This window comes from Phocaeicola sp. RTP21198st1_B8_RTP21198_201120, assembly GCF_040929485.1.
Lineage (GTDB): Bacteria > Bacteroidota > Bacteroidia > Bacteroidales > Bacteroidaceae > Phocaeicola > Phocaeicola dorei.
Genome location: NZ_JBCOCI010000012.1, coordinates 341 through 51,516, shown reverse-complemented (window position 1 = coordinate 51,516; position 51,176 = coordinate 341). Strand labels below are relative to the sequence as shown.

Sequence of the window (51,176 nt, the reverse complement as noted above, 5' to 3'; positions counted from 1 at the left end):
GGATTTGTGTCGTCGCAAAACTTATTCTGTTTTATTCTCATAAATCATGGATTCCTGTATATCTTTGTTTCGGGAAATAAATATTTTTTTCCTGAAAAACTGATTGAATCTATGAAACAATGGCATTTATTTTGCTTGTTGCCTTTGATGGCAGCTTGTGACTCCGGACATTCCGGTTCCGGAGAATTAATTTCGGTGGACTTGCGACAGGGGATAGATCATCCTTCTATGCTCAATCTGCAAGATGAGGTAGAGAGTGTGGAATATATACCTTTGGAAACAACCGATGATCCCGCTTCTTTGTTGGATGGAGTATCCGAATATGCTTTGACAAGCAAATACATCTATGTTTCTCCCGTAAAAGAACAACGGATTGTTCAGTTTGACCGGAAAGGTCATTTTATAAAGACATTGATTCCTTTCGGACAAGGACCGGGGGAGTTCAGTAATTTTTTAGCAGGTATACAGGCCGATGAGGAAAATAATCGTCTTTACCTGTTCAGTGCTAATCAGATAGGGGTCTACACCTTAGAGGGGGAGTTTATTCAAAATTTGAACCATGATTATCAGATAGTATATCAGCGTAAGGTGGAACAAGACTGTTTTGCTTCGGTGGCATTTCCGTATATTCCTTTTCGGAGCGGGAGTTATGGCTTAGGCATATTCACAGAGCAAGGGGACACTATTGCTGTAAAGAATGATTTTACTTCGCCACTGGTTCCTCCGGAGAAAGCAGGTTTTACTATAGGCATTGCAGCTACCTATTCAGGTAAGCAGCAGTCATTACTGTTTAAAACAGGATGTAATGATACTGTTTTCAGAATTTCCGATCATAAAATTATGCCAGCTTGTGTTTTGAATTTACAGAATTCAGACCAAGAAATCATCCGCTGCCTGGATGCGACTGATTTCAGTAGCTTACATCAAAAATTTGGAGGAAATAAGGATATTTTTGTGTCTGATCTTTTTGAGACGCCACGAAGTTATTATTTCCGTTGCAGGTATGATGGAGGACATTATGTGGTTTCCGTTGATAAAGAAACAGGGAAGATTCTGGCGGAGCAATGTGAGCAGCCTGAAGATATTTTTAAACTTTCTGATGCCAATCTTCTTTTTGGTATGTTGGGGACACGGAGTTATCGTAGCTTTCCCGTTTGGGGCCGTATGGAGAAAGATGGTTTGGTGCAGGTTGTCATTCCTTATGAGCTGAGTCTTTATGAAAAAGGATCCACCCTTACTGTTCCGGATGAATTAAAAAAGATAAATGTGGATAGTAATCCTATTTTTATAGTCTATAAATTGCGAGAAGGCTAAAAAGTGATACATTTGCGATATGATGAGAAAGTACTTGTTTATAGGCTGGGATGTATGGATGGTGGTGATATTGGGTATCATCTCCTCTTGCAGTCAGGATAAGGGCACTTCTAGACTGGCATGGGGGAAATATTATTTGTGGAGTGCCCCGGATTCCTCCTACCGGATACTGAATGCCATTCCTTTTCCCGATAAACTTTCCGTAGAAGAACAAGCGTGCTATGCATTACTGATGACACAAGCTATGTATAGATGTGGGCATAAGATATCTTCCGATTCATTGATAAACATTGCTGTACAGTATTATTCTTCACAAGGTAATGCAGATGATAAAGCTTCCGCTTTGCTTTATAAAGGATATATTTTAGAGGACTTGGGGCAGGATAATGAAGCTTTGTATGCCTATAAACAGGCAGAGGAGGCGGTAAAGACTGTTAAGGATTTGCGGATCCATTTTTTGATATATACAGCTTTAGGGAATATCAATGGAAGGTATGCTCATTATGAGCACTCACTGTCGTATTATAGAAAGGCGTTGGATCTTAATCTATCAGTTCCGGCTTGGAATGCAATGGGGGGAGAATATATATTTGCCCCTCTTTATCTGGCTCAGGGAACTCCCCGGTACAATGAAGAGGTCAAGTTGGTTTATGATAAGTTTTTAGGTTTGGTTAATAGGATGGACTTTACCTCGCAAGAGAAAATCTATTATCAATGGGCCTTGAAGGAGAAAGGCAAGCAGGAATGGGATTCGGCGGCTTCGTTCCTGTTAAAAGCGATGGACTATACCACTACTGTTGAGTCCCGTTACTGGTATGATGCTGAATTAGCTGTTATCTATAAACATTTAGGAAAAACTGAACTAGTAGACAGCCTTCGTAATAGGGCATTGAAATCTTCGCGACCACTTTTGAGATCCTCTGTGTACAAAGCTATATACCAGGATTTGCTGGCGGCTGGTAAGTTAAGTAAGGCTAATGAATATATGCAATGCTATATCAATGAACTGGAATTACTATTTACTTCCGGAAGCCGTACTGAATTGTTTAAAATCGAGAAAAGATATGATTACACGGCTTTATTACGTCAGAATGATGAATATCGAAGCCGATGGAGCATTACTCTGTTGATAACAGTGGCTGCTGTTTTTTCATTGACTTTACTGCTATGGGGCAGTTGGAAATTTTTTCGCCGCCAGAAACTGGAGATTTTAAGTCATTATAAAAGGGATGCTTCCATGTTGCAGCAGCAGATTGATGATTTACAAGAGAGGATAGAAGAGAATCAAGGTGAGGCGAAGAATCTGCAAGAACAGATGCAAATCCTTGAAAAGGAAAAGAAAAGTAAGGAAATACGTATTCGTCAGTTGGAACTCACTTTCCGTTCGAAACACATCTCGCTTCCGGTTGAGTCGGTGGAGGCAGCACAAGTATACTTGCAAATCGTGACGAAGGGAACTCCTCATTATACCCCTGCTGAAGACCGTACTAAATTAGAGTATTGGTTGAACATATCCCGTAATCGCTGGGCCGAGCGATTGGAAAAGCTTTATCCATCTCTGACCAACGGAGAGAAGGATATTTGTTACCTGTTTGTAGTGGGACTTTCATTTGATGAGATAGCCAGTTTGTTGGGAGTGCAGTCCCGTTCTGTAAACCGTGTGGTATATAGAATTTGTAGAAAGATGGGTATAGAACAAGGGAGCAAAGATGAATTTGTGGCACAAATCTTCCGTTTGGATGATTGCGACACAAATATATAGCTTACATGGCTACTTCGATGGCCAGTATTTGCGCTTCGGATTTAGCTTCAATTGTGACACTTTCAATGTCCCAGATACCGATACCGTCACGACGTGAAAGATTCTCGCCTGCTACATTTATTTCTCCTTCTATAATGAAGATATAAACACCTGTGCGTGGTTTGTGCATACGGTATGTCACACTTTGTCCGGCATCCAATGTGCCCATAGAGAACCATGCGTCCTGTAGCAGATGCGCCGGTGTATTGCCAGATGGTGAGATGAAGGTGGCTAGTTCGTTACGTTTCAATAACGGACGAATGTCATAATTATGGTATTCGGGTTTAGTTCCCTCCACATTGGGAATAATCCAGATTTGCAGGAATTTTGCGTCTTCAGTCTTACTGGCATTGTATTCGCTATGATAGATGCCTGTGCCTGTACTCATTACCTGAATTTCACCTGGGGCAATGGTACTTTCATTCTGTACGCTGTCTCCATGTCTTAAATATCCTTGTAAAGGGATAGACACCACTTCCATATTTTTATGGGGGTGCATACCGAAACCTTCTCCGGGAGCTACTGTATCATCATTTAGTACGCGTAAAGCACCGAAGTGAATTCGTCTTGGATTATAATAGTCTGCAAAGCTGAATGTATGGTAGGTTTTTAGCCATCCGTGATTAAAATACCCTCTTGTATTAGCTTTGTCAATTACTGTTTTCATAACTCATATCCTTTCTTTTTTAATTTGTTGATATTTGATATAACAATTGGGAAACAGAAAAGTTTAACGGTTGCTGTAAGGTGGGTTGTACTTTAGATTCAGCTCTTTTAAATGATCTGTTAGAGTCTTTTGTTACATTAGAAAACACATTTTGTTTCGGTTTTAGTGAAGATTTTTGGAGAACACTCTATGGTAAGAAGCTTTTGGTTTAGCAGACAGGTAAAAAGATAAGTTCGTTTTTCAAAAAGGGCCTTATCTTTTTTTAAAAGACCTTATTGTTTTGGAAAAACATCCTTATCTTTTAATGAAAGGAACTTATGTTTGGCACAAGAATTCATAGAACTTGGCGCAGGATCCGGCAGAATTTGTATCAAGATTCTGAACACTCCGGTAGGAGGAAATGTAGCTTCTTGAAACCGGACAAGGGCTATCGAACTGATTGGGAAAGTAAAATAAAGCAATGTGATGATTGATTGCCCAACAGAAGAAAACGAATTTGTATGTATACATTTGTTTTTACGAACGGAATAAAATCCTTTCATCACCATATCTTATTGTTGTTCAATGGTTTACTGTGTAGAAAGATGGTAAGACATGCCCAAGTGGTAGTTGACGGTGAATATGCCATACACTTTTCGCTTCCGGAACCAGACGGGCATGGCATGTTCTTGGAGCATGTTGGGCTTGTCCGGGGTCAAACCACTTGAGCGTCTTTTACGTCCTTTTATCACCACAAATTACTGGATACTAATTGATTATAGTGATTGAACAATTTTATTTTTCATGTAAAGACAATTCGGATGCTGGCAACTTGAGTAGTTAATCTTACAGTTCATACATTTAAATCTTATAGCTCATAGATAACTTATGACGTTGTCCACAGAACAAGCTAAGCATGTTCGTCAAACAAGCTAGGCCTGTCCTTTGGACAAGCCCGGCCTGTACGTATGCATGAAGCTATACATATGTATGCATCGCCTCATGCGTACGTACGTGTAAACCGGATTTGCATTTTCTTCTTCCCAAAAAGCGTTCCACCCTTTTTCACTTTATGCCGGAAGGTTTTTTCAAACTATCCTTATAGGTTTGACGAGTTTTGCTCAGAGTTTCCCGGAGTTATGCTTGAAGTTTTATCAGATTCACCTATTACTTGCAGAGGGTCTGTCACAAAAACGGGACAAAGCAAAAGTGTTCCTCTATGAAATATCGGATGAACCTGGTTTCTTGGAGCCGAACAAGAATTCTTGGACATCCTGCTCTTATAATTATCGGGTAAGTGAAGGAAGGGTAGGATATAAAATAAAAGAAGAGATGATTTAATCATCTCTTCTGTAGAGCGGAAGACGGGGCTCAAACCCGCGACCCTCAGCTTGGAAGGCTAATGCTCTATCAACTGAGCTACTTCCGCAATTTTTGTGGGCAAAGATGGATTCGAACCACCGAAGTCGAAAGACAGCAGATTTACAGTCTGCCCCATTTGGCCACTCTGGTATTTGCCCATTCGCTCTTAAGATTCTATCTCAATTCTCTTATTGAGTAGGTTTGTTTCTCAATTGCGATGCAAAGGTACGTCTTTTTTTTGAATATGCAAATTCTACAAGAACTTTTTTTCAAAAAATCTGCTTTCCCTGCACTTTTTGCTTAAAATCGAGCATTTTGATGGCAGTTATTGCACATTCATCTCCTTTATTACCTAATTTTCCACCGGCACGGTCTTCTGCTTGTTGCATGGTATTGGTGGTAATCAAACCATAAATTACAGGAATATCTCCTTCGGCATTCAGTTGGGCGATGCCTTGGGTAGTACCGGCACATACATAGTCAAAGTGTGGAGTGTCACCACGAACTACACATCCTATTGCAATCACTGCGTCTACTTTTCCGCTTTTTATCATTTGTGCGGAACCAAAAGTCAGTTCAAAACTTCCGGGTACAGTTTGTACCAAAATATTTTCATCTTTTGCACCATGTTTTTTCAAGGTGGTTACGGCGCCTTCCAATAAGGGACCGGTGATGTTACTGTTCCATTCGGATACTACGATACCGAAACGCATGTTTTCTGCATTGGGAACCGAGTTAAAGTCATAATCAGATAAGTTATGATACGCTGTTGCCATTATTTTTTGTTTTTTAGTGGGATTAATAAAAGAAAAAGGTTATCTGTACGTGGGTGCAGACAACCTCTTTATATAATTCAAGGTATATTTCTTTTCTTATTTGATAGAGGCACGCTCGATATATTTGTCGATGTCCATTGACTGATAAGAATTGAAGTATTTTTCTTTCACCAATGTATAAGCTTTAACAGCTTCACTGTTCTTACCCAGTTTCTCGAACAACTGACCTGCCTGAATCAAATAGATAGGGCTTAATGCCTGACTGTCTGCTTTGTCTGCTGCTTTCAGCAAAGTTCCGGCAGCTTTGTCCAATTGCCCCATCTCAGCGTAGCAGTTACCGATAGTTCCCAAAATAGCGGGGCTTACCAACTGATCTTTAGCGCTGAATTTATCTAAATACTTCACTGCGTCTTCATATTTGCCTAACTGTGCGTAGCAGATACCTGCATAAGCATTTGCTAAATTACCGGCAGCTGTTCCGCTGAATTCATCTGCTACTTTCAAGAAACCTTTGTAACCAATGCTGTCGCCGTTCAATGCTGTTTCAAAGTTATCGGCTCCGAAATATTGTTCTCCTTTGAACAAAGCTTCTGATGCTTTCATTTCATTGGGTTCAGAAATAAAATGCTTATATCCCATGAAACCTGCAATGATAATCACAACTGCTGCAATAGTTCCAAGGATTTTTCCTTTGTACTTGATAAGGAATGCTTCTGAAGTACTCAGTGCTTCTTCCATATCCAATGGGTCCTGAGTGTGTTTTTGTTCTGCCATTTTTATATTTACTTTTTTATTATTTTGCGAATCTACTTTTTCGGTCAGCAAAAGTAGTTCATTTCTATGTATTAATGAAATTTACGGGCATATTTTTTTAGTTTTTCCCGTTTTTATCTCTAATTTTGTATCCTCAATTAAACAGAAGTTCTATGATACTGAAACGCATCTCGATATTGAATTATAAAAACCTGGAGCAGGCAGAACTGGAATTCTCGCCAAAGATGAATTGTTTTATCGGACAGAACGGCATGGGGAAGACGAACCTGCTGGATGCGGTTTATTATCTTTCATTCTGTAAAAGTGCCACTAATCCCATAGACTCGCAGAATATCCGTCACGAGGGCGATTTTTTTGTGATTCAGGGTTTCTATGAAACGAATCAAGGAGATCCTGAAGAGGTATATTGCGGCTTGAAGCGTCGTCAGAAAAAACAGTTTAAGCGGAATAAAAAGGAATACAGCCGTTTATCAGATCATATCGGTTTTATTCCTCTCGTAATGGTTTCTCCTGCTGATGCGGAACTGATTGCGGGAGGTAGTGACGAGCGCCGCCGTTTTATGGATGTGGTGATATCTCAATATGATAAGGAATACTTGGATGCACTGATACGTTATAATAAAGCGCTGACACAGCGTAACGCCTTATTGAAGTCGGAGCAGGAACCTGATGAGGAATTGATGTTGGTATGGGAGGAGATGATGGCATTTGCAGGCGAGGTTGTTTTTAGAAAACGTAGTGAGTTTATAGCCGAATTTATTCCTACTTTTCAATCTTTCTACTCTTATATTTCGCAAGATAAGGAGAAAGTGAATCTGGCGTATGAATCTCATGCTATGAATGGGAATTTGCTGGATATAATAAAAGAGAGCCGCAAACGTGACCGTATAATGGGGTATTCGCTGAGAGGAATTCATAAAGATGACTTGGTGATGCAGTTGGGTGATTTCCCTATAAAGAGGGAAGGTTCACAAGGGCAGAATAAAACTTATCTGATCGCTTTGAAACTGGCTCAGTTTGATTTTTTGAAGAAAACGGGGAGCAATAGCACTCCTTTGTTGTTGCTGGATGATATTTTTGATAAGTTGGATGCTTCCCGTGTGGAACAGATTGTGAAACTAGTGGCCGGGGATAGTTTCGGACAGATTTTCATTACGGATACCAATAGGGATCATCTGGATAAAATATTGAAAAAGATTGAAAGGGAATACAGAGTCTTTTCTGTAGAAGATGGCTGTGTGACTGAAAGAAAGGAAGTGGCTGAATGAGACGTAATGATGCGGAACAAATAGGGGAGATGATTCGGAAATTCTTCCGGCAGAATGCTTTGGAGGCACCACTGAATGAGTATCGTCTGATACAAGCATGGAAAGATGTTGTGGGGTCTGCCATTACCAAATATACTAGTAATCTTTATATCAAGAATCAAATACTTTATGTGCATATCACTTCGTCCGTGCTCCGTCAGGAGTTGATGATGGGACGTGATTTATTGGTGAAGAATCTGAATAAGCAGGTAGGGGCACAAGTGATAGTCAATATTATTTTTCGTTAACTAGGCGGTCTTCTGTATGTTCTTTTGGTTATCTCCGAAGGTTCCTGTAAAACTTCCTGCCAGGTGCGGATTTTTACGGATTTTCCTTCATCTTTTTCGTAAAGTCCACACTTGACTTGAAAGAAGTGTGATGTAAGAGTGGCTTATGGGGCAGTTCTTATCACGATAGATTCTATTTCAGTATTCCATTCTCAGTCCAGACTTCATCCATTCTCCGGTCGAAAGGTTCGACAGGCAGCTTTTCGCTTACTTGGAAGTTATAACATATACCTATATTATAGGAATGAAGAAGAGGCAGTAATTTGTCATAATATCCTTTTCCTCTTCCCAATCGGTTGCCTTGGGCATCAAAAGAAACACCCGGTATAATGGCGAGGTCTATCTTCTCATACGCTGTAAATGCTTCTCCCGTCGGTTCCTCTATGTGATAAGCCTCGCCGTTTTTCAGGTTTTGTCTACCTGCATAAATACGGAGTTCCAATTCGTCTCCTTTGACTACCGGCAGCAAAATTGTTTTCTGCCGGTGCCATTTCTCAACGAAGTCATGTGTCTGTACTTCATCACCCAATGAATAATAGAGCAAAACGGTACGGGCCGATGCAAATTTGGGATGCTGTTCCAGTTTCTCAAGCAAAGCAGCGGACTTTGTCATTAATTCGGTGATGTCGTGACGGCGTTTTTCTTGCGCTATCTGCTTGCGCAGTTGTTTTTTTAGTTCCTTCATCGCTTACTTTCGGTTCTATGGGTTCGGGAGCTTTGGGAAATGATTCACCTTTATCCAATACTTCCAATGCTTTGAGGACAGTTTTGTCGCTCTTGTTTAAGTATTCTATATAAGCTTCCATGCCCAGCATATTATAAATGATGTTTCCATATAAATTTGTTTCAAATAGTTTCTGTGATTTGTACATCAATATGTTGCGACGTTTTAACCCTTTGCTTTCAGCGAAACGGGCGAATTGTTCCAAAATGTTCTGATGTTTCAAATATTGCAACAGGCTTTCTTCTGTTTCATATTTTTGCATTTCGGCACGGTGGTTGTCCGTATACTGGAAAGCAAACTGGATGGTTAGTCCGCGGTTAACGGACATACGATAATAGGAAGTCACACCGGTAGTATCCTGCGGTACAAAGATATCGGGCATAATACCTCCACCTCCATATACAGGACGGCCTAAAGAAGTTTCAAAGATTTGGCTTTGATCCTGTTTGATACTGTCCTGTGAGAAAAATTCTCCGTGTTCGTAACGGGTCAGGATATCCATTTCATAATTTGCGTCATTACCTTTTACATACGGTTTTTGTATACAGCGTCCTGACGGAGTATAGTAACGGGCAATTGTCAGACGGATGGCTGAACCATCGCTGAAGTCGATAGGCTGTTGTACTAGCCCTTTTCCGAAAGAGCGGCGCCCGATGATTGTCCCTCGGTCATTGTCCTGGATAGCTCCGGCAAAAATTTCGCTGGCAGAAGCCGATCCTTCGTCCATCAATACGACAATAGGCATTTTCTGGCTACTTCCGGTTCCGTTGGATGTATAGTTCTCACGTGGAGACTTACGTCCCTGTGTATAAACGATGAGTCTGTTTTTGGGTAAGAATTCGTTTACCATCTGGATTGCTGCACCCATATATCCGCCGGTATTACCGCGTAAGTCGATTACCACTCCTTCGCAGTTTGCCTGATTTAGCTTGGCTAATGAAATCAATAATTCGGGATAAGTTGTTTCACCAAACTTGTTTACTTTTATGTAACCGAATTTGTCATTCAACATATAGGCGGCATCTACACTCTTTACCGGTATGTCACCACGAACAATGGTGAAGTGTAAAGTTTCTTTTTCTCCCGGACGAAAAACGCCAAGTTTTACCTCACTGCCTTTGGGACCTTTCAGTCTTTTCATGGATTCATAGTTGGTGACAATTTTTCCTACAAAGGCACTGTCATCAACTTCTATAATGCGGTCTCCTGCCATTAGGCCCACTTTTTCTGATGGTCCGCCTTGGATGACACTGTTTACATGGATGGTATCTTGCTGGATGGTAAACTGGATACCAATTCCGCTGAAGCTCCCTTTTAAATCAGAATTTACAGCTTCCAGGTCTTTTGCCGGAATATAAGAAGAGTGAGGGTCCAGCTCGCCTAGAATTTGCGGCATAGCATCTTCCACCAGTTCACCCATGTTTACTGTATCTACATATTGGTCGTCAATGATACGCAATAATGCATTCAGTTTGTTGGATGAAGTATTAATGATACCTAATTTGTTTCCTGAAAAGTGGTTGGCGTAAAAAGTTCCAATCAATATTCCGGCTACGATGCTTACCGCAACGATTACCGGCATAAAACGGGATGTTCGATGTTTGCTCATATCTTTATTTGCTATTATTCATTGGGATTGATATAGATTACTTCAATATTTGCGCGTTTCAATAAATCAAGCCCGTCTTCCAAACGGTATTTTTCTGAGTAAACTACACGTTTGATTCCTGCTTGGATGATGAGTTTGGCACATTCTATGCAAGGAGATGCGGTGACGTACATGGTTGCTCCGTCACTGCTGTTGTTGCTTCGTGCTATTTTGGTGATAGCATTCGCTTCGGCGTGTAGCACGTAAGGCTTGGTGACTCCGTTGTCATCTTCGCATACATTTTCGAATCCTGCAGGAGTTCCATTATATCCGTCGGAGATGATCATCTTGTCTTTTACGATTAATGCTCCTACCTGACGGCGTTCACAGTATGAATTTTCCGCCCAAATACTAGCCATGCGGATGTATCGTTTGTCGAGTTTGAGTTGTTTTTCTTCTTTCGTTTCCATTATTTCAGTCTTGCTTATTATGTGCAAATTGAATATAAGTTTTTTTCCCTTCGGGAGCTAGCAATAAAACATTGCTGTCACCTTGATAAAATATTGCATTATTCAATGCTTCTATGAACTCGTTATTATAGCTTGTTGAAGATGGAGTCTTGGTAAAATTTATGTTTACTGTCCGGTCTTTTCCATCCGCTTGCCATGTGCCTTCAATGGTTCCGTTTTGTATGCTTCCTGTAAAAGTGCCATCCGCTTTGAAAGTAATGTTGAAACCATGAATGATATCCAAGGCTTTTCTTCCTTCGGCTGCGATAGTCTTATCCGGGTTGTGTGCCATTGCATTGTATTTGGGCTCTCCGTTCCGTTTGTCCCAATTGGCTTTACCATAGAAATCCACTACATGCCATGTGCCGCTTGCAAAGATTTCCTCTACATCGTCTTCATTGTTGCAACTCCATAAGAAGGGGAGTAGCATCAGTATATAAAGAATAGACTTTAGTTTCATATTGTTTAGTTTTTTAGTTGATTATTCCATTTCTTTTCAGCAAGGCATGGATACTGGGTTCTTGTCCACGGAAGCGTTTGTAAAGGGCCATCGGATGTTCCGTTCCTCCTTTCGAGAGAATATTCTCCCGGAAAGAAGCAGCGACTTCCTGGTTGAAGATTCCTTTTTCCTTGAATAAGGAGAAGGCATCCGCATCCAGTACTTCCGCCCATTTATAACTGTAGTATCCGGCAGAATATCCCCCCGCCATGATATGTGAGAACTGTACGGACATGCAGGTATCTTCTACTCCGGGCAGTATTTGCGCTTTTTTCCATGCTTCTTTTTCATAAGCGCGGACATCTCCGTCAAATGTTTCCTGGCGGGTGTACCATGCCATATCCAGTAAGCCGAAACTTATTTGACGTAGGCAGGCGTAGGCCACATTAAAATTGGATGCATCTACAATTTTTTGAATCAGTTCGGCAGGAATGGGTTCTCCCGTCTGATAATGTCTGGCGAATGTATTGAGAAATTCTTTTTCAGTGGCGAAATTTTCCATAATTTGTGATGGAAGCTCCACAAAATCCCAGTATACGCTGGTACCACTCATGGTTGAATAAGTGGTATTGGCAAACATTCCGTGCAAGGCGTGTCCGAATTCGTGTAAAAAAGTATTTACTTCCGAGAAAGTCAACAATGCCGGTTTTCCAGCTGATGGCTTGGTGAAGTTCATGGTAACGGATACGTGGGGGCGGCTGTTGACTCCGTTTTCTATCCACTGTTCCTTATAGCTGGTCATCCATGCACCTGAACGTTTTCCGGCACGGGGGTGGAAATCTGTATAAAGTACAGCCAGGAAACTTCCGTCTTTGTCAAATACTTCATAAGCTTTTACATCGGGATGATAGACCGGAATTTCTTTATTTTCTTTAAATGTGATGCCATACAGACGGGTAGCCAGACCGAATACGCCTTTCTCTACTTGGCTAAGCTCAAAATAAGGACGCAACTCTTCTTCATTCAGATTGAATTTCTTATTTTTCAGTTTTTCTGAATAATAGGCCCAATCCCATGGCATCAGCTGGAAATCATTGCCTTCCATTTCGCGTGCCAATGCTTCTACTTCTGCTACTTCCTTTAGGGCGGCAGGGGTGTAGGCTTCCAATAATTGGTTGAGCAATTTGTATACGGCATCACTTGTTTCGGCCATGCGCTTTTTCAGTTTATACTCGGCAAAAGTGGAGAAGCCTAGTAAATGAGCCAGTTCCATGCGAATGTTTACCAATTGCTTGATGATGTCCACATTGTTGTAGTCGTTATTGTGTGTACATTGGGTATTATAAGCCATATAGACTTCTCTGCGCAGTGAACGGTCGTCACAATATTTCATGAAAGGAACAAAACTGGGAGCATCCAATGTAATGATGCTGCCTTCTTTTCCCTTGTCCTTTGCTGTTTGAGCATAACTTTCCAATGAACTTTCGGGTAATCCTTCCAATTGTTTTTTCGTCAATGCCAATTCGTAGTTATTCGTTTCTTTCAACAGATTCTGAGAAAAACGTAAGGTTAATATGCTTAATTCAGTATTCAGTTGGCGGAACTTTTCTTTTGCCTCACCGGTCAGATTGGCACCGCTTCTTACAAAACTGTCGTATGTTTTTTGCAGCAGTTGGGCGTCTTCACCTTTCAGTTGCAACTGGTCTTTCTGCTCGTATACAGCTTTTATGCGGGCAAACAGTTTTTCATTCAAACTGATGTTGTTGCTGTGTTCAGACAGTAAGGGCATCATTTTTTCTGCCAATTCCTGCATCTCGTCACTAGTCTCGGCACTCATCAAATTGCCGAAAACAGTAGTTACGCGGTCTAGCAACGCACCCGAATTTTCCAGAGCAACAATGGTGTTTTGGAAAGTCGGTGCTTCGGGATTATTGACAATTGCATCAATTTCCTCATTTTGTTCTTTCATTCCTTCCAACAAGGCAGGTTCATAATGTTCTATCTTGATAAGATGGAACGGAGCCGTGTCATGAGGAGTGTTATAGGGTTTTAAAAATGGATTTTTATTTTCAGTCATGGCACTATTTTATTTGACTTACAAATTTGCTAAAAAAAAGTATCACTATCCTCATTCTATTTACTTATTTAACAAAGTATATTAAATAGTTAGGTTAAAAATAAAAAAGCACAAGCAGAAATGCCTGTGCTTTTCATCTTTATGAGGTTTTACCTGATTATTTATTCTTTTCGGTCAGTTTTTCCAATGCCGGAATGGAGATTGCTTTTCTGCTAAGTTGTACCAATCTCTGTTCCTGTAAATCATTCAGTACTTTTGACACATTGATTCGTGTCTCATCAATCAAACTCGCCAAATCTTCCATTTTGATTTTAAGAATTTTTTTCCCTTCGGGCTTCATGGAACGCAGTACTAAAAAATTCAGTATTTTTTCTTCTGTATTACCTATGTGGCTGTTCCATAATTTTTCGTATGCCACTTGTGCCCTATTACTCAGAATATTTAAATAATTAAGGCGGAAGATTTCGTAGTTGTTCAGTTCATTTAATACAAATAACTTATCTATGGTAACTATGTTAATATTTGTACGTGCTTTGTAAGTCGCTGTATAGTTGGTCTGCATGCCGAATAATGAATAGGGCTCTATAACGAAAGGACTTCCAAAAGTTTCAAATAAGGAGTATGAATGTTGGTTATCGGTTGCTTGGGAGGTTATCTCCCCATTTAAGAGAAAGATTAATTGAGTGCAAGGTGCTCCTTGTTCCACAATGATATCATCGGCGTTGTATTTACGAAAATGTAGCTTTACCTTACCTATGATATTGGTGAAGTCATTTTTACATAATCCCTGGAAGAGAGGAAGTTGTAAAAGTGTATCATACATTGTTATTTCCATAAGTTCTAATGTTCGTTAAGTTATAGTTTAACACACAAAGGTAACGATAAAACGAGATTTATTATTTATAGGTGGGAGAACTTTTATTTTTTTTATTGTTTCTTACCGTCTCCTAATGTTTAAAAGCAGAATACTTGCGGGCTGTATAAAAAATAAATATATTTGCATTCAAAAAAGGAGGAGTTTATGTTTGGATCATTTGATTTTCAAGAATTTTTAAGTGCGTTTATCGTACTTTTTGCTGTCATTGATATTATCGGATCTATTCCTATTATATTGAACCTTAAGCAGAAAGGGAGAAATGTCAATGCTAATAAAGCTACCGGCATTTCTTTTGCTTTATTGATAGGTTTCTTTTATGCAGGAGATATGATGCTGAAGTTATTTCAGGTAGATATCGCTTCGTTTGCCGTGGCGGGTGCTTTTGTTATTTTTCTCATGTCTTTGGAAATGATTTTGGATATCGAAATATTCAAGAATCAAGGTCCTATCAAGGAAGCGACTTTAGTCCCCTTGGTCTTTCCGTTATTGGCAGGTGCGGGGGCGTTTACTACGTTACTTTCCCTTCGTTCGGAGTATGCTCCTGTAAACATTGTTGTAGCCTTGATATTGAATATGGTTTGGGTTTATGTGGTGTTGAAGTTGACAGATCGTATCGAACGTTTCTTGGGTAAAGGTGGAATTTATGTTATTCGTAAGTTTTTCGGAATCATTTTGTTAGCAATATCAGCGCGTTTATTTACGGCTAATCTGACTTTGTTGATAGAACAGTTTCAGAAAGCTCAGTAATATGCTGTTTCTTTGCAGATAATAATGTCGGAACTCACCATAGATATTTTATTGGAAACCAACTGCTTTGTGTTAAATTGATATTAATCTGTGGTGAGTTCCGGTATCATTCCATTTGAATGATAGTTGTTCGATGTTTTGATGCGCCTCTTTGATGTCTATTTCTCGCTGGCGATAAATTTCTTCATCCCATTTGTAAAATAAGTTTCATATTTATCCCCTTCGCCCGAGCAGATAAAATAGGCATCCAGTTCAGGATGTGCTTCACAAAAAGCTTTGGCTGAGTCCAGTCCCATCACCATGAAAGCAGTAGCGTATGCATCGGCACTGGCGCAATCTTTTGCAATGACAGTGGATGACAGGATGCTATGTTGTACTGGGTATCCGGTGCGTGGGTCTATGGTATGTGCATATTTCTTTCCACCTTTGTAATAGAAATTACGATAATTTCCTGATGTCGCCATACCTACGTCACTAATGGCAAGTACAGTCTGTAACTCCTGGTTTACTGACAAGGAGTCATCTACAGGTTTGTTTATGCCGATACGCCAAGCGTTCATTTTGGAATTTTTGCCTCTTACCACTACTTCACCACCGATGTCTACCATGTAGTTTTTTATCCCTTTACGTTCTAATAGCCTTGCTACTGCATCTACTCCGAATCCCTTGGCGATAGCGCTGCAATCCAGCATTATACGAGGGTCTTTTTTTATTATCCGGTTGTTCTGTAAGTCTATTTTTTGATATCCTATCATTGGGCGTAAGCTGTCCACTATCAGTGAATCCACTCCTGTAGATTTTTTGAATCCAAATCCCCATGCATTTACCAAAGGTGCGACAGTGATATCAAAGGCTCCATGGGTTTCATCGGATATTTTTTTTGCGAGATGGAATACATGTACGAAAAAACTGTCAACTTCTGTCTTTTCATTGTGGTTTACGCGGGTGATTACAGAATTCGGATTGAAAGGAGAGAGGGAGTAGTCCACTTTCTTCAGTTCGGTTTCTATTTCTTCTTTCAGATTATCTTCGGACTGGTAGGTGATTTTGTATACAGTACCGAATACAAAGCCTTCATCCGTACGGAAAGGTGCTTGCTTTTTTAGAATAATAATTGTTCCTATTATCAGAATTGCTAGAAACGGCAATTGCCATGCTAATTTTTTTTTATTCATACCTGTATTTTAGTTAAGAAAGAAATAAATGTTCTATTAAGATTTTAACACCGATAATAATCAGAACCAAACCTCCCCATAATTCCATGCGCAGGTTGAAACGCTTGCCGCAAAATACACCTATCAGACTTCCTAATGTTGAGATAACAAAAGAGGTAAAGCCGATGATGCCAATGGGAGAAAGAATGGAAGTGAAAGAGTTCATTCCTACAAAAGCAAATGATATACCGATGGCCAACGCATCAATGCTGGTTGCTATAGCCAGCGTAACAACCACTTTTAATTTAGTGGGGTCGAAGCAGCATTTGTCTTCATTGCTGAAACTCTCTTTAATCATACGCCCTCCCAGGAATGCCAATAACCCAAAAGCGATCCAATGGTCGTAATCCTCTATCAGGTGGCTGAAGCGGCTGGCGGCAAACCAACCGATAAGCGGCATGACGGCCTGGAAAAGACCGAAGAAGAATGCCATAATAAAAAAAGTGCGCCAGCAAATGCGACGCATGATAATTCCGCTTGTTATGGAAACAGTGAAACAGTCCATAGCAAGGCTGATGGCAAGGAGCCATATTTCTAAAGTTGTCATTAGTTAAAATGGTAATTTGTATATTAAACTGTATGTTACTCCTAAGTTAGTCGAGTTGTTCTTTCCGAAACCGGGAATATACCAAGGCTCGGTGTGTTCCGTCTTTTTCATGTTCATGCGTATGCGGTAGCGCAGTGACCAGCCCATATAGAAATTCTTGTATACATTTACCTTTATTCCTGCCAGCAGTTCGGCCCAGGTTACTGTGGTTTTAACTCCCTCATAACTGAAGGGGATTTCCGGAAATCCCCATGTAGGGTCTTTCATTGTCGGAGCATCTACATCGTATGAAAAAGAGGTGAATCCGTAACGTATGCCTCCATACAGAAAACCAGGCAGATAGGGCTTCTTGAAAAAGAAGTTGTAGTTCATACCTATACGGAAATAGGGAGCTGAGGCTTTATAATGTATATTGGTACCGTCATCAGTAGTGTCGGTGGTTCCATATCCAATTTCAGCTACGGGGACATAACGGTTTTTCAAATTGACCTCTACGCTGATTTCTGTACTTGTAATGTCACCTCCAAAAATTTTGCTTCCCAAGCCAAATATATCTATACCGATAGTAGTTCCCTGATAGAAAGGTACCTTTTCTTCCTCTATGGTTGTTTTTTTTTCTTGTGCCGCCAGTGTGGGGCTGTACAATAGCATACTACTCAGTAGCGTTAACAACGTAATATATGTTGAAATTCTTTTTTTCTTCATTATTGATGTCCGGATTTACAGTCTCGATAGATTTTAAGTTATAAGTGGTGTATTTAATGTCTTCCACTTTATAAAACATCATGGTGCCACATTCTATATTCTGCAAGTAGGGGATATTCTGGTGAATGAGTATGATGGTGTCACGCATCTTTTCCGTATAATGCAATACGTAGGTAGTTTTTGATGTATAACTCAAAGGCAGGCTCATACTGCTTTCCGCTTTATTGAATATCGTGTCATTCATCAATGAGTCTTTTACTACAGTTTCCTTAATAGTTCCATCTTCCAGTGTGTCACGTACAATCACATCGGTAGTGATAAATCCAGTGACGTCAAAAGCTGGACTGAATTTCACAGCTTGGTGTGTTTCTGCATCCAGAAAGTCGAAATGGGCAAAGGAATTGGTGGTAAGCGGACAATCGCTTTCCCCACAGCTTTGCATCAAGGTGCTTACGGTAATCAGGAGCAATAAGATAATGGCTGGTAGTCTCTTCATTTTAAAACTCTTTCTCTATTTTATAATTATTGCGTTCAGGAGCATTCCGGGCTATCAGTTCTCCTATGAATCCTGCCAGAAACAGTTGGGTTCCCAAAATCATCAAAGTTAGGGCCAGATAGAAGTAAGGAGAATCAGTAATTAATATATAAGGTAAACCATGTGACAAGGCATATAGTTTGTTTGCTCCGATGATAATGACGGAAATGAAACCAAGAATAAACATCAATGATCCCATAAACCCGAAGAAGTGCATCGGCTTGATACCGAATTTGGATAAAAACCACAGAGTGATGAGGTCTAGATAACCATTGAAGAAACGGTTTAATCCGCCAAATTTTGTTTTACCGAATTTCCGTGCCTGATGGTGTACTACTTTCTCGGCTATCTTAGGAAAACCTGCATTCTTTGCCAGATAGGGGATATAGCGGTGCATTTCACCGTATACTTCGATGTTCTTTACAACATCACGACGATAAGCTTTTAGTCCGCAGTTAAAGTCATGCAGATTCTTGATGCCTGAGACGGCACGTGCTGTGGCGTTGAATAGTTTGGTCGGAATGGTTTTTGATAACGGGTCATAGCGTTTTTGCTTGTATCCTGATACTAAGTCGTAGCCGTCTTCTGTAATCATTCTGTATAATTCCGGTATTTCGTCCGGGCTGTCCTGCAAGTCGGCATCCATTGTAATCACCACATCACCTTGCGCCTTTTCAAAACCACAATACAAAGCAGGGGACTTGCCGTAGTTCCGGCGGAATTTAATACCTTTTACGTTGTCCGATTCCGAGCGTAGTTTCTCAATCACTTGCCAGGAGTGGTCGGTGCTGCCGTCATTGACAAAAATAACTTCATAGTTGAAGTGGTTGGCATCCATTACACGTTGAATCCATGCGAATAGTTCCGGCAAAGATTCTTCTTCGTTATACAAAGGAATAACTACAGATATATCCATCTTTTATTCATTTTTCTTTTTACGCATCACGATCAATGCCGTAGGGATAGCCATTAGCATCCCGTAAAACATATTTTGTGATATCAGTTGAAATGTCATTTCCAGCGGGGTAAGTCCCGACAGTAAATCTATCGCTTCTTCAAATTGGTTTAGTGAGGTTGTCAGTTCGGGTCCGGCAGTTTCTTTGAACTGATTTAAGATGGAGCGGTATGCCTCGAATACGAACCCGCCATCTATATAGCGGAAGTAGATGTAATGCACTACCGCTACAAATAGAGAGGCGAACATATACATAAAGGTAGTGAATAGAAACGCACGTGAAAAAGTGATGCTTCCGCCACAATGCCGTTCTCTGAACTTTTTGGCAAATATGTATCCTAAAAAGGGTACTCCTATAGTTAAGACTATAAAAAGTAATTGTAGGAAAGGTATTCTCAATCCTAGTGGGAAGAGCATGAATTTGAAGGCCCATAAAAGACCCATGCCCGTACCATAGCGCATGGCGCATTCCTGCAAAGTCGGTTTATAATTCGTCATTCTTTATTAATAAGTGCACAAAAGTACTTCTTTTACGGGAATCCGTCCTATAGTTATGGGTGAAAAATGTATTTTTTCTGCTAAAATCAAAAAAAAGTATTCGAAAGTATTGTAGTTTTGAAAATAATGTCTACCTTTGCACTCGCAAAACAAAAATGGGTAAGTCCTATACGGCCAGCTCCTGATGAATCCTCCAGGGCTTGATCGCAGCAAAGGTAGTTGGTTGTAGCGGCGCGATATAGTAAGCTTACCCACCCGCCTCTTTAGCTCAGTTGGCCAGAGCACGTGATTTGTAATCTCGGGGTCGTTGGTTCGAATCCGACAAGAGGCTCAGAAAAGCGAGAAGGACGAAGAAATCTTCATTCTTCTCGCTTTTTTATTATATTTGCGCTGATATTAGTTTTAAGGTTGGTACAACCGTTATTTAAGAGTTCTTTTGTATGATAGAGTCACAGATTGCGGCAAGAGTATTGCCGTCTAAATGCCGTGAAGCGGTAAAGGTTCTTTTGCAGGAAGTGTACGGATATGAAGATTTCCGTAATTTAGAAGTTTATGATGACTTGTTCAAAGGTAAGGAAAAATTGCAATTGTCTCAAGGGCAATTAATTGAGGAAGTCATCATGGAAGCTGAAAAAGGGATCAAGGGTGATTCGTCTGTTCATAATTTGCTCCTGACTGCTCCGACCGGAGCTGGAAAATCATTGTTGTTTCAGCTCCCTGCCATTTATCTGGGTAATGAATATAAGCTTCTTACTCTTGTGGTTTCTCCGCTGAAAGCATTGATAGTGGATCAGGTTGAGGCGTTGCAGGAGTTAGGATATGAACGTGTGGCGTATGCTTCGTCCGATCTTTCACCTGAACAAAAGAACGAAGTATATCGTCGTGTCCGTGACGGGGAGGTTGATCTTTTTTATCTTTCCCCTGAATTATTGTTGGCGTATGATATTAGTTATTTCGTAGGTGAACGCCGCATTGGATTGGTAGTAGTTGACGAGGCTCATACCGTGACTACTTGGGGTAAAGAGTTCCGGGTGGATTATTGGTTTCTAGGGCGTCATCTGGAAGCTTTAAAGAATGCGTTGGGATATGTATTCCCTGTTTTTGCATTGACAGCCACTGCTGTGTGGAATCCCAAAGGTGGGAACGATATGATTTTTGATACCATCCGGTCGTTGCATCTTGCTCCGTGTGCCTTGTATGTGGGCACGGTGAAGCGTGAAAATATTGGCTTTGACATTACCGCCATGACCATAGAGGAGGGAGAGACCTACGATAAGGCCAAGCAACGTACTGTTGCCGCCCGGGTGGAGGATTTTCTGGACGGGCATAAGACTATTATTTATTATCCTTTTGCCGGAGGTATAGATATGAAACTGAAGACTTGGGTGTATCCGGCTAACTGGCATTGGGTGGCATCTTATTATGGTAAAAAGGATAAAGAGCAAAAAGCCGAAATTATACAAGCTTTTAAGGAGGGTGAGAAAAAAATAATCGTTGCTACGAAAGCTTTTGGCATGGGGGTGGATATCAGCGATATTGACCGTGTGTATCATGTGGCTCCATCCGGTACCTTTGTCGATTATATTCAGGAGATTGGCCGTGCAGCCCGTGATAAGAACATTTCTGGTGTGGCAGCGACGGACTTTAATGAACGCGACTTTTATTATATGAAACGCCTGCATTCTGCAGGTGCCATCTCCCAGGAACAGTTGGGGATGATTCTGAAGAAAGTATGGGAAATATATCTGATGAAAGGCTGTAGTGATGAAATGCAGATGTCTTTATCCGATTTTGAATTTGCAGTGAGGCTGCCTCGTAAAAAGAACAAGCTGGAATATGAATCGGATTTGGAGCAAGTCATCAAGACGGCTTTGTTATGGATAGAAGAGGATCTGAGTTTCCGGCATGGCGGTTCTCCTGTTGAAATCAATTCACAGACTCTGTTTGCCGATGGCTATGTACAGGAAAAGACGGGTGATGCCGCTTTCCGTAAAAAATACAAGCAGTATATGGTTCCCGTGGAAGGGGTTGAAGGAGTCTATAAGGTGGCTTTTGAATCTTTGTGGGAAAATTGTTTCTCGGAGATGGGGTATCGTGAGTTTAAGCGCGATTTATACAATGGAAATCTCTTTGAGGGAGTTCGTGCGGCTGTTGTGGGGAAGCATGATGTCTTGTTAAAAGAGAGTGCAGCGGATATCTGCTTTAAGCTGGCAAGTCTCTTGAAGAGTTTGAAAGACTTACTGACGGTGAGTCTGTATGGTAATAAAGGAAAGTTCGAGGAGGACGATTTGCGTAGTATTTTTGCGGCGTACGATATGGATGTTCCTTCTGCCAAGCGTTTTATCACTTCTTTACTGGAGTCCAGGGTAGAGGAGGGCAGAAGTGTGAGTTACATCACCAGTGCCAAGAAGAAAGATGAAGACAAACTGATGTTTACCGTTACCCGTGGTTTTGATTTGTTATTGTCCCGTTACCAGAAGTTGTGTGCCCAGCGTATTACAGGGAAGAAAGGAGGCCGGCTGTTGTTCTATGTCACTCCGTTCTCCGATCTCAATATGCTGCTCAACTTGCTGTCTATGCTCAATGTGGTGGACTTTACCGTAGAGGGAGGGGTTCCTTCCGTTGGAGTGCGTGTCCATGATGCGGAGATATTGAAAAAGGAAGCTACCTCGGGGAGCTATCAGAATCGTGTGCTAGAGAATAATGAGAAAATATTCCAGGAACAGATAGAGTTGTTCCGGCTGTTCTTTGGCAATACGAAGTTAAGTGACGAGCAGCGATGGGAGTTTATAGAGGATTATTTTACGGGGATGAATTTGGAGGGATTGAAAGAAAAATATTCTTGTGTTGTGGAATGCCGGCTGTGTAAGGTCTGAAATACCGTATGATTTTCACGGCTCGATAAAGACAGCTGAGGCGGCAGAAAGCTATATTGTCAATTGCATGTGGAAAAAACTCGGGCAAGAGGAAGAGTGGACTGTATATTGGAAACAAAGGATTATGTATATATATTTGAGCTTAAACTGGATAGTACGGCTGCTGAAGCTTTACAGCAGATAGAGGACAAAGGATATGCTAAGCCTTATCTGACAGATACGTGCAAAGTTACGGGAATTGGTATCAGTTTTTCATCGGAAACCATGACGGTGGAGGAATGGGAGGAAAAACATTGTAACCCTGTTGTGATTAAATAATAGTGCAAAAATATGCCTCAAGCCGGAATCATCACGATCCGTCTTGAGGCATTCTTCGTTTATGGAATTGGGGATACAAACCGCTTACGCTTTAAAATTGCGTGCTATTTTTTTATATCCATATACGGCACGGTTGCCCAATTCTTCTTCAATGCGGAGCAACTGGTTGTATTTCGCCATACGGTCGCTACGGCTCAGTGAACCGGTTTTAATCTGTCCGCTATTGGTGGCTACGGCGATGTCCGCAATGGTAGCATCTTCCGTTTCACCGGAACGGTGGCTGGTCACAGTGGTATAGCCGTTACGTTGAGCCATCTCAATAGCATCCAGAGTTTCGGTCAGCGAACCGATCTGATTTACTTTTACTAGGATAGAGTTTGCACAACCTTCACTGATTCCTTTTTCCAGGAACTTCACATTGGTAACGAACAGGTCATCACCTACCAGCTGGCAGCGATTGCCCAGACGCTCGGTCAGCATGCGCCATCCTTCCCAGTCGTTTTCTGCCATACCATCCTCTATCGAATCAATGGGGTAGTCCCAACTCAATTTTTCCAGATAAGCAACCTGTTCGGCGGCACTGCGCTTTTCCCCTTTTGGGCCTTCAAACTTGGTATAGTCATAGATGCCGTCATGATAAAATTCGGAAGAAGCACAATCCAAGCCGATGGTGATATGTTTAAACGGTTCATATCCGGCAGCTTCGATAGCGGCAAGGATACAATTCAAAGCATCTTCGGTGCCATCCAATGCAGGGGCAAAACCACCTTCGTCTCCTACGGCTGTACTTAGTCCGCGTTTTTTCAATACCTCTTTTAAAGCATGGAATACTTCTGCGCCCATCCGCAAGGCCTCACGGAATGTTTTAGCACCGACAGGACGAATCATAAATTCTTGAAAAGCGATAGGGGCATCGCTGTGTGAGCCTCCATTAATGATATTCATCATTGGAACAGGCATGATATAGGTGTTTGTTCCGCCAATATATCTGTAAAGAGGAATATCCAAATAATTGGCTGCAGCTTTTGCCACGGCTAGGGATACGCCCAAAATAGCATTTGCGCCCAGTTTTGATTTAGTTGGAGTTCCATCCAGATCAAGCATGGCTTTGTCAATACCACGTTGGTCCATAGAGTCCATTCCTTTCAATGCCGGAGCGATAAGAGTATTTATATTTTCTACAGCTTTTAATACGCCTTTGCCTCCGTAACGGGTCTTGTCGCCATCACGTAATTCCAAAGCCTCATGTTCACCGGTTGACGCACCCGATGGGACAGAGGCACGGCCCATAATCCCTGATTCCAATATAACATCCACTTCCACAGTGGGATTACCACGTGAGTCCAAAATCTCTCTTCCTTTAATCTCTGCTATTTTCATATAGTTCTAATTTTATAAGATGGTTTTATTTTAATAACAATAGAGAAGCCGGATTTGTTGAGGTACTAGGGAAAGTTTTTTCATGATATTTACTTTTTTATTTCTTTCCATAGAGTACATCCGTCTTTATTTTTCGTCTCCCTTTAATAAAAGCTAGAGATCAATATGAAAATAAAATGGATAGTGGGGGGGCTGTTATGGGCAAGTTCTTACTTGCAGGCTGCCGCACAAGAATATAAACTGTGGTATGATGAACCCGCTCAAGTTTGGACTGAAGCACTTCCGCTGGGTAACGGGCGGTTGGGAGCGATGGTATTCGGCAATCCCGGTGTGGAGCATATCCAGTTGAATGAAGAAACTATTTGGGCAGGACGTCCCAATAATAATGCTAATCCCAATGCGTTGGAATATATTCCCAAAGTGCGCCAGTTGGTGTTCGAAGGAAAATATCTTGAAGCACAAACATTGGCTACTGAGAAAATAATGGCGAAAACCAATAGTGGTATGCCCTATCAATCGTTTGGCGATCTGCATATTTCTTTTCCGGGGCATACACGTTATTCCGATTACTATAGGGAACTGAGCCTGGACTCAGCTCGTACCATTGTACGTTATAAGGTGGACGGGGTGACTTATCAGCGTGAAACATTGACTTCGTTTGCTGATCAGGTAGTTATGGTGCGTCTTACTGCCAGCCAACCCGGAAAGATTACTTGTAATGCCAATCTTACTACTCCGCATCAGGATGTGATGGTCTCGACGGAAGGGGAGGAGGTTACCCTTTCGGGCGTATCTTCTTGGCATGAGGGGCTAAAAGGGAAAGTCGAATTTCAGGGACGTATGACTGCACGTAGTCAAGGAGGGACCCAGGCTTGTCGTGACGGAGTCTTGAGTATAGAAGGGGCGGATGAGGCTGTGATTTATATTTCCATTGCTACCAACTTTACTAATTATAAGGATATAACAGGTAACCAAGTGGAGCGTGCGAAGAACTATCTGCGCCGGGCTGTAAGTAAGGATTATGTGACATCACGTAAGGCACATGTTGATTTTTTCAAGCAATATATGGACCGTGTCTCTTTGGATTTAGGTATAGACAAATATGCAGGGGTAACCACTGATATGCGTGTGCAGAATTTCAAGGAAACGAAGGATGATTTTCTGGTAGCTACTTATTTCCGTTTCGGCCGCTATCTGTTGATTTGTTCTTCACAGCCGGGTGGGCAGCCTGCTAATTTGCAAGGCATTTGGAATGATAAATTATTTCCTTCCTGGGATAGTAAATATACTTGTAATATCAATGTTGAAATGAACTATTGGCCGGCCGAAGTGACGAATCTTAGCGAATTGCACGAGCCTTTGATACAGCTGATTCGTGAAGTGAGTGAAACAGGGCGTGAGTCAGCAAAGATTATGTATGGGGCGGATGGTTGGGTATTGCATCACAATACGGATATATGGCGTGTTACCGGAGCTATAGACAAGGCTCCGTCGGGATTATGGCCTACGGGTGGAGCTTGGCTGTGCCGTCATTTGTGGGAACGTTATCTTTATACAGGCGATATGGAGTTTCTCCGTTCGGCTTATCCTATCATGAAAGAAGCCGGTAAGTTTTTTGATGAAATAATGGTGAAGGAACCGTTACATAACTGGTTGGTGGTATGCCCGAGCAATTCTCCGGAGAATACTCATGCGGGCAGTAATGGAAAAGCGACTACGGCTGCCGGGTGTACTTTGGATAACCAACTGATATTCGATTTATGGAATCAGATAATCACTACCGCCCGATTATTGGGTACGGATGCTGAATTTGCCACCCATTTGGAACAGCGTTTAAAGGAAATGGCACCCATGCAGATAGGACGTTGGGGGCAATTGCAGGAATGGATGACAGATTGGGACAATCCGCAGGATGTGCACCGTCATGTATCACACCTTTATGGTTTGTTCCCCAGTAATCAGATTTCTCCTTACCGTACTCCCGAATTGTTTGATGCGGCACGTACTTCGCTGATCCATCGTGGCGATCCGTCTACCGGATGGAGTATGGGATGGAAGGTATGTTTGTGGGCTCGTCTGTTGGATGGTGATCATGCTTATAAACTGATAACCGATCAGTTGACTCTCGTACGTAACGAGAAGAAAAAAGGAGGAACTTATCCTAATTTGTTTGATGTCCATCCACCTTTTCAGATTGACGGTAATTTTGGTTGTACAGCGGGTATCGTAGAAATGCTGATGCAGAGCCACGATGGTTTTATTTATTTACTTCCCGCATTGCCGGCGCAATGGAAAGAAGGAAGCGTGAACGGGATTATAGCTCGTGGAGGTTTTGAATTGGATTTGAGTTGGAAGAATGGTAAAGTGAGCCGGTTGGTGGTGAAATCCCGTAATGGGGGGAACTGTCGTTTGCGTTCTTTAAATCCGCTGGCAGGCAAAGGGCTGAGAAAGGCAAAAGGGGAGAATCCGAATAAATTGTATGCCATACCCGAAATCTTGCAACCGATTATAAATAAAGAAGCGAAATTGAATAAAGTTGAGTTGAAAAAAACTTATCTTTATGATCTGGAAACCAAAGCAGGTGAAGAATATATATTCTTAGGTAAGTGATGATTCTTGCACTGATTGTAAGGATGAAAAATAGTAAAAAGAAGAAATATGAAAAGAACAGGATTAAACATTATTTGCTCATTGTTGCTGGTAGGTGGAATGTGTGCATGTACTGCCACTCCTAAACAGACCGAAGAAATCAAATGGAGCGAACGTATGGCTCAGTCGGAAATGCAACGTTTCCCTGAGCCTTGGATGATAGAAAAAGCGAAAAAGCCTCGTTGGGGCTATACGCACGGACTGGTGGTGAAATCCATGTTGGAGGAATGGAAACACACCGGTGACACAGCCTATTATAATTATGCAAAAATATATGCAGACAGTCTGATAGACACTGACGGTAAGATAAAGACCATGAAATATCTTTCTTTTAATATTGATAATATCAATGCCGGAAAGATTTTATTCGATTTTTATGAAAAGACGGGAGACGGGCGTTATAAGGTGGCGATGGATACTCTTCGTAAACAACTGACCGAACAGCCCCGTACCAGTGAAGGTGGCTTCTGGCACAAACTGATATATCCGCATCAAATGTGGCTGGATGGTATATTCATGGCTTCTCCTTATTTGGCTCAATATGGTAACGTATTCAAGGATACTACGGTCAATGCCGATATTGTGAATCAAATAAAGCTGATTGCCCGTAAAACGTATGATCCTAAAACCGGTTTGTTTTATCATGGTTGGGATGAGAGCAAGACACAAAATTGGGCAAATAAGGAAACCGGATGCTCACCCAATTTCTGGAGCCGCAGTATAGGCTGGTATGCCGCTGCCGTGGTGGATGTATTGGATTATATGCCGGCGCAGTTCGAAGGACGTGACAGTATAATGACGATCATAAATATGTTGGCCGAAGGTATTGTAAAATATCAAGATCCTGAAACAGGGGTATGGTGGCAGGTGACTGACCAAAATAACCGTAAAGGAAACTATTTGGAATCTTCTGCTTCATCGCTTTTTGTGTATTTCTTGTGTAAAGCAGTGAATAAAGGATATATTTCTTCGGAATATAAGATGGCTGCAGAACGTGGTTTTAATGGCCTGATCAAACAATTCATTAAAGAAGAACCTGATGGTTCGTACACTATTACCAACTGTTGTGCTGTTGCCGGATTAGGCGGTAAAGGAAACCGGGATGGAAGTTTTGCTTATTATATAGGTGAGCCGGTAATAGAGAATGATCCGAAGTCAGTAGGTTCCTTTATTTTGGCGGCTATTGAATATGAGAAAATGAAGTAGTAGGAATAATCTGAGAAAGATGAGGACATTTGTCAAAAAAGTCTTCATCTTTTCTCATAAGATCAAGAGCTTTTTAAAAAAGATAACCGCCTTTTTTAAAAAACATAAGGACCTTTTTTTAACACCTTGTTGTTTTGATAAAAGCTCTTGTTTAGAGATTGTTAATTAATTAATAAACGAATTTGAAAATACAATGATGAACAGACACGCATTACTTTCCTTATTGGCTTTATTGCTATGTTACTCTACTTCCTTGCCGGCGCAGAAAGCGAAAACGTATATTCCCTGGAAGAATGGCAAACTGGTGGTGTCCGAGGAGGGACGCTACCTGAAGCATGAAAATGGAGTACCTTTCTTCTGGTTGGGTGAAACTGGATGGCTGATGCCGCAACGCTTGAATCGTGACGAGGTTTCTTACTATCTGAATAAGTGCAAGGATGCCGGATATAACATGGTGCAGGTGCAGGTATTGAACGGTGTGCCTTCCATGAATATTTACGGTCAGTATTCCATGATAGACGGTTTTAATTTCAAGGATATCAACCGCAAAGGGATTTATGGATATTGGGACCACATGGACTATATTATTAAAAGTGCTGCTTCACGGGGCATCTATATAGGGATGGTATGTATTTGGGGAACTCCCGTGGAACAAGGGTTGATGAATGAAAAAGAAGCCGTGGCATACGGTAAATTTCTTGCGGAACGTTACAAGGATGAGCCGAATATTATTTGGATGATAGGAGGGGATATCCGTGGTGATAATAAGACGGAGGTATGGGATGCGTTGGCAAACAGTATCCGTAGCATAGACAAAGGTCATCTGATGACTTTCCATCCGCGTGGACGTACCACGTCGGCTACTTGGTTTAATGACCGCGAATGGCTGGATTTCAATATGTTCCAAAGCGGACACCGTCGTTACGGGCAGCGTAATGGTGATGGTGACTATCCTATCGAAGAGAATACGGAAGAAGATAACTGGCGTTTTGTGGAAGCCAGTCAGGCAAAGACTCCGTTGAAACCGGTAATTGATGATGAACCTATTTATGAAGACATTCCACAGGGACTGCATGATCCCAATGAAACCCGTTGGAATCAGCACGATGTGCGTCGTTATGCCTATTGGTCGGTATTCGCCGGATCATTCGGGCACTCATACGGTCATAATGATATCATGCAATTTATCCGTCCCGGATATGGAGCCTCTTTCGGTGCCGACGGACGTAAGAAAGCATGGTGGGATGCTTTGGAAGACCCCGGTTTCAATCAGATGAAATATCTGAAGAACTTGATGCTGACTTTTCCTTTCTTTGAACGTGTGCCCGATCAGAGTGTGATTGCAGGAACTAACGGCGAACGCTATGACCGTGCCATCGCTACCCGTGGAAATGACTATTTGCTGGTTTACAATTACTCAGGACGTCCTATGCAGATCGATTTGAGCAAAATCAGCGGTGCGAAAAAGAATGCATGGTGGTATAGCGCGAAGGACGGTAAGTTGGAATATATCGGTGAGTTTGACAGTAAAGTCACTCCTTTCCAGCATGATAGCGGTTATCTGAGCGGCAATGATCAGGTTCTGATTGTTGTGGATTCTGCGAAGGATTATGTGCAGAAAGCTTGGACAGCCTTGCCGGATGCCATACAGAAATGGAATAAGTAAGAAATATGCATATCATGAAAAAACAAGTATTATTAATCATTCTTTTGGCACTTCCGTTGTGGTTGAAAGCAGCGGATGTTTCGGTTACCGGCCTGCGTACCGAGCAGATGGTAGATCCCATGGGGCTGGATACTGCTGTCCCTCGTATGAGCTGGCGGCTGGAATCTTCTCAAAGAAATGTGATGCAGACCGCCTACCGGATTTTGGTTGCCTCTTCTCCTGAACTTTTAGCACAGGATAAAGGGGATTTGTGGGATTCCGGAAAAGTGGAATCCGATGCGTCCGTATGGATTCCTTATCAAGGGAAGCGTTTGAAAAGCAATCAGCGTGTTTACTGGAAAGTGAGAAGCTATACCAATCGAGGTGAGACAGAATGGAGCGAGCCTGCCCGATGGGGGATGGGACCTTTAGGTGAGATTCATTGGGGAGGACGATGGATAGGTTGGGACGCTGCGTTTGCATGGGATCGGGAAGATTCACACAGCCGTTTGAGCTCTCGTTATTTACGCACGGAATTTAAAACGCAAGCCAAGGAGATAAAGTATGCTACCCTTCATTTGTGTGGTTTGGGAATGTACGAACTGTTCATTAACGGTCAGCGGATAGGTGATCAGGTATTGGCGCCGGCTCCAAGTGATTATCGTCGTACTGTGCTTTACAATTCTTTTGATGTCACTAAACAGGTTGCCGGAGGAAATGCCGACAATGCCATCGGAGTGACCCTGGGCAACGGACGTTTCTACACTATGCGTCAAAATTACAAACCTTATAAGATTCCTACTTTTGGTTACCCCAAGTTACGTTTGAATCTGATTATAGAATATACCGACGGCAGTATACAGCGCATCAACAGTGATGAGAAATGGCGTTTGACGGCTCAAGGGCCTATACGTAGCAATAATGAATACGATGGTGAAATTTACGATGCCCGTATGGAATTGGGAAACTGGACACAGCCCGGTTATGATGATTCCAAATGGCTGAAAGCGCAACGTGTTTCATTGCCGTACGGTACACTTCGTGGCAATACCGCTCCCAACATGAAAGTGATGAAAACGCTGAAGCCGGCTGTCTTCAAGCAATATGGTAACCGTTATATGATTGATTTCGGTCAGAATATGGCAGGATGGGTGCGTATTAACATAGCGAAAGCCGCTGCGGGAGATACGATTTGCATACGTTATGCCGAACGGGTAAAGAATGACGGTACGGAACTGGATGTGGAAAATCTCCGCCATAGCCAGAGTACGGATTATTATATCTGCAACGGTAAAGAAAACAACACTTCCTGGAGTTCTCGTTTTTCTTATCATGGATTCCAATATGTAGAAGTGACAGGTTATAAAAATCTGAAAGCGGAAGATTTGGTTGCTGAAGTAGTATATGATGACTTGGAAGATAACGGTACTTTCGAATGTTCCAATGATATCATGAATCGGGTTTATCGGAATGCCTGGTGGGGGATTTCCAGTAATTATAAAGGAGTGCCTTTGGATTGTCCCCAGCGTGACGAGCGCCAGCCCTGGCTTGGCGACCATGCTATGGGAACGTGGGGGGAAAGTTTCATGTTCAATAATGGAAACACCTATGCCAAATGGGCGGATGACATCCGTGAAGCGCAGCGTGAAGACGGTTGTATTCCTGATATTTGTCCGGCTTATTACAATTATTATACATCGGAAATGACGTGGTCATCCACATTTCCGGTAATCTGTGATATGGTTTATGAACAGTTCGGCAATATCGAACCTATTCGTAAAAATTATGCCGCTATCAAGAAATGGATGCACCATATACGCAGTGAGTTCACTACAGAGGATGGAGTGATTAACGCCGATAAATACGGTGACTGGTGTATGCCTCCCGAATCACCGGAATTGATTCACAGTCAGGACCCTGCCCGCAAGACGGATGGAGCGCTGATTGCTACAGCCTACTATTATAAGGTATCGCAAATGCTGGCCAAGTTCGCCCGTTTGCAAGGTTTGGAAGATGAGGCGAAGGAATTCGAGAAGGATGCAGCAAAAATTAAAGACTGCTTCAATGCCCGTTTCCTTACAGTTAAGAAGGGAACTTCTCCGGTACAAATGCCCCATGTTCTTTATCCCGACAGCATATTCTATGGTAACAATACAGTGACGGCTAATATCCTGCCACTGGCTTTCGATATGGTGCCTGAAGCCTATAGGGAAGAAGTGGAAAAAAATGTAATAACAGGCATTATTACCCGGAATAAAGGTCACATCAGCAGTGGGGTGATAGGTATGAATTGGATGATGCGTGAGCTTACCCGTATGGGGCGTGGCGATGTTGCTTTCTTGTTGGCAAGCAACAAAACTTATCCCAGTTATGGCTATATGATAGAAAAGGGAGCTACTGCCATTTGGGAATTGTGGAACGGTGATACCGCCAATCGTTGGATGAACAGTTGTAACCATGTGATGATATTGGGTGATCTATTGACTTGGTATTTCCGTGATTTAGCCGGATTTAATCCGGCACAGCCCGCTTACAAACAAATCATCTTTAAACCGGATTTTTCCATCCAAGAGTTGAGTTATGTCAAAGCTTCGCACAACACTTTATATGGTAAGATGATTAGTAATTGGAAGAAAACTCTTACGCATCTGGAATGGGATATCACGATTCCTTGTAATACTACTGCATTGGTTTATCTTCCTACCTTGGACGAGAAGGCGGTAAAGGATAAGGACGTTACCTTTGTACGTCGGGAAGGCAACTCTACCGTATGGAGTGTTCCTTCGGGAAACTATCATTTTTCGGTTAGTATGGATCCATCTTTAGGTAAAAACCGTGCAGGTATCGTGGAAGATCAGTTTTTATACGAGCAAGCTTCTTTTCCCGAATGTCATGGCGCTACTATTGTGGAATTGAAGAACGGAGACCTGGTAGCTTCTTTCTTTGGAGGTACTAAAGAGCGTAATCCGGATTGTTGTATCTGGGTATGTCGCAAGCCGAAGGGTGCGACGGAATGGAGCGCACCTTATCTGGCTGCCGACGGGGTGTTTAGTCTGGATGATCCGCAAGCTGTTTTGGCGGGCATTACAGCAGAATCCACTCCGGCGGATGCCGGCCCCGTGGCTTCTACGTTTAAAGGGGATAAGTCCCGGGCACGCCGCAAGGCTTGTTGGAATCCTGTGCTTTTCCAAATACCCGGCGGAGATTTAATCCTGTTCTATAAAATAGGATTGAAAGTAGCCGATTGGAGTGGTTGGCTGGTACGTTCTAAAGATGGTGGAAAAACTTGGAGCCAACGTGAACCGTTGCCAAAAGGTTTCTTAGGTCCTATTAAAAATAAGCCGGAGTATGTGGATGGCCGTATTATTTGTCCTTCCAGTACAGAAGGTGATGGAGGATGGCGTATCCATTTTGAAATTTCGGATGATAAAGGAAAGACTTGGAAGATGGTAGGTCCTGTAGAGGCGGAAATGAGTGTGCCTACTGCTTTGCGTAAGGCAAATGCAGCCAATGTAGACGATCAGGAAGGCGGTGAAGCCATAAAAGGAGAAGGCGAGAAGCCTATTTATGCTATCCAGCCCAGCATTTTGCGTCATAAGGATGGGCGTTTGCAGGTGCTTTGCCGTACACGTAACGCACAGATTGCTACTTCATGGAGCAGTGACAACGGTGAAACATGGAGTAAAGTTACCTTGCTTGATGTTCCCAATAATAATTCGGGTACGGATGCCGTAACAATGAAAGATGGTCGTCACGTATTGATTTATAATGATTTCAGTACATTGCCGGGCACTCCGAAAGGGCCGCGTACACCGTTGTGTGTGGCGGTTTCGGATGATGGTATTCACTGGAAGAATGTAATGACATTGGAAGACAGCCCTATCAGCCAATATTCTTATCCGTCCATCATTCAGGGCAAGGATGGCAAACTCCATGCCGTATATACCTGGCGCCGTCAGCGTGTGGCTTATAAAGAGTTGGATTTGAGCAAACTGAAATAATACGATTGTGGATAAAGGAGTTCTTTGATAGAAAGTATTGGAGAACTTGAAAAAAACGGGTGTCTGAAATAAAAATCAGAAACCCGTTTTTTGAAAACAGACTTTCATTATCTGCCAATGAAAGCTCTTTCTAAAGATACAGAATATGAAATAATTATAAATAGAGTACAAACGTTTCTTATTATCGTCCTCTCTTTATAAAGAAAAGAATAAGTGACAGATTATTATGAAGAGCATTAGACTACTACTTTTACTGGCTTCCGGAGTAACTACGGGAGCATTTGCCCAATCGGGCGGGCTGACGGATATGAGCCAAAGTCGTTTTGCCAAGATGGCCAATACGGAATTAGGTGCTGTGCATTGGACAGATGGCTTTTGGGGCGACCGTTTCAATGTATATAGCCATACCTCCTTGCAAAGTATGTGGGATACATGGAACAATCCCGATGTTTCGCATGGTTTCCGTAACTTTGAAATAGCTGCCGGTGTTTGCGAAGGCGAACATTGGGGACCTCCCTTTCATGATGGTGATATGTATAAATGGATGGAGGGAGTGGCTTCCGTGTATGCCGTCACGAAAGATCCCGAATTGGATAAACTGATGGACCACTTCATTGAACATGTGGTGAAAGCCCAGCGTGCGGACGGTTACATTCATACCCCTGTCATCATTGAGGAAAAGAATAAGGGGATTGACACTCATTCGGAAAAACAGCAACAGACGGTAATTGGTACCAAAGTAGGCGGTGAGGACGAGAAAGGTGCATTTGCCAATCGTCTGAATTTTGAAACCTACAATTTGGGACATCTGATGATGGCAGGTATTATTCATCGCCGTGCCACCGGAAAGACTACTTTATTCGATGCTGCCGTAAAAGCGACGGACTTCCTCTGTCATTTTTATGAAACCGCTTCTGCGGAACTGGCAAGAAATGCTATTTGTCCCTCCCATTATATGGGCGTGGTGGAAATGTACCGTGCTACAGGGAATCCCCGTTATCTGGAACTTTCCAAGAATCTGATTGATATCCGTGGAATGGTGGAAAATGGCACCGATGATAATCAGGACCGTATTCCGTTCCGTCAGCAATACAATGCGATGGGACATGCCGTGCGTTCCAATTACCTGTATGCCGGTGTGACCGATGTGTATGCCGAAACAGGAGAAGACCAACTGATGAAAAACCTGACCAGCATCTGGAAAGACATTGTGACCCGCAAGATGTATGTTACAGGAGCGTGCGGTGCGCTGTATGACGGTACTTCGCCGGATGGTACCTGCTATGAACCGGACAGTATTCAGAAAGTACACCAAAGCTATGGCCGTCCTTATCAGTTGCCTAATAGTACGGCGCATAACGAGACCTGCGCCAATATCGGCAATATGCTTTTCAACTGGCGTATGCTGGAAGTGACGGGCGATGCCAAATATGCGGATATTGTGGAAACTGCCCTCTATAACAGTGTGTTGAGTGGTGTCAGTCTGGATGGAAAGAAATATTTCTATACCAACCCGTTGCGCATCAGTGCGGATTTGCCATACACACTTCGCTGGCCTAAAGAACGTACCGAGTATATCAGTTGCTTCTGTTGTCCGCCTAATACGCTGCGCACCGTTTGTCAAGCCCAGAACTATGCTTATACGGTGACTCCGAATGCGGTATATTGCAATTTATATGGAGCGAATACACTGACGACAGCTTTGAAGGAAGTGGGAAAGATCGGGCTGATGCAAGAAACGGAGTATCCGTGGGAAGGTGCTGTGAAGCTGACTGTTACCGAAGCTCCGAAACCATCAAAAAAGAAAGCATTCTCTTTGTTCCTCCGTGTTCCGGACTGGTGCGAGAAAGCAACTTTGAAGGTAAATGGTGAACCGGTGCAAGGAACTTGGAAAGCGAATACATACGCTGAGGTAAACCGCATCTGGAAGAAAGGGGACTGTGTGGAATGGGTGATGGATATGCCTGTAAAATTGCTGGAAGCAAATCCGTTGGCCGAAGAAATCCGTAACCAGGTAGTGGTAAAACGTGGCCCGTTGGTATATTGTTTGGAAAGTATGGATATAGAAGGCGGACATAAGATAGATAATGTGCTGATACCTGCCGATATCCGGTTGACCCCGAAAAAAATAATCATTGAAGGCAGTCCGATTGTCGCGTTGGATGGTACTGCCCGTCTGGTTGATGAGGTATCGTGGAAAGATACATTGTACCGCGAGGTAGGAAAGGCCGACAAACCGGTCAATATCCGTCTGATTCCTTATTATGCATGGGGAAATCGCGGAAAGGCTGAAATGACGGTATGGATGCCTTTGGCGCGGACTAATCACTAACCACTTACTCCTAATGATTTACAAATGAAAAAAATATTCATAACCACTACTGCGCTGCTGATAGCTTGTACACTATCAGCAGCCGATTTGTTCGTATCTCCGAAAGGTAATGACCGGAATCCGGGTACCAAAGACTCTCCGAAGGCCACCCTTACAGCCGCATTGCGTCAGGCAAGGGAACTTCGTCGTCTTAATGATGAGAGTGTAAAAGGTGGCATCACCATTCATATGGAGGCAGGTGATTACCATCTGTACGAACCCGTCTTTATTCGTCCCGAGGACAGCGGGACGGAAGCTTCACCTACAGTCATCACTTCGGATGGAAATGCCATTCTGAATGGTGGGGTGGAAATCAGAAACTGGAAGAAGCAAGGAAAGTTGTGGGTAGCCGATGTCCCTATGTTTAACGGACGTCCGCTGGATTTCCGGCAACTGTGGATCAATGGACAAAAGGCTGTTCGTGCAAGGGATGTGGCAGACTTTGAAAAGATGTATCGCATCATCAACAACGATCCCCAAAACGAAATACTGTGGGTACCTGCCGCTGCTGTAAAGAAAATACAGAAGGCCCGATATGCCGAAATGGTCCTTCATGAAATGTGGTGTGTGGCAAATCTCCGTATCAAGTCGGTCGAAATACAGGGAGACAGTGCCGCCGTGCGTTTCCATAATCCTGAAAGCCGCATCCAGTTTGAACATCCGTGGCCGCGTCCTATGGTGACTAAGGATGGTCACAACTCGGCTTTCTATCTGACCAATGCCATGGAATTGCTGGATGAACCCGGCGAGTGGTATCATGACATTGAAAGCCGTAAAATATATTATTATCCTCGGAAAGGAGAGAAGATAAGCAAAGCCGTAGTTCCCGGCATCGAAACTTTAGTATGGGTGGAAGGAACTATAGACCGTCCGGTAAAGCACATTCGTTTTGACAATGTTACTTTCCAATATACCACCTGGATGCGTCCCTCTTTGCAAGGTCATGTTCCTCTTCAGGCAGGTATGTACATGACAGACGGGTATAAAATCCGTCCTTCTATGATTCGTAAGAACAATCATAAGCTGGATAATCAAGGTTGGTTGGGACGTCCGGCATCGGCAGTCGTAGTCAAGGCTGCCCAGGATATTGATTTCGAGAAGTGCCGTTTCCAGCATTTGGGCTCTACAGGTATTGATTATGAATGGGCCACCGGTGGAGGACGTATAAACGGTTGTCTTTTCCGTGATATTGCCGGAAACGGTATTGTGGCGGGTAGTTTCAGTCCTGCCGCTCACGAAACACATCTTCCATACGATCCTGCCGACCGTCGTGAGGTCTGTACCGGACTAACCATTTCCAACAATTATATCAATGATGTGACCAATGAAGACTGGGGTACCTTGGGCATTTGCGCCGGTTATGTAAGTGATATCAATATCGAACACAATGAAATCAGTGATGTATCCTATTCGGGCATCAGTTTGGGATGGGGATGGACACGTACAGTAAACTGTATGCGCAATAACCGCGTGCACGCCAATCTGATTCATCACTATGCCAAGCACATGTATGATGTAGCCGGTATTTATACATTAGGTTCACAACCTCATAGCTGGATTACGGAAAATTGCGTTTCTAACATTTTTTCACCCGGTTATGCACACGATCCCAATCATTGGTTCTATCTTTACACCGACGAAGGATCTTCATTTATCACCGTCAAGGACAACTGGACGGAAGGAGAGAAGTTTCTGAAGAACGCCAATGGTCCGGGTAATACATGGGAAAACAATGGTCCGATGGTGAACGACAGTATCAAGGCAAATGCCGGACTGACAAAGGAATATAGCTATTTGAAGGAAAAATAAAACGTGATACCATTATGAAAAACAGACTTGCCACTTTAGTCGGAGCACTTGCATTGAGTGCTGCCGCCTCCGCCCAGACCTGGATCTGGTATCCGGGTGATTATGAAATATGGCTGGGCAACCAGATGAACAACCGCCGTACGGAACGCGGTGCTTTTTTCCCTCCCTTCTGGAAAACAGACAGCCATTATGTGGTAGTGGAATTCAGCAAGAAATTGGACCTGGCGGAACCTGAAGAGATCTTCATTGCCGCCGAAGGAAAATACAATGTGAAATTGGATGGCAAACTGCAATTCGGTATGCCCTCCACTTTGAAACTCCCCGCAGGAAAACACAGTCTGAACATCAAAGTGTGGAATCAGTCCACTCCCCCCACTATTTATGTGAAAGGAAAAACCGTAAATACGGACAAAACTTGGAAAGTAACCTACGAGGATAAAGAATGGATAGACGAAAGCGGAAAAGCCAGTGATACTTCTGCTACCGTTTATATGGATGCAGGGTGTTGGAACTTTGACGGAGCCACCCAACTGCCTTCCAAGTTTTCATTGGTTAGAAAACCGATGAAAGCAGTTTCCTCCACTCCCCGGAAAGAGGGGGTATTGTACGACTTCGGAAAAGAAACCTTTGGTTATATCACTCTGAAAGATGTAAAGGGAAAAGGAACGATCCATATCTATTACGGTGAAAGTCCTGAAGAAGCCTTGGATACGGAATATTGCGAAACATTGGACAAATTGCTGGCAGAGCCGGGGCAAATAACCGATCTGGCCATCCGGAATACACGGAAACTATACGATGAATATACTTTAGACAATAGCAAGGCTTTCCGTTATGTCTATGTCACTTGCGATCCGGGAGTAACGATGCAGGACGTTTCCATGCAATACGAATACCTGCCCGAAGAGTACCGGGGCTCATTCAAATGTAATGACGAAGAGCTGAACCGCATTTGGGAAGTAGGAGCGTACACCATGCACCTTACTACCCGTGAATTCTTTATCGACGGCATCAAGCGCGACCGTTGGGTATGGAGTGGCGATGCCATCCAGAGTTATCTGATGAACTACTATCTGTTCTTCGATAATGAAACCGTGAAACGTACCATTTGGCTGCTTCGTGGAAAAGACCCTGTGACCAGCCACAGCAATACCATTATGGACTACACCTTCTATTGGTTTCTCAGTATTTACGATTATTATATGTATTCTGGTGACAAAGATTTTGTAACCCAACTCTATCCGCGTATGCAAAGCATGATGGACTATGTATTGGGACGTACCAACGCCAACGGTATGGTGGAAGGTATGACCGGTGACTGGGTATTCGTAGACTGGGCAGACGGTTATCTGGACAAGAAGGGCGAACTCTCCTTTGAGCAAGTCTTGTTCTGCAAAAGTTTGGAAACCATGGCGCTTTGTGCCAGTCTGGCCGGCAATACGGCAGACAAAACCAAGTATGAGAAACTGGCTTCCGCTTTACGTTCCAAGCTGGAACCCGCTTTCTGGAATGAGCAGAAACAAGCGATGGTACACAACCGTATTCAGGGAAAGCAGAGTGAGTCCGTTACCCGTTACGCCAATATGTTCTCTGTCTTCTTCAATTATCTGAATGCCGATAAACAGCAGGCCATCAAACACTCCGTATTGCAGAATGACAGTATTTTGAAAATCACCACTCCTTATATGCGTTTCTATGAACTGGAAGCGCTGTGCGCCTTGGGCGAACAAGAATCGGTAATGAAAGAAATGAAAGCCTATTGGGGCGGTATGTTGAAAGAAGGAGCTACCAGTTTTTGGGAGAAATACAATCCCGAAGAAACAGGTACCCAGCATTTGGCCATGTACGGACGTCCATACGGCAAGAGCCTCTGCCATGCATGGGGAGCCAGCCCCATCTATTTGTTGGGCAAATACTATCTGGGAGTAAAACCCACCAAACCCGGTTACGAGGAATACTCCGTCACCCCTTGTCTGGGCGGGTTGAAATGGATGGAAGGAACAGTACCTACTCCATACGGCAATATCCATATCTATATGGATAAGAAAGTAATCCGTATCAAGTCCGACGGCGGAAAGGGAATACTGAACATTCCAACCCGGAAAGGAATGAAAGCCATGACCATAGAACCCGGAAAAGAACAAGTATTCAAATACTAATGGTATAGATCAAAAAAAGGTGATACCTACCTTCCCAGGCGGGTATCACCAACACTACTTCGTAAGTTTCCGTTATCCGCTGATAACAGTACTTACCTCTGATCTAACATTAGTTTTCTTATGGGCTTCCCCCTGTATCACTACATTCGGAAGCGGGGATTCTACATCTTGGAAAAAAGTATCTTCCAAAAGCTTCGCTTTTTATTCTCTTCTTTATTATCTGAACTTTGATAAATATCTTCGTATCCCCATTTGTCATGGATCATTCTGTAAATCATCCCCCATTCGGGCAGTCCTCCCAGATTGCGGTCATCAATAAACAAATCCGCCTTCAGTTTTCTGGAATAATGATCACTTTCCAGGGTTTCTTCCGCATAATTGCTGTTTACGGCATAAAATTCCAATCCACGCTCCCGGCAGAAATCCACGGCCTCCTGTAATAATTTACCTTCCCGTACACTCCACAGAATAAGGCGGTGTCGTTCCTGTTGTAGTTTTTTCAGCGTTTCTATGGCAAAGGGTAGTTCCCTGCCTATTTCGGGATATTTATGCTCCACTATTGTGCCGTCAAAATCAACTGCTATAATCATTCCTTATGCTTTCGAAAATTCTTTAATACGCTGCTCCTCTGCCAGTTTGCATATCAGCAGGGTTCCCTCTTTCTCGGCTATGATATATCCGTCCAGTCCTTGTATCACCGCTTGTTTCAAATGCGGTGTGTGTACAATGCAGTTATTACATTCATACAATCGGATATTTTCGCCTACGATGGCATTGTTCCGGTTATCTTTGGGCAGCAAGGAATGTAATGAGCCCCAACTGCCCAGATCAGACCATCCGAACTCTGCCGGCAATACATAAATCCGTTCCGCTTTTTCCATTACGGCATAATCTATGGATATACTTTCACAAGTAGGGAACAGCTCTTCTATGGTTTCTTTTTCCCTTTCGGTATAGAACTCCGGATAAATCCTGTCGAACACCTCGGCGATGCCCGGTGCATAACGGCGTATAGCCTCTTCTATGGTTTTTACATTCCATACAAAAATCCCTGCATTCCAGAAATAATTCCCGGCGTCCACATATTGCTGTGCCGTTTTCAAATCCGGTTTCTCTTTGAATTCATCCACTTTCCTTATATCCTGATCCACCTCTTCTCCTGCGGCTATATATCCGTATCCCGTTTCCGGACGGCAAGGTTTGATACCTATGGTTACAATGGCCTTGCTTTGATCTGTCATCAGCAGTGCCTTGGCTATCGCCCGGCGGAATTCATCCGTATTGATAACCAATGCATCCGCAGGAGTCACTACAATATTGGCGTGAGGGTGGTGTTTTTTGATTTTCCAGCAAGCGTATGTGATGCAGGGTGCCGTGTTACGTGCAACCGGCTCCGTCAGTATATGATGAGGCGGCACAGATGGCAATTGTTTCCTTACTGTCTCCTTATACTTTTCCGAAGTCACTATCCATATATTATCCGGAATGCACAACCCTTGAAAGCGTTCCACTGTCAGTTGGATCAGGCTTTTGCCACATCCCGTCACATCAATGAACTGTTTGGGACATTCCGGCGTACTCATGGGCCAGAAGCGGCTTCCTATGCCGCCTGCCATGATAACGATATGAGTTTCCATAACGCGTATGTTCTTTATTTCTTTTTATATTCCAGATACCATTGGTACATCTTGTGCACCCCTTCCTCTATGTCTATTTTGTGATGCCATCCCAATTCGTGCAATTTGGTCACATCAGTCAGTTTGCGCATGGTGCCGTCCGGTTTCTCCGGATTGAATGTAATGTTGCCTTTATATCCCGTCTCCTTTACTATCAGATGAGCCAGGCCGGCGATGGAGATTTCTTTTCCCGTACCGATGTTGATGTGGCAGTTGCGTATCTCTTTTGTGCCGGGACGGTAAGTATCTTTAAAGTCCACATGCTCCATGATGAATACACTGGCATCCGCCATTTCCTCACTCCATAAGAATTCGCGCAGTGGCGTGCCTGTTCCCCACAGTTCCACCCCGTCCTTGCTGATACCGTAGCTTTTCAGGATAGCCAGTATCTCCTCTGTTCTGCTCTCTCCGTTTATACCTTCCACCGGACGCATGTCCAGATCATAGCGTATGTTCTCCCAGTTATCTTCGTTCAAGCATTTGGCAAGATGTATTTTCCGGATCATGGCAGGCAGCACATGGCTGCGTTCCAGATTGAAATTATCATTGGGACCGTACAGATTCGTAGGCATAACAGCGATATAGTTAGTACCATATTGCAAGTTGAAACTCTCGCACATTTTCAGACCCGCTATTTTGGCGATGGCGTATGGCTCATTCGTATATTCCAGCGGGGAGGTGAGGAGAGCATCCTCCTTCATAGGCTGTTGTGCGTCTCTGGGATAAATGCAGGTACTTCCCAGAAACAATAATTTCTTCACTCCGTGACGGAAGCTTTCTCCTATCACGTTCTGTTGTATTTGCAGGTTCTTATAGATAAAGTCCGCCCTGTATGTACTGTTTGCCATGATACCTCCCACGTGGGCGGCGGCAAGGATTACATAGTCCGGTCTTTCTTGGTCAAAGAAGTCCTTTACGGCAACCCCGTCCAGTAAGTCCAGTTCCTTGTGACTTCTGCCGGTCAGGTTGGTGTAGCCTTTTTCTTGCAGGTTACGCCAAATAGCGGAGCCCACGAGTCCGTGGTGCCCTGCTATATAAATTTTGGCTGATTTCTCCATTGAAATTTTAACTAATGATTTAACAGCTTGCTTTAAGATGGAGTTTCTTCACGAATTTCATATCGTGTTTCACCATGATTCCCACCAGTTCCTCAAATGAAGTCTTGCGGGGATTCCATCCCAGTAACGTTTTGGCTTTGGTAGGATCTCCCAGTAATTGTTCCACCTCTGCCGGGCGGAAATATTTGGGATCCACCTCTACCAGCACCTTGCCTGTAGCTGTGTCAATACCCTTCTCGTTCACACCTTCACCTTCCCAGTGCAAGTCGATGCCCACTTCCTTGAAAGCAAGGGTGGCAAATTCGCGTACAGTGTGATATTCTCCGGTGGCGATAACAAAGTCTTCGGGCGTATCGTGTTGCAGAATCAGCCACATACATTCCACATAGTCTTTGGCGTATCCCCAGTCGCGCAGGGAATTCAGATTTCCCAAGTACAGTTTATCTTGGAATCCTTGTGCGATGCGTGCTGCCGCCAGGGTAATTTTCCGGGTAACAAAAGTTTCGCCCCGGCGTTCACTTTCGTGATTGAACAAAATGCCGTTTACGGCAAACATGCCATAGCTTTCGCGGTAATTCTTGGTTATCCAGAAACCATATTGCTTGGCTACTCCGTATGGAGAACGGGGATAGAAAGGAGTTGTCTCTTTCTGAGGAACTTCCTGTACCAGTCCGAAAAGTTCCGAAGTAGATGCCTGATAAATCTTGGTTTTCTTTTCCAGTCCCAATATACGTACCGCCTCCAGCATACGCAGCGTACCTACCGCATCCGCTTCCGCTGTGTATTCGGGCACATCGAAGCTTACTTTTACATGGCTTTGTGCGGCCAGATTATAAATCTCGTCAGGTTGTACAGACTGTATGATGCGTATCAGTGAGCTGCTGTCCGTCATATCCCCCCAATGCAGGTTCACCAGTCGGTTCTGCTTCATATCCCGCACCCATTCGTCCAGATACAGATGTTCTATACGTGCGGTGTTGAATGAAGAAGAACGTCTCAGAATACCATGTACTTCGTATCCTTTTTCTATCAGGAACTCGGCCAGGAACGAACCGTCCTGACCTGTGATACCTGAAATCAATGCTACTTTTTTACTCATATTTTGTATTAATTGAAAAGACTGTTTTAGCCTATAGAGCCACCACCATGCATACTTGAACTTTGGTTGGTATAAACAAATTCCACTCCCAGATAATGTTTAACTTTTACAGTAACCTTTTTACCGGCAATAGAGAAAGTGTACTCTTTTTCTACATATTTGGCTTTGCAAGAAAAATACAGAATATAGTCACCGCTTACGTGGGCTGTAAAGGTCTTGTTTACGGTGTATACACCTTCCGATCCACCTTCTTGTGCGGCTATGGCAGCTTTCACCAATGAAAGAGCGCCTTCATCCAGTCCGGATGCAGAGATTTCCCATCCTAATTTGGCAGTATAAGGAATATCATAAGTAGTAGCGCTCATATTTCCTGCGTTACTGTAGCTGTCTTCTTTCAATATTTCATCGTTCTTGGTTTCGCTGACATTCTTTTCACTCTTTACACGGATAGAATAATCCTTATTCAGTGAACTTCCCTTTTTGATGGCAGCTATGTAGCTGTTGGTCGCTTTATCAAAAGCGGCGTCGGCATATTTCTTCCAGTCACCGATAGCACGTGCGTTAGTCTTTTCGTATACCTCTACTTCGTCAAAATAATAATCGCTGGAACTAGCATTGGCTACAGACAAGGTAACATCCTGATTTAAGGCTGCATCCTGGCTGGAACTGATAGCAATATTAGTCATGGGAATCGCTTCTTCCTTACTGCCCGGAGTCACATCGGTTGCAACAGCTTCCAGATACGGAGTAAGAGTTACATCGGTAGCGGTTGATACGGCACCGGCGGGAATAGTCAAGACGGTCTGGGCATCTTCTGTTTCCCCTTCTCCTTTTTCTGTAATCACTTTATCACTTTCAGGATCAACAGCTACAGCCACGCCTTCCTTGCTCATAGTCACGTTCAGTGTTACTAGACTTCTGTTGGTAGCGTTGTTAGCTATTTCTACTGATGCGTCAGAAACAGTTCTATATCCCTCCTTGGCAAAGCTCACCGTATAAGTTTTCTTATCTTTTACCGTCAGTGAATATTGACCGTTTTCGTCTGTGGTTGCGGTAGCTTCTCCCGCTGTTACGCTGACTCCGTCCAGTGCGGCATTATCCGCTACTACTTTACCTTCAATGTAATATTCCACATTTTCGCTTACAGGGTCAACTACAATTTCCGGTTCTTTGTCGTCATCCCCGCAGCTTATTAACCCCAAACTTGCTACAAACAGCAGCAAACCTGTTTTAAAAAACTTGCTTGTTCTCATTTTTCTTCGTTTTTAAAAATTAGTAATCTATTTATTTGCTTCCTTTATCAGGAAATAGCGTATATATTCCGGTTGGAAAAACCGGTTACTCCGGTTCTCATCAGGTCGGGTGCGATAAGTTTCCCCCATTTTTTCATCCGCATATCTGCCCCAGGATTCCATACTGTATTCCATGGCAAAATAATCCGCTTGCCTGACACGCACCCCCCGGTTACGGTTCCACTTCTTGCCGGGCAGAGGGATGGCAAAATGGAATCCTCCGTTTATTTCCCCATCGGTATACATTCCATACACGCCGATGGCATATTCTCCGAAATGGCGGGTGCAGTCGCCTCTTACTCCATAATCCCCATATAGATAACGTGCAGCTTGCAAATCAAATTGCAAATTGAAGCGAGGTTCATACACAGATGCTTTCAGTGCGGCATTCATCCGCAGTTTCCGGCTGATATACCATCCTTCGTCATCGGTCAGCACTGATTGCACAGTAGCTCCTGCCACAGCTCCCAGTTCCAGTCTGCCATTCGCTGTGCGGTATTTCATCTCCGCTTGTGCCCCCATGCGGTTGTTGGTAAAGTTTCCTGCGGTTACTCGCCCTAAAAATCCTTTGCCGAAGCAAAACTCTTGCGACAGTGCAATCACTCCGGGACGTATCTTCTTATACTGTCCTTTTAGGTTGGTCGCTACCGGGAATACCACTTGCGCTGTCAGTTCCGCCCCTTTCCATAAAGCCATTTCTACGGCTGGAGCCAGGTTGACATAGTAAGTATAAAGTCGGTCAAAGCTGGAATTTTCCAGTTTTACTTCCGGATAGACCACAATGTCTACTTTCCCTGCCGATGAATTGAGTGTCCGGTGTGTCTTTTTCAGTACCTCCATCGCTTCATCGGTATCATAACTGATTCCCATCTGTCGGTACACTTCCCCTATGGTAATCTGTTTCTCTTTATATTCGGTTATCACCTTATCGCTCAGCGTAATGCATAGCTGGGGGATACTGTGCTTCAACACCACCATTTGCAGATTTCCCCCGTACATTCCTTCCATGGCTGCTTTGATGGCTTTGCCTATTCCCCGGTAAGTACCTCTATATACATTGTCTTCAAAAGCAATCGTTGTGTTGCCGTTCACCTCCGTTACCGTTTGTATATTCTCCATTCCCAGTTGCTGTAGTTTTTCGGCCACTTGTGCCCGGAGGGAGATGCTCCATGCCGAAAGGAGGATTGCTATTAAATATTTGCTCATTGCGTCAATGTATTAGGGTACACTCATAGCGTATACCACCCGATACGCAAGTAAAATCGTGGGTAAAAGCATGCATGGACAAATGTTTCCACAGCCTGACAGCTGCTCCCACATTCACCCCGTCCGAGTCATATTCGGCCATCATCTTCAACTCTTTGCAGAAAGCGGGTATATAGCTTATCCCTCCGAATACACCTTTGTATTTATTGCCGAACCATTTGGTATTACTGTTCTTCCCGCCTTCCAGATAATATCCCAAAGAAGCTGAGAGATAATGCTCTCCTCCCAGATGGAATCCTTTCGTTATCACTCCATAGTAAGATTGAAAAGTGTTGGCTCCTTTATCCGCTATCGGATCATTGGCTCCCAGTGCTATTCCCGGCAGAAACTTTCCTTCTTTCCACACACACAGCCGGATGGAGTAGGAACGATCCTGCTGATTGTATTTAGGCTTGGATGATATATAGTCCCCTTTTATTAAAGTTTCCCGATAGGCAAGTTCCAGAAAGGAAAAGAAACTGATGCTCACAAAGTAATTTCCTGTGTTGTAGTCGAATCGTGCAGGCATCATCTGTTTGGGCAGATAATTTCCTCCCAACATCACTGTTCCCGGCTTCTGCCTGTCGGCGGTAGGAATATTCATCATACCGGTAGTTCCCAGCATATATTGTGCTTGTATATGCTGATGAACTCCGATAATCAGCAAGGTTAGAACTAGTAAACGTATTTTCATTCTTTTTTATTTGTGGCGGCAGGTTGTATCAGGCTTTCTTCCTCTGCTTCCGGTATTTCACTCCACGGCAGTCTGGCTTCAATGAACTGTGGAATCTTTGAAAGAATTTTGCCTTTCAGCGCCGAGATGGGTTTTATTCCGTGACTTTTATACATTCTCAAGTCCTCCGCCCATTTCAGTTTGCTTTTTCCTGCATCAGTAGAAAGCCCCCCCATTCTCATTTTCACGATGTATTTGTTCAGGTAATATACTTTCAGGTTGGCTTCATACAGATAGCGCACCAGCAAATCCGAGTCGGCGGCTATCTTATAACTTTCGTCGTAAAGTCCCCATTTATCCATGCACTCCTTCTTTATATAGACAGTGGGGTGGAGTGGGAGCCATCCGTTTTTTACATTCTCTTTACTGTACCGTCCGCTTATCCAGTTTCGTATCATCTGGTTGGTGTCGTCATAATCTACAAAGACTCCGTTGCCGTATATCATATCCGCATCTTGTTCCTCGAATGTTTTCACTATGTCGGAGATGGTGTGAGATGAAAACAGGAAATCGTCGGAGTGAATCAGACCGATAATATCTCCTGTTGCTGCACGTATTCCTTTGTTGATCGCTTCATACATACCTTTATCCGGTTCGGAAATAATTGTATCTATCCCGTTTTTATATTCATTGATGACAGCCAACGAGTTATCTTTCGAAGCTCCGTCCACCACAATGTATTCTATGTAGGGATAATCCTGTTCCAGCACACTTTCTATTGCTCCACGAATGGTGGCTTCCCGGTTGTAGCAGGAAGTGATAATTGAAACTTTCATAGATTTTATATTTGGATTAAAAATTTCAGATGGAAGAAAACCATTCTTTTAATTTTTGATTAATCAGCTTTTCAGCATTTCCTTTTTTTATTTGTTGGAAGTCAAAAGAATAGGCTTCTTTTATTTTTTGTGGTAAATCTTTTTCATCAAAAACACCGATTACACACCCCAGTTTATCCAGTTTTCTGATAAGTTGAAATTGGTCGTGGATATGTTCTGTTTTGTCGTGCCGAGGAATAACTACAATTCGTTTTTTTTGTTCCATAGCTTCAGATATTGCTCCCCATCCACCTTGCAATATTAGAATATCTGCAGATTTAATATATTGCTGCATTTCATCTTTAGTACAGAAGTCAAAAGCTTTTGCATGGCGATAATTAAAATGAGTATATCCTGTCTGTACTATCACTTCTTCTTGAGTGGTAGCAGCCCACTCGTCTATGGCTTCGGCCATGCGAACAAAAGCCATGTCCATTGTTCCTAAACTAGCAAATATCATAATACACCACAACAAATAGCGTTAGGAAATATAGTTTTCATTTCTTCCCATTGAACGAGAAATAGATCTGTATATTTTTCTATCCATATAGGGGTTTTGGATGCGTGCGTTACATCTGCAGCTGAGTTGATAAAGATCACTTTGGATTTTAGTAGCTTTTTTGCAAAGAAAACAGTAGGTACAGCTACTCCTGCTCCCGTTGTTATGATTACATTTGGGCGTTTTATTAATACCCAAAATATGGCCTGTATGCAATTTATGATTAAACTCCATTTCTTAGCAGGTTGAAAATTTACTAGGAACACATGTTCTTTGTCTTTCATGAATGCTTTTGTAGAAGTTGTTTTTAAAGTGAGCCAATAACAATTCCAATTATTGGGAATATCTCCAATAGCTAATTGTAACTCTCTTAAATGTCCTCCTGCTGAGCAGGCAAGACATATTTTGGGCTTGTGAACAGACATATTCGATTAATGTTTCAGTATTCTTTTTTTTATATATTTAGCTGGATTTCCTGCATAAACTCCCCACGGCTCTGCGTCTTTTACCATTACTGTACCTGCGCCTATCACAGCACCTTCCCCAATCTTTATATCAGGACCGATGAATGTATTAGCGCAAATCCATGTTTGATTACCTATACGGATTTCGGGGCGTAGTAGAGGAAGAGCTGGATCGGTATAGTCATGTGTGCCTGCACATACATGGACCCGATGGCTGACAGTAGCTTTTTTTCCTATTGTTACTTTACCTAAATTATAGATTAGGGTTTCTTCTCCAATGGCACTCCAATCGCCTATTTCCAGATTCCATGGGAACCAGATGACGGTGGAGGAGTAGATATGGACATGTCTTCCTATTTTAGCTCCGAATAGGCGTAGTATCGTATTTCTGTATCCGAAAGCTATACGGGGAGAATTACGGAAAAAGAATTTTCCGAATGTCCACAGTATACGTTTTACGTAGATCCATTTGGAGTAGTTTAGGTGGTTACGGTTTTCTGCTATATTCAGCTCTGTTTTACTATTCATATACAAAATCGGGTTTTTCTCCTTGATTAGTTAACCATTTATATAGCATTATCATTTTTTGAGCTGATGCATCCCATGTAAAGTTTTCACTTACTAATTTATATCCTCTATTTCCCATGCTAATACGTTCTTCGTCACTCATATTAAAAAGAGTTTGAAGCCCTTGTTTAATAGATGATACATTATCTTCTATTCTGATGGCTGCATTTGCTTCAAAACCTTCAGGTATATTGCATTGTGGAGTCATTACTACAGGAAGTTTCCATGACCATGCTTCAAGTATAGTCATAGGAAGCCCTTCTCCATGTGAAGGCAAGATGTAAGCATCTGCGTTTGCGTACATCTTTATTTTATCTTCTCCAAATAATCCTCCATGGAATGTTACAATCTCTTTTAAATTGTTGGAATGAACTATATGCTCCAGTTTTGTTTGGCAATTTTCATGATCCCAACCTACTATATCAATGATCCAATTGTTAAAGATATTAGGATTTTCTTTTTTTAAGGTGGCTATTGCTTGTAGTAAAATATCGATTCCTTTTTTAGGATGCAATCTTCCTAAATATAGTAAATGATAATTTGAATCTGGCTTTACGTATTTCTTTGTGGTTTTAGGAAGATTTATTCCATTAGGTATAATAGCTATGGGTTGTTTTAAACCATAAGCACGAATATCTTCCAATTCTTTTTGGCATAAAGCATGATAACAATTGACTGATTCTAGACCCTTTTGGAAAAATAGATGAGAAATGATCCTTTTAATTTTTCCTTGGGTAGATATAATATAAGGGTCTAGCATTCCATGAGGAGAGCAAATTATAGGGGCGGTATGATATTTACTCCATATTCCCATTAATATATGTGGATAACGCCAAAGTGCTTCCATATGCAAGATATCAGCATTGGTTGCTATCATATAACGTTTCATTTGACGTGAATATAGCAAAGGACCAGCTTTAAATAATTGTATGGGAATATTTTTCCATGATGAAATATCTTCATCAATGTGTTTGTCTGAAAAAGATATTATTTTTAAGTTGTGCTTATGAAAAGTTTTGTTTGTAAATAAATCTTTTACAGCATCAAATACCCCTCCAGCTGTCCGGGTTATAGAATATGTACAAATTAAAATGTTCATTTATGAATTAGATTGTGAAGCTAAAACGTTACTTATATATTTATACGATTGTTCTTTTATAGATTCAATAAGTGGTGTAACTTTATTGTAGTTTATTTCAGTGGCATTATTGATGTCTTCTATACTTGTTATAAATCTATTTCTTATCTCTAATGAGGATAATAAGTTTTCCATTCTTGAGTTTACTTTTTGATGTGTTCTAGGTACTACATAGAATTGTCGGTTCATAATTATTGAAAATGCTGAGCAGTGGAAAGAGTTTGTTATTACTATGTCTGCTTTAGCTATGAGCCCGATAAATTCTGTAGGACCTGCGTATCTTTCTTGGTAATCAGCATAAGTTCTAGGGTATAAGTCTTTAAAAGCAACAATTTTTTTCCCACTTTTTTTAGAAAGATATAATGCTATTTTTTTTATTGTTGCATTGTTTTCTTGGTCATAAACCAAAATATAGTTGTTATAAATAGGTAAAGTAGCAAGTTGCATCCATTGATTTGATGATAGGAGAAAAACAGGATCAACGACATGTACCC

General features: G+C 42.5%; 42 protein-coding genes, 3 tRNA genes and 1 pseudogene. 15 read left to right on the top strand and 31 right to left on the bottom strand.

Annotated elements, in window-relative coordinates; translation table 11 throughout:
- Nucleotides 1-111 precede the first annotated feature (111 nt).
- Both AB5935_RS07715 and AB5935_RS07710 read left to right on the top strand, forming a co-directional pair.
- Nucleotides 112-1,314: a 6-bladed beta-propeller gene (locus AB5935_RS07715; RefSeq protein ID WP_007842725.1), complete on the top strand. Its 1,203-nt coding sequence runs from the start codon at nucleotides 112-114 to the stop codon at nucleotides 1,312-1,314.
- Nucleotides 1,315-1,333: 19 nt separating this feature from the next.
- Nucleotides 1,334-3,076 (top strand): hypothetical protein, encoded by a 1,743-nt coding sequence (locus AB5935_RS07710; RefSeq protein WP_054349250.1) that lies wholly within the window; start codon nucleotides 1,334-1,336, stop codon nucleotides 3,074-3,076.
- Between the two features lies 1 nt (nucleotide 3,077).
- Here AB5935_RS07710 and AB5935_RS07705 read toward each other — a convergent pair whose 3' ends face one another.
- The 5 genes from AB5935_RS07705 to AB5935_RS07685 form a co-directional block, all read right to left on the bottom strand.
- A complete protein-coding gene (locus AB5935_RS07705) occupies nucleotides 3,078-3,782 on the bottom strand; it encodes a pirin family protein (protein ID WP_007842727.1) in 705 nt (234 codons plus the stop codon).
- Between the two features lie 1,335 nt (nucleotides 3,783-5,117).
- A tRNA-Gly gene (locus tag AB5935_RS07700) sits at nucleotides 5,118-5,190 on the bottom strand.
- 8 nt (nucleotides 5,191-5,198) lie between these two features.
- Nucleotides 5,199-5,281, bottom strand: a tRNA-Tyr gene (locus tag AB5935_RS07695).
- A 111-nt stretch (nucleotides 5,282-5,392) separates the two neighbouring features.
- The gene (ribH, locus tag AB5935_RS07690) at nucleotides 5,393-5,899 is read right to left on the bottom strand and encodes a 6,7-dimethyl-8-ribityllumazine synthase (protein ID WP_007837914.1); all 507 of its coding nucleotides are present in this window, start codon (nucleotides 5,897-5,899) and stop codon (nucleotides 5,393-5,395) included.
- Between the two features lie 96 nt (nucleotides 5,900-5,995).
- Nucleotides 5,996-6,673 (bottom strand): tetratricopeptide repeat protein, encoded by a 678-nt coding sequence (locus AB5935_RS07685; protein ID WP_007842740.1) that lies wholly within the window; start codon nucleotides 6,671-6,673, stop codon nucleotides 5,996-5,998.
- Nucleotides 6,674-6,825: 152 nt separating this feature from the next.
- Between AB5935_RS07685 and recF the strand changes: the two genes are divergently transcribed.
- Together recF and AB5935_RS07675 are read left to right on the top strand one after the other, a co-directional pair.
- Nucleotides 6,826-7,941, top strand: a complete 1,116-nt coding sequence (gene recF / locus AB5935_RS07680) for a DNA replication/repair protein RecF (RefSeq protein WP_007852665.1) — start codon at nucleotides 6,826-6,828, stop codon at nucleotides 7,939-7,941.
- On the top strand, nucleotides 7,938-8,228 hold the full coding sequence (locus AB5935_RS07675; RefSeq protein ID WP_007852664.1) for a DciA family protein: 291 nt from the start codon (nucleotides 7,938-7,940) through the stop codon (nucleotides 8,226-8,228). Before recF ends, AB5935_RS07675 begins: the two co-directional genes overlap by 4 nt.
- Before the next feature lie 172 nt (nucleotides 8,229-8,400).
- Here the strand turns inward: AB5935_RS07675 and AB5935_RS07670 are convergent, their stop codons facing one another.
- The 6 genes from AB5935_RS07670 to AB5935_RS07645 all read right to left on the bottom strand — a co-directional run bounded on the left by AB5935_RS07670 (nucleotide 8,401) and on the right by AB5935_RS07645 (nucleotide 14,439).
- On the bottom strand, nucleotides 8,401-8,880 hold the full coding sequence (locus AB5935_RS07670) for a 5-formyltetrahydrofolate cyclo-ligase (RefSeq protein ID WP_007837918.1): 480 nt from the start codon (nucleotides 8,878-8,880) through the stop codon (nucleotides 8,401-8,403).
- Nucleotides 8,855-10,600 (bottom strand): S41 family peptidase, encoded by a 1,746-nt coding sequence (locus AB5935_RS07665; RefSeq protein WP_038609132.1) that lies wholly within the window; start codon nucleotides 10,598-10,600, stop codon nucleotides 8,855-8,857. The genes AB5935_RS07670 and AB5935_RS07665 overlap by 26 nt, the downstream gene beginning before the upstream one ends.
- 14 nt (nucleotides 10,601-10,614) lie before the next feature.
- Entirely contained in the window at nucleotides 10,615-11,049 is a 435-nt protein-coding gene (locus AB5935_RS07660) for a deoxycytidylate deaminase (protein ID WP_005844718.1), read from the bottom strand.
- Nucleotides 11,050-11,053: 4 nt separating this feature from the next.
- Nucleotides 11,054-11,548, bottom strand: coding sequence for a DUF4847 family protein (locus tag AB5935_RS07655; RefSeq protein ID WP_007837920.1), 495 nt, complete (start codon nucleotides 11,546-11,548; stop codon nucleotides 11,054-11,056).
- 13 nt (nucleotides 11,549-11,561) lie between these two features.
- Nucleotides 11,562-13,604 (bottom strand): M3 family metallopeptidase, encoded by a 2,043-nt coding sequence (locus AB5935_RS07650; protein WP_007845144.1) that lies wholly within the window; start codon nucleotides 13,602-13,604, stop codon nucleotides 11,562-11,564.
- Between the two features lie 157 nt (nucleotides 13,605-13,761).
- Entirely contained in the window at nucleotides 13,762-14,439 is a 678-nt protein-coding gene (locus AB5935_RS07645) for a Crp/Fnr family transcriptional regulator (RefSeq protein WP_038609135.1), read from the bottom strand.
- A 186-nt stretch (nucleotides 14,440-14,625) separates the two neighbouring features.
- Here AB5935_RS07645 and AB5935_RS07640 point away from each other — a divergent pair, with 186 nt between their 5' ends.
- On the top strand, nucleotides 14,626-15,228 hold the full coding sequence (locus AB5935_RS07640) for a MarC family protein (protein ID WP_005844726.1): 603 nt from the start codon (nucleotides 14,626-14,628) through the stop codon (nucleotides 15,226-15,228).
- Nucleotides 15,229-15,386: 158 nt separating this feature from the next.
- Here AB5935_RS07640 and AB5935_RS07635 read toward each other — a convergent pair whose 3' ends face one another.
- From AB5935_RS07635 to AB5935_RS07610, 6 genes are read right to left on the bottom strand one after another with little or no spacing between them, the layout of a single operon-like run.
- Nucleotides 15,387-16,403, bottom strand: coding sequence for an FAD:protein FMN transferase (locus AB5935_RS07635; protein ID WP_038609138.1), 1,017 nt, complete (start codon nucleotides 16,401-16,403; stop codon nucleotides 15,387-15,389).
- 13 nt (nucleotides 16,404-16,416) lie between these two features.
- On the bottom strand, nucleotides 16,417-16,989 hold the full coding sequence (locus tag AB5935_RS07630) for a manganese efflux pump MntP family protein (RefSeq protein WP_008673084.1): 573 nt from the start codon (nucleotides 16,987-16,989) through the stop codon (nucleotides 16,417-16,419).
- A gap of 3 nt (nucleotides 16,990-16,992) precedes the next feature.
- Nucleotides 16,993-17,694: a DUF6048 family protein gene (locus tag AB5935_RS07625; protein ID WP_008673082.1), complete on the bottom strand. Its 702-nt coding sequence runs from the start codon at nucleotides 17,692-17,694 to the stop codon at nucleotides 16,993-16,995.
- Nucleotides 17,642-18,190: a DUF6452 family protein gene (locus AB5935_RS07620; protein WP_007837928.1), complete on the bottom strand. Its 549-nt coding sequence runs from the start codon at nucleotides 18,188-18,190 to the stop codon at nucleotides 17,642-17,644. The genes AB5935_RS07625 and AB5935_RS07620 overlap by 53 nt, the downstream gene beginning before the upstream one ends.
- A gap of 1 nt (nucleotide 18,191) precedes the next feature.
- On the bottom strand, nucleotides 18,192-19,145 hold the full coding sequence (locus tag AB5935_RS07615) for a glycosyltransferase family 2 protein (protein WP_007837929.1): 954 nt from the start codon (nucleotides 19,143-19,145) through the stop codon (nucleotides 18,192-18,194).
- A 3-nt stretch (nucleotides 19,146-19,148) separates the two neighbouring features.
- On the bottom strand, nucleotides 19,149-19,682 hold the full coding sequence (locus AB5935_RS07610; RefSeq protein WP_007837933.1) for a DUF4199 domain-containing protein: 534 nt from the start codon (nucleotides 19,680-19,682) through the stop codon (nucleotides 19,149-19,151).
- Between the two features lie 257 nt (nucleotides 19,683-19,939).
- Between AB5935_RS07610 and AB5935_RS07605 the strand changes: the two genes are divergently transcribed.
- The 3 genes and pseudogenes from AB5935_RS07605 to AB5935_RS07595 all read left to right on the top strand — a co-directional run.
- A tRNA-Thr gene (locus AB5935_RS07605) sits at nucleotides 19,940-20,013 on the top strand.
- Between the two features lie 109 nt (nucleotides 20,014-20,122).
- On the top strand, nucleotides 20,123-22,558 hold the full coding sequence (locus AB5935_RS07600) for a helicase-related protein (RefSeq protein WP_038609141.1): 2,436 nt from the start codon (nucleotides 20,123-20,125) through the stop codon (nucleotides 22,556-22,558).
- Nucleotides 22,554-22,876: pseudogene (locus AB5935_RS07595) on the top strand (PD-(D/E)XK nuclease domain-containing protein); the annotation flags it as partial. The gene AB5935_RS07600 and the pseudogene AB5935_RS07595, both read left to right, overlap by 5 nt.
- 84 nt (nucleotides 22,877-22,960) lie before the next feature.
- Here AB5935_RS07595 and eno read toward each other — a convergent pair.
- Complete coding sequence (eno, locus tag AB5935_RS07590; RefSeq protein WP_007837936.1) at nucleotides 22,961-24,256, bottom strand: phosphopyruvate hydratase; 1,296 nt, start codon at nucleotides 24,254-24,256, stop codon at nucleotides 22,961-22,963.
- 165 nt (nucleotides 24,257-24,421) lie between these two features.
- On the opposite strand from eno, the gene AB5935_RS07585 reads away from it, so the two are divergent.
- The 7 genes from AB5935_RS07585 (at nucleotide 24,422) to AB5935_RS07555 (ending at nucleotide 40,096) form a co-directional block, all read left to right on the top strand.
- On the top strand, nucleotides 24,422-26,866 hold the full coding sequence (locus AB5935_RS07585) for a glycosyl hydrolase family 95 catalytic domain-containing protein (protein WP_368327383.1): 2,445 nt from the start codon (nucleotides 24,422-24,424) through the stop codon (nucleotides 26,864-26,866).
- Nucleotides 26,867-26,914: 48 nt separating this feature from the next.
- Nucleotides 26,915-28,111, top strand: coding sequence for a glycoside hydrolase family 105 protein (locus tag AB5935_RS07580; RefSeq protein WP_007837938.1), 1,197 nt, complete (start codon nucleotides 26,915-26,917; stop codon nucleotides 28,109-28,111).
- A gap of 196 nt (nucleotides 28,112-28,307) precedes the next feature.
- Entirely contained in the window at nucleotides 28,308-29,777 is a 1,470-nt protein-coding gene (locus AB5935_RS07575) for a glycoside hydrolase family 140 protein (RefSeq protein WP_038612228.1), read from the top strand.
- 14 nt (nucleotides 29,778-29,791) lie between these two features.
- A complete protein-coding gene (locus AB5935_RS07570) occupies nucleotides 29,792-33,757 on the top strand; it encodes a family 78 glycoside hydrolase catalytic domain (protein ID WP_008652541.1) in 3,966 nt (1,321 codons plus the stop codon).
- 226 nt (nucleotides 33,758-33,983) lie between these two features.
- Nucleotides 33,984-36,089 (top strand): glycoside hydrolase family 127 protein, encoded by a 2,106-nt coding sequence (locus AB5935_RS07565; RefSeq protein ID WP_007842761.1) that lies wholly within the window; start codon nucleotides 33,984-33,986, stop codon nucleotides 36,087-36,089.
- A 24-nt stretch (nucleotides 36,090-36,113) separates the two neighbouring features.
- On the top strand, nucleotides 36,114-37,937 hold the full coding sequence (locus tag AB5935_RS07560) for a right-handed parallel beta-helix repeat-containing protein (protein WP_007837942.1): 1,824 nt from the start codon (nucleotides 36,114-36,116) through the stop codon (nucleotides 37,935-37,937).
- 14 nt (nucleotides 37,938-37,951) lie between these two features.
- A complete protein-coding gene (locus tag AB5935_RS07555; protein ID WP_007837944.1) occupies nucleotides 37,952-40,096 on the top strand; it encodes an alpha-L-rhamnosidase C-terminal domain-containing protein in 2,145 nt (714 codons plus the stop codon).
- Between the two features lie 161 nt (nucleotides 40,097-40,257).
- Here AB5935_RS07555 and AB5935_RS07550 read toward each other — a convergent pair whose 3' ends face one another.
- From AB5935_RS07550 to AB5935_RS07490, 13 genes are all read right to left on the bottom strand, one after another.
- Nucleotides 40,258-40,686: a BT0820 family HAD-type phosphatase gene (locus AB5935_RS07550; protein WP_007842763.1), complete on the bottom strand. Its 429-nt coding sequence runs from the start codon at nucleotides 40,684-40,686 to the stop codon at nucleotides 40,258-40,260.
- A gap of 3 nt (nucleotides 40,687-40,689) precedes the next feature.
- Entirely contained in the window at nucleotides 40,690-41,733 is a 1,044-nt protein-coding gene (locus tag AB5935_RS07545) for a mannose-1-phosphate guanylyltransferase (protein ID WP_007842768.1), read from the bottom strand.
- 14 nt (nucleotides 41,734-41,747) lie between these two features.
- A complete protein-coding gene (locus tag AB5935_RS07540; protein ID WP_007852643.1) occupies nucleotides 41,748-42,830 on the bottom strand; it encodes a GDP-L-fucose synthase family protein in 1,083 nt (360 codons plus the stop codon).
- A 19-nt stretch (nucleotides 42,831-42,849) separates the two neighbouring features.
- Nucleotides 42,850-43,929 (bottom strand): GDP-mannose 4,6-dehydratase, encoded by a 1,080-nt coding sequence (gene gmd, locus AB5935_RS07535; RefSeq protein ID WP_007837952.1) that lies wholly within the window; start codon nucleotides 43,927-43,929, stop codon nucleotides 42,850-42,852.
- A 26-nt stretch (nucleotides 43,930-43,955) separates the two neighbouring features.
- Entirely contained in the window at nucleotides 43,956-45,182 is a 1,227-nt protein-coding gene (locus AB5935_RS07530) for a carboxypeptidase-like regulatory domain-containing protein (RefSeq protein ID WP_007837953.1), read from the bottom strand.
- 27 nt (nucleotides 45,183-45,209) lie between these two features.
- Entirely contained in the window at nucleotides 45,210-46,427 is a 1,218-nt protein-coding gene (locus AB5935_RS07525; protein WP_288259934.1) for a YjbH domain-containing protein, read from the bottom strand.
- Nucleotides 46,428-46,431: 4 nt separating this feature from the next.
- Nucleotides 46,432-47,160 (bottom strand): YjbH domain-containing protein, encoded by a 729-nt coding sequence (locus AB5935_RS07520; protein ID WP_007837955.1) that lies wholly within the window; start codon nucleotides 47,158-47,160, stop codon nucleotides 46,432-46,434.
- Nucleotides 47,157-47,975, bottom strand: coding sequence for a glycosyltransferase family 2 protein (locus AB5935_RS07515; protein ID WP_007842782.1), 819 nt, complete (start codon nucleotides 47,973-47,975; stop codon nucleotides 47,157-47,159). The genes AB5935_RS07520 and AB5935_RS07515 overlap by 4 nt, the downstream gene beginning before the upstream one ends.
- Before the next feature lie 25 nt (nucleotides 47,976-48,000).
- Nucleotides 48,001-48,474, bottom strand: a complete 474-nt coding sequence (locus AB5935_RS07510; RefSeq protein ID WP_007837957.1) for a glycosyltransferase — start codon at nucleotides 48,472-48,474, stop codon at nucleotides 48,001-48,003.
- The gene (locus AB5935_RS07505) at nucleotides 48,471-48,938 is read right to left on the bottom strand and encodes a hypothetical protein (RefSeq protein WP_007837958.1); all 468 of its coding nucleotides are present in this window, start codon (nucleotides 48,936-48,938) and stop codon (nucleotides 48,471-48,473) included. Before AB5935_RS07505 ends, AB5935_RS07510 begins: the two co-directional genes overlap by 4 nt.
- A gap of 6 nt (nucleotides 48,939-48,944) precedes the next feature.
- Entirely contained in the window at nucleotides 48,945-49,505 is a 561-nt protein-coding gene (locus AB5935_RS07500; RefSeq protein ID WP_007837959.1) for a putative colanic acid biosynthesis acetyltransferase, read from the bottom strand.
- Nucleotides 49,498-50,643, bottom strand: coding sequence for a glycosyltransferase (locus AB5935_RS07495; protein WP_007837961.1), 1,146 nt, complete (start codon nucleotides 50,641-50,643; stop codon nucleotides 49,498-49,500). The genes AB5935_RS07500 and AB5935_RS07495 overlap by 8 nt, the downstream gene beginning before the upstream one ends.
- The coding region (locus tag AB5935_RS07490; protein ID WP_368327382.1) for a polysaccharide pyruvyl transferase family protein at nucleotides 50,644-51,176 on the bottom strand (533 nt) is incomplete at its 5' end.

What these genes read in the sequence shown, in the direction of transcription:
- AB5935_RS07670 (WP_007837918.1), bottom strand. Translation starts at nt 8,880, where the DNA reads ATGACAAAGTCCGCTGCTTTGCTTGAGAAACTGGAACAGCATCCCAAA.
- AB5935_RS07505 (WP_007837958.1), bottom strand. Translation starts at nt 48,938, where the DNA reads ATGTCTGTTCACAAGCCCAAAATATGTCTTGCCTGCTCAGCAGGAGGA.
- AB5935_RS07710 (WP_054349250.1), top strand. Translation starts at nt 1,334, where the DNA reads ATGATGAGAAAGTACTTGTTTATAGGCTGGGATGTATGGATGGTGGTG.
- eno (WP_007837936.1), bottom strand. Translation starts at nt 24,256, where the DNA reads ATGAAAATAGCAGAGATTAAAGGAAGAGAGATTTTGGACTCACGTGGT.
- AB5935_RS07515 (WP_007842782.1), bottom strand. Translation starts at nt 47,975, where the DNA reads ATGAAAGTTTCAATTATCACTTCCTGCTACAACCGGGAAGCCACCATT.
- AB5935_RS07675 (WP_007852664.1), top strand. Translation starts at nt 7,938, where the DNA reads ATGAGACGTAATGATGCGGAACAAATAGGGGAGATGATTCGGAAATTC.
- AB5935_RS07685 (WP_007842740.1), bottom strand. Translation starts at nt 6,673, where the DNA reads ATGGCAGAACAAAAACACACTCAGGACCCATTGGATATGGAAGAAGCA.
- gmd (WP_007837952.1), bottom strand. Translation starts at nt 43,929, where the DNA reads ATGAGTAAAAAAGTAGCATTGATTTCAGGTATCACAGGTCAGGACGGT.
- AB5935_RS07495 (WP_007837961.1), bottom strand. Translation starts at nt 50,643, where the DNA reads ATGAACATTTTAATTTGTACATATTCTATAACCCGGACAGCTGGAGGG.
- AB5935_RS07660 (WP_005844718.1), bottom strand. Translation starts at nt 11,049, where the DNA reads ATGGAAACGAAAGAAGAAAAACAACTCAAACTCGACAAACGATACATC.
- AB5935_RS07570 (WP_008652541.1), top strand. Translation starts at nt 29,792, where the DNA reads ATGAAAAAACAAGTATTATTAATCATTCTTTTGGCACTTCCGTTGTGG.
- AB5935_RS07650 (WP_007845144.1), bottom strand. Translation starts at nt 13,604, where the DNA reads ATGACTGAAAATAAAAATCCATTTTTAAAACCCTATAACACTCCTCAT.
- AB5935_RS07540 (WP_007852643.1), bottom strand. Translation starts at nt 42,830, where the DNA reads ATGGAGAAATCAGCCAAAATTTATATAGCAGGGCACCACGGACTCGTG.
- AB5935_RS07560 (WP_007837942.1), top strand. Translation starts at nt 36,114, where the DNA reads ATGAAAAAAATATTCATAACCACTACTGCGCTGCTGATAGCTTGTACA.
- AB5935_RS07615 (WP_007837929.1), bottom strand. Translation starts at nt 19,145, where the DNA reads ATGGATATATCTGTAGTTATTCCTTTGTATAACGAAGAAGAATCTTTG.
- recF (WP_007852665.1), top strand. Translation starts at nt 6,826, where the DNA reads ATGATACTGAAACGCATCTCGATATTGAATTATAAAAACCTGGAGCAG.
- AB5935_RS07610 (WP_007837933.1), bottom strand. Translation starts at nt 19,682, where the DNA reads ATGACGAATTATAAACCGACTTTGCAGGAATGCGCCATGCGCTATGGT.
- AB5935_RS07715 (WP_007842725.1), top strand. Translation starts at nt 112, where the DNA reads ATGAAACAATGGCATTTATTTTGCTTGTTGCCTTTGATGGCAGCTTGT.
- AB5935_RS07600 (WP_038609141.1), top strand. Translation starts at nt 20,123, where the DNA reads ATGATAGAGTCACAGATTGCGGCAAGAGTATTGCCGTCTAAATGCCGT.
- AB5935_RS07665 (WP_038609132.1), bottom strand. Translation starts at nt 10,600, where the DNA reads ATGAGCAAACATCGAACATCCCGTTTTATGCCGGTAATCGTTGCGGTA.
- AB5935_RS07655 (WP_007837920.1), bottom strand. Translation starts at nt 11,548, where the DNA reads ATGAAACTAAAGTCTATTCTTTATATACTGATGCTACTCCCCTTCTTA.
- AB5935_RS07545 (WP_007842768.1), bottom strand. Translation starts at nt 41,733, where the DNA reads ATGGAAACTCATATCGTTATCATGGCAGGCGGCATAGGAAGCCGCTTC.
- AB5935_RS07525 (WP_288259934.1), bottom strand. Translation starts at nt 46,427, where the DNA reads ATGAGCAAATATTTAATAGCAATCCTCCTTTCGGCATGGAGCATCTCC.
- AB5935_RS07620 (WP_007837928.1), bottom strand. Translation starts at nt 18,190, where the DNA reads ATGAAGAGACTACCAGCCATTATCTTATTGCTCCTGATTACCGTAAGC.
- AB5935_RS07635 (WP_038609138.1), bottom strand. Translation starts at nt 16,403, where the DNA reads ATGAATAAAAAAAAATTAGCATGGCAATTGCCGTTTCTAGCAATTCTG.
- AB5935_RS07625 (WP_008673082.1), bottom strand. Translation starts at nt 17,694, where the DNA reads ATGAAGAAAAAAAGAATTTCAACATATATTACGTTGTTAACGCTACTG.
- AB5935_RS07500 (WP_007837959.1), bottom strand. Translation starts at nt 49,505, where the DNA reads ATGAATAGTAAAACAGAGCTGAATATAGCAGAAAACCGTAACCACCTA.
- AB5935_RS07705 (WP_007842727.1), bottom strand. Translation starts at nt 3,782, where the DNA reads ATGAAAACAGTAATTGACAAAGCTAATACAAGAGGGTATTTTAATCAC.
- AB5935_RS07510 (WP_007837957.1), bottom strand. Translation starts at nt 48,474, where the DNA reads ATGATATTTGCTAGTTTAGGAACAATGGACATGGCTTTTGTTCGCATG.
- AB5935_RS07575 (WP_038612228.1), top strand. Translation starts at nt 28,308, where the DNA reads ATGAACAGACACGCATTACTTTCCTTATTGGCTTTATTGCTATGTTAC.
- AB5935_RS07630 (WP_008673084.1), bottom strand. Translation starts at nt 16,989, where the DNA reads ATGACAACTTTAGAAATATGGCTCCTTGCCATCAGCCTTGCTATGGAC.
- AB5935_RS07645 (WP_038609135.1), bottom strand. Translation starts at nt 14,439, where the DNA reads ATGGAAATAACAATGTATGATACACTTTTACAACTTCCTCTCTTCCAG.
- AB5935_RS07520 (WP_007837955.1), bottom strand. Translation starts at nt 47,160, where the DNA reads ATGAAAATACGTTTACTAGTTCTAACCTTGCTGATTATCGGAGTTCAT.
- AB5935_RS07565 (WP_007842761.1), top strand. Translation starts at nt 33,984, where the DNA reads ATGAAGAGCATTAGACTACTACTTTTACTGGCTTCCGGAGTAACTACG.
- AB5935_RS07585 (WP_368327383.1), top strand. Translation starts at nt 24,422, where the DNA reads ATGAAAATAAAATGGATAGTGGGGGGGCTGTTATGGGCAAGTTCTTAC.
- AB5935_RS07640 (WP_005844726.1), top strand. Translation starts at nt 14,626, where the DNA reads ATGTTTGGATCATTTGATTTTCAAGAATTTTTAAGTGCGTTTATCGTA.
- ribH (WP_007837914.1), bottom strand. Translation starts at nt 5,899, where the DNA reads ATGGCAACAGCGTATCATAACTTATCTGATTATGACTTTAACTCGGTT.
- AB5935_RS07555 (WP_007837944.1), top strand. Translation starts at nt 37,952, where the DNA reads ATGAAAAACAGACTTGCCACTTTAGTCGGAGCACTTGCATTGAGTGCT.
- AB5935_RS07580 (WP_007837938.1), top strand. Translation starts at nt 26,915, where the DNA reads ATGAAAAGAACAGGATTAAACATTATTTGCTCATTGTTGCTGGTAGGT.
- AB5935_RS07550 (WP_007842763.1), bottom strand. Translation starts at nt 40,686, where the DNA reads ATGATTATAGCAGTTGATTTTGACGGCACAATAGTGGAGCATAAATAT.
- AB5935_RS07530 (WP_007837953.1), bottom strand. Translation starts at nt 45,182, where the DNA reads ATGAGAACAAGCAAGTTTTTTAAAACAGGTTTGCTGCTGTTTGTAGCA.